The following is a 56,142-nucleotide window of genomic DNA, read 5'->3' on the forward strand; positions in this document are numbered from 1 at the left end:
GCGTCAGCTGCGCTTTGACCTGGTTAACAACCAGGATTTTGAAGCCGCCTCGCCGCGCTTACTTGAGCTGCAGGAGCGCGCCAGTGCCCAACGTTTACTGCCTGCGTTTATTGAAAGCACCCACGGCAGTGGATCCGAAGCGAAGGCCTCTATTTGGGAAGAGTGGGACGATTTCGCCGCCGGTTTTACCGACCTTGAGGATAAAATAGCCCACTTGATTGACGTGGCCGAACAACAGAATCCCCGTGACACTGCACGCGCGCTTTCAGAGGTAGGCGCGAGCTGCAAGAGCTGTCATCGTGCCTACCGCTACGACTAGCGTAGCGGTAGGTCTTAGATAAGTTTTGGAGATAGGTTTTGGAGATAGCTCTTGAGATAGCTCTTGGAGAATAGCTACTTGAAAAGTAGACGCAGGGAAGGGCGCCTAGTCGCCTTGCTGGATGCGGTCAATGCGGTAAAGTGTTTCCACTTGTTCTAGGCCACTGACGGTGCAGTTCAGGTCTTTAACACGACCATCGCTTAATCCATAGACCCAGCCATGCACGGAGATCTGCTGACCACGCTGCCAGGCGCGCTGCAAAATCTTGGTGCGACATAAACTATTCACCTGGGCTTTAACGTTGAGCTCGCACATACGATCGATTTGATCCTCTAGCGGGAGATGATCCAGCGAGCTCCGGTGGTGGTTATACTGTTCGCGCACCGAATGTAGCCAGTAATCCACCACGCCGCATTCACCGCCCATCATAGCGGCCTTAATGCCCCCACAACCATAGTGACCGACAACCATGATATGGCTGACTTTAAGAACATCCACCGCAAACTGAACCACCGAGAGGGCATTCATATCGGTATGGTGAAGCAGGTTGGCGACGTTACGATGGACGAAAACCTCTCCAGGCGGGAGAGCGATAATTTGGTTCGCAGGCACTCGGCTGTCGGAGCAGCCAATCCATAAATAATCCGGATTTTGCTGGTTCGAGAGGCGTTTAAAGTAGTCGGGGTCTTCTTCGCACATGCGCTCAGCCCAGGCGCGATTATTATCGAGTAGTGTGGCTATAGGGTCAGACATAGCGTCTCCAGTAAGGTTGAGGGGGCAAATGGCTGGTAGGTAAACGAAATATCAAACCCTACTCAGTATAAAATTAGTCACTGTCTAAGCTATGAGCTAGTACAAATATTCGCCAGTACAAAATAGCAGAGGAAGGTTTTAACCTCCCTAGGCGGTCAGGTCAACTGCCGCACTAAGGTGATGGGCATTACGACTATTGATTGATACAAATGATTGATACAAATCCTAGCTATCTATACAAATCTTAACTATTTATACAAATTTTAACTCCCCAGGAGCAAAGCATGGCAGACGTTTCTGAATACGAATATGACCTTCTGGTGATCGGCGCAGGCTCTGGGGGTGTTCGCGCGGCGCGTATGGCTGCCGCCACCGGCGCCAAGGTGGCGATTGCCGAAGATCGCTACTTGGGAGGAACCTGCGTCAACGTTGGTTGTGTGCCCAAAAAGCTCTACTCCTACGCTGCTCATTTTCATGACAGCTTTGACGATGCTGCCGGTTTTGGTTGGCAGCTACCAGGCCCCGCCAGCTTTGATTGGGCCACGCTGCGGGATAATAAAATCAGCGAAATTAAACGCCTTAATGGCATTTATCAGCGCATGCTGGAAGGTGCTGGGGTTACGCTGTTCAACGCCCGCGCACGCTTGGCTGACGCTCATACGGTAACCTTAAGTGGCGGGCATGGCGATACATCGGTGACGGCGCAGAAAATTCTCCTTGCTACCGGTGGATGGCCTTGGGTCCCCGATTTTCCTGGCAATGAACACGCCTTGGATTCCAATCAGATATTTGATCTGGATACCTTCCCCAAGCGTTTTCTAGTCTTGGGCGGTGGCTATATTGCGGTGGAATTTTCCAGCATCTTTAATGGGCTGGGCAGTGAGACGCATCTTATCTATCGCGGCGACATGTTTTTGAAAGGCTTTGATCAACAGGTTCGCGAGTTCACCTGCGCCGAAATGCAAAGAAAGGGCGTCAATATTCACTTCAACACCAACATTGAGCGTATTGAACCCAGCCAAGATGCCTACAACGTTCACCTTACCAGTGGCGATGTGCTTGAAGTCGATGTGGTGCTCGCAGCCACCGGGAGGAAAGCCAATGTGGGTGATTTAGGACTTGAAGCATTGGGGTTAAGCTTGGATGAGGCTGGCAAAATCCCTGTTAACGAGCGGTTTGAAACAGTGTTGCCTTCCGTGCTCGCGTTAGGCGATCTAATCGCTGGGCCTGAGCTCACGCCAGTGGCGTTGGCAGAGGCCATGCAGCTTGTTGATGTCCATTTTGCCGATACGCCTCCCAAGCCATTGGATTACACGACGATACCAACCGCCGTTTTTTGCCATCCCAATATTGGAACCGTAGGGCTCTCTGAACAGGCTGCGCGGGATAAATTTACCCACATACGTGTGTACAGCACCGATTTTCGTGCCATGAAACACACGCTGTCGGGTAGCCAAGAGCGTACGCTGATGAAACTGATTGTGGATGATGAAACTGACGTGGTGGTGGGAGCCCATATGGTTGGTGACGATGCTGGGGAAATCATTCAGGGCGTTGCCATTGCGGTAAGAGCAGGCCTTACCAAGCAGGACTTTGACCGCACCGTGGGCATTCACCCTACCGGTGCTGAGGAGTTTGTCACGCTGCGTACGCTCACTCGCCGGTAAGTGCATAAAAAGCGTGAGGTTGGTCTGTTATATTCTATAAGCGACAGTGGCGAAAAGGTTGCCATGAGCGGCGAATTCGCCCTGTTCGTTCATAACAAAATTTTATGGAAAGTGAGGCAGAGAATAATATGATTTTTGAATTGCTCATAAGCAACTGTTATAATGAACTTCAAATTCGCTACAGCGAAGCATAACTATGAGTACGCCGACACCACCATTTACCCCCTCTGCCGACCTTGCACGGCCGACAGTCGCTGATGCCGTTGTCGGTCATGCAGAGACGCCACTCTTTATTCGCAAACCCAATGCGGATGACGGCTGGGGGGTTTACGAGCTTATTAAAGCTTGCCCCCCGCTGGATGTGAATTCAGCCTATGCCTACCTGTTACTCGCCACCCAGTTTCGTGATACCTGTGCAGTTGCAACCAATGAAGAAGGTGAAGTCGTGGGTTTTGTGTCTGGTTATGTCAAGGACAATGCCCCCGACACCTACTTTTTATGGCAAGTGGCTGTTGGTGAAAAAGCCCGTGGCACTGGATTAGCACGCCGCTTAGTCGAGGCCATTATGTCGCGCCCCGAGCTTGACGATGTGCATCACCTTGAAACCACCATCACGCCTGACAATCTAGCCTCTTGGGGCTTGTTTCGCCGTTTGGCGGCGCGCTGGCATGCGCCGCTCAATAGTCGCGAATACTTCTCTACCGAACAGCTCGGAGGAGAGCATGATCCGGAAAACCTCGTGCGCATTGGCCCGTTTCAAACCGATCGCATCTAATATGTGTTTTTGCTAGGCACATGTGTTGGATTGACTGTTTTCCCGCTTATGTTGCTCCGGGCAAGTAACGTTTAACGCCTAAAGGCAAAATGATTAACCAAGGAGGTCGCAATGCAGACCCAGACGCTTGAACGCATGGAATCCAATGTACGTACTTATTCTCGTTCATTTCCGGTGGTGTTTACCAAAGCGCAAAATGCGCGCCTAACCGATGAGAATGGCCGTGAGTACATTGACTTCCTTGCCGGCGCGGGCACGCTTAACTACGGCCATAATAACCCGCATATGAAACAAGCGATGATCGACTACCTGTCAACTGATGGTGTCGTTCACGGTTTGGACATGTGGACTAATGCCAAACGTGATTATTTAGAAACGCTTGAAAAAATTATCTTCAAGCCACGTGGGCTCGACTACAAAGTACACCTACCTGGGCCAACCGGTACCAATGCGGTAGAAGCGGCTATTCGCTTAGCTCGAGTGGCTAAAGGTCGGCATAATATCGTCACCTTCACCAATGGTTTTCACGGTGTCACCATGGGGGCTTTGGCGACCACGGGTAATCGTAAATTCCGTGAAGCCACTGGCGGTATACCCACCCAAGGCGCAAGCTTTCTACCTTACGATGGCTACATGGGTGAGCACACCGATACCCTGGATTATTTTGAAAAGCTGCTTGGCGATAAATCTGGTGGTCTGGATATCCCAGCTGGTGTCATCATTGAAACCGTGCAAGGCGAGGGCGGTATTAACGTAGCTGGCCTGGAGTGGCTGAAGCGCCTTGAAGGTATCTGTTACGCCCACGATATTCTGCTGATTATTGACGATATCCAGGCAGGTTGTGGTCGCACAGGTAAATTCTTTAGCTTTGAGCATGCGGGTATTACGCCCGACATTATTACCAATTCGAAATCGCTCTCCGGGTTCGGCCTGCCATTTGCGCATGTGTTGATGCGCCCAGAGCTGGATAAATGGAAGCCAGGCCAATATAACGGCACTTTTCGTGGTTTCAGCTTGGCAATGGTGACCGCCACCGCAGCGTTGAAAAAATACTGGTCTAATGACACCTTTGAACGCGATGTTCAGCGTAAAGGGCGTATTGTAGAGGAGCGTTTCCAGAAGTTAGCGGCGCTATTGACTGAGCACGGCATGCCAGCTACTGAGCGTGGCCGTGGCTTGATGCGTGGTATCGATGTCGAGTCAGGTGACATTGCCGATAAAATTACCAGCAAAGCGTTTGAGCACGGTCTGGTGATTGAAACCAGTGGCCAGGACGGTGAAGTGGTTAAGTGCCTGTGCCCGCTAACCATTAGCGATGAAGACTTGCTGGAAGGCTTGGATATTCTCGAAATGTGTGTCAAAGCTGTTGCTAGCGAGTAACTTGCCACTAGAATTAGGTGTTACGCTGAAACAGTAAGCTCACAGGTTTTTTTAGTTAGGGATATAGCGGCTGGTAGTCGCCAGCCGCTTTGCAACGGAGTACTCCTATGATCGTTCGTAACATTGAAGAAGCGCGTAAAACAGAGCGTCTAGTGACTGCTGAAAATGGTAACTGGGACAGCACGCGCCTTGTGTTGGCCAATGACGGCGGGAACTTTTCTTTTCATATCACACGAATTTTCGAAGGCACTGAGACACATATTCATTACAAACATCACTATGAGTCTGTGTACTGCATCGAAGGCGAAGGCGAGGTGGAAACACTCGCGGATGGCAAGATTTGGCCTATCAAGCCGGGTGATATTTACATACTTGACCAGCACGATGAACATCTGTTGCGTGCCCACAAAACCATGCACTTAGCATGTGTATTTACACCGCCGATCACGGGCAACGAAGTTCACCAAGAAGATGGCTCTTACGCACCTTCTGAATAGCGACAGTGAGTAACAACGTGTTGCTGTCTCAAGAGTGGACGAGCAACAGAAAAAGCAGCCTGCGACAGTAGGCTGCTTTTTTGCTAAGTGTTTATATTTCTGTGATTAAATACTTTTTTAACAAGCACTTATGGTTTTTCAAATACGAGCGTAATTTCACCCAGCGTAAAGCCAAATTTACGCATGGCGGTTCGATTGATCAAACGGCCATCCGGCTGAAGGTACATCCAGTCATCCATGGTAAATGAGATCATCCGACCATCAATTTCGATCTCTAGCGGATAGCGCATGTGGAAGGCATGACCATATTGGCGTGCCTCAACTTGACCTTCCACGTCGTCGGCGGTGCCAATCCAGCGATGTTCATCGATGCGCTCAAATGTCCAAACGCGGCGATCTGTTTCACCATCTGAAAAAACGAAAGATTCATCCAGCGTCAGGCTGCCATTTTCGTAGGTGCCTTGGATATCTACGGTAAAACGTCGCTGTACCTCGCCGGAGTAATCCTGCACCATGCCCCAGGCTCGGGTGGTGCCCGCAAAGTACTCTGCGATATCCAAACGAGGTTCAGTATCGGCGTAGTCCTCAATATCAACGCCAGCACAACCAGCCAGCAAGAAGAATAGTGTGAAAAAACTAATGCGCAGGGAGCGGGTCATAGGTGCATTTCCTATATTTGAATGGATTTAGGTACAGTTATGGTAGAGTATTTTTATAGCATAGAGCACCTAAGTGCCTGTGACTACTGGCACCTCTTGGGTTCGCTTAATATATATTATGTTAAATAGCGTATTTTGGTCGTCTGTAATAGGTGTCCGAAAACTAGATGTTCGAAAAGCCATGATGGCGTTGGACACTCGCCCCCCATCTCCTTATCATTCCCCAACCTATTGTCCAAGGATATCTCTCGTTATGCGCCCAGGTGTTTTGTGGCTTATAGCTGGCTTGTCGCTCTCGATCACAGGCTGTGCAGCAACCCAGCCGGAAACGAATCAACCGCCCCCTCTAAGCGAAGCCTCATTCAACTCTCGTATCCTGGAATTAGAGAGCCAGCTAACCCAGCAATGCGATACCCATTCGGAACTACAGGAACGCCAGCTTGATCACCAGCAGGCACTCACTGCTGATATGCGTGAAGTGGGCAGTTTGCTGCGCTACCTTCGCCAAGATGTGCAGCAGTTGGAAGCCCGAGGTGAAGAACCTGTCATCATTCGTGAAGAGTGTGAAATTGATCAGAGCTTGACCACCAAAACACTGCTAGGCCGCAGTGAATGGGTTGGGCTACCGAGTCTGGGTACCTATCTCAAGGCACGAGTCGATTCTGGTGCCAACACGTCGTCACTGTCTGCCGCAGAGATCACTCGTTTCGAACGTGATGGTGAAAACTGGGTGCGTTTCAAGTTGGCACTTAACGAAGATGACGTGGCCGTTGAGTCACAGCGTGATGAGTGGATTGAAGCACCCATTGTTCGTCGAGTGCGTATTGTTCAAGCTTCGGGGGAAGATTCGCGCCCGGTCATTTCGCTATTAATGACCTTAGGGCCAATTCGTGAAAATGTCGAATTCACGCTCAATGATCGCTCTCATCTAGATTATCCCGTGCTGCTTGGGCGGCGTTTTTTGATGGATATTGCGGTGATTGACGTGGCTGATACTTATTTGCATGACCGCCCTGAGTTTCCTGGCGGTGAGCCCGCCGACCAAGCTGCTGAAGATGAAGCAGTTGACGAAGATGATACTGAAGAATAACTGCTCTCCCCTGACGTTTTACGTAGAAAGGAATCTCCATGTCACGGTTAATGTTTTATATTATTGTCGGCTTTTTACTGGTCGCAGGTATTGCGACCAGCGTGCATCGCCATGTGCAGTTTGAAATCCCCTGGCTGCCCGGCGAACAACGCCAGGTGTGGGAAATTGAGGCGGGCATTAACTTCAATGCACAAGATGGCCCTGTACAGGTCGACTTGGCACTGCCCTCTCATCAGGCAGGCTATCGTGTACTGACTGAAAACACCGCATCGTCAGGCTATGGGCTTGCTTATCAGGCGGATGAATTAGGTCGTACTGCCAGCTGGACAATTCGTCAAGCGGTGGGCAGTCAAACGCTCTACTACTCTGTGCAAATGTTAGTATCGGAAGATGCTCGCTCACCGATACAGACTCCCCCCGGCGTATCCATTACTACGCCTTGGGAAAGTCCCTACGACACGGCGGCCAGCCAACTGATTGAACAGGCCTGGGCACGCAGCGCCAACAATGCCACTTTCGCTCGCGAGCTAATTCGCGACATTAATGGTGAGCGTCAGGAGGAAAACGCGCGGCTTTTGCTCACACAAGAAAATCCGGCGGCACTGGTGGTGCGGCTACTTAACCAGGCGGGCGTTCAGGCCCGTGAGGTGAGCGGCCTGCTGTTGGAAGATGGTCGTCGTCGCCAAACGCTCAGCAGTTGGATTCAGGTGTTTGACGAGCCAGGCGAAGAGTGGACTATTTTTCACCCACTAACGGGCGAGCAAGGTAAGCCGGACAATTTACTGCTTTGGGAAACCGGTGGTAGAGCCGTATTGGAGGTTCAAGGCGGCACAAATTCGCGGGTTACGTTCTCAATGATGACCCACGACCAGCCGGCCTCGGCGGCGGTGCGCAACCACTACTCTGAAGACACGCTGCTGAATTTCTCTATTCACAGCCTGCCACTGGAAGAGCAAGCGCTTTTCCAGACTATCTTGCTGATTCCCATTGGCGCGTTAATGGTAGTGTTTTTACGTGTATTGGTGGGCATTAAAACGTCCGGTACCTTTATGCCGGTGTTGATCGCTCTCGCCTTCATACAAACCACCCTGCCTACAGGTTTGATTGGCTTCCTGCTTATTGTTGCCGTGGGGCTGGTTATTCGTAACTACCTCTCTTACTTAAATCTATTACTGGTGGCCAGGGTCTCGGCGGTGATCATTACGGTGATTGCGATTATCTCGATCTTCACCGTGTTGGCCTACCGCATGGGGCTCAGTGCGGGCTTAACGATTACTTTCTTCCCGATGATTATCCTGGCTTGGACGATCGAGCGGATGTCGATTTTATGGGAAGAGGAAGGCCCTAAGCAGGTGTTAATCCAAGGTGGTGGTAGTTTAATTACGGCTATTCTTGCTTACCTGGCGATGAATAACCCTTGGGTGCGTCACATCACGTTCAACTTCCTGGGAGTGCAGTTGATATTGATGGCGCTGATCTTGCTGCTGGGCAATTACACCGGTTACCGCTTACTGGAGCTACGCCGCTTCAAGCCAATCACTGATGATGAGAAACCCTCATGAGCTGGCTGAACAACTGGACGTGGCCCACACGTTTGCGGGATAAAGGCATTATTGGTATGAATCGGCGCAATATTCGCTATATTGGCCGATACAACAAGCGCCGCCTTTACCCTCTGGTCGATGACAAGCTTAAAACCAAACTACTGGCCCAGCAGTATGGGATTACTAGCCCCGAACTGATTGGTACCGTGACCACTCAGTTTGGCGTTAAGCATATTGGTGAAATGCTCACTGGCCACGCAGGTTTTGTTATCAAGCCTGCCAAAGGGAGCGGCGGTAAAGGTATTTTGGTGGTTGAAAAAGTCGAAGATAATGCCTTTATCAAGCCAAGTGGTGCCAAGCTCTCGCTTACCGATGTTGAGCGGCATGTGTCGAATATTTTGTCTGGACTCTACTCCCTAGGCGGCTCGCCTGACGTGGCGGTGATCGAAACGCTGATTAATTTCGATGAAAGCCTGATGGATTACACCTATGAAGGGGTTCCTGATATTAGGGTAATCGTTTTTAAAGGTTACCCCGTTATGGCCATGATGCGCCTTTCCACCGCGGCGTCCGACGGCAAAGCTAATCTGCACCAAGGTGCGGTAGGCGTAGGCCTAAATATAGCCACCGGGGCTGCCCTACGCGCGGTTCAGTTTGATCGGCCCTGCTTTAGCCACCCGGATACCGGCCATGATCTGGCAAGTTTAGTCGTCCCCCAGTGGGAAACGCTACTCAATTTGGCGGCGGGCTGTTATGAAATGACCGGGCTTGGCTACCTGGGTACTGATATGGTGCTGGATCGTAAGCATGGCCCAATGCTACTTGAGCTGAACGCGCGTCCTGGCTTGGCCATTCAAATGACCAATGGCGAAGGTTTGCGCCGCCGCCTGGATCTCATTGAGCGTCAGCCTGATGGCGTGCCAGCCAAACTGCGTGTGGCTTTTGCCCAGCACCATTTTGCGCGGCAAAGTGAACTTGGTAGATAGTTAAGCGGGTAGAAAGCCCTGACTCTACTTCCACCGGCGCGTAGACTACTACCGAGTAGGCTAATAACGTTCAACGAGTTGCCCATGACCCAAGCAAGTACACTACTACAGCAAGCGGAGTCTCAGTGCCATATCCGCGGCGTGCGTTTCACCCCTATTCGCCGCCGAGTGCTTGAGATGATTGCTGAAAATGGCGGTGGGCTAAAAGCCTACGATCTTCTAGATAAGCTCTCTACGGAGCACGCGGCTGCCCGCCCCCCTACTGTATACCGGGCGCTAGAGTTCTTAATTGATCAAGGGTTGGTGCATCGGATTGAGTCGCAAAACTCTTATGTGGCTTGTGCATGCCCAGAACATGTCCACGGTTTTCAGCTGCTTATTTGCCGTCAATGCGGTTATGTTGAAGAGCTGCATTTGGACGAAATCAGCGACCAACTGGCAGCACTGGCCAATCGACAAGGCTTTAATGTTGAACGCCAAACCATTGAGCTACAAGGGCTCTGCCAAGATTGTCGATCGAGCAAAGGCTGAACCTGTCAATCTCAAACAGCTAATTTTTCGTAGAGACAGCGAGTAAATTATGTCCCGTTTTGATCAAGTAGCGCCGGAGGCGTTGTTTAAGCAACTAGAGCGTGCCACTCCCGAAGATAGCCTGCCGGCTGTTTCAACCTTGCTGGCAGCTGTGCGCTTTAATGCCGATGGTTTGATTCCGGCTATTGCCCAGCAGCACGACTCCAAAGAAGTGTTGATGATGGCGTGGATGAACCGCGAGGCACTTGAAGAGACCTTAGCCACTCAGCGTGTTTGCTACTATTCACGCTCGCGGGGAACATTGTGGCGCAAGGGAGAGACGTCGGGGCAGCAGCAGCAGCTTATCTCCGCGGCGCTAGATTGCGATGGCGATACGCTACTGTTGCACGTCGAGCAAACCGGGCCTGCCTGTCACACTGGGCGGCGCAGCTGTTTCTATATTGCCGTGGACAAAGAGCAGGCGTCGATCACCAGTACGCCGCTGATTGATCCTGACAATCTGTACGGCAAAAAAGCCTAGTTTTCGCTATGCCACACTCAGCCAAGTCGCGAATCATATCAGCTCTGCGCTCAGGCCCGCGGTGGCTATTAATGAAAGTGATGATTGGCTGCGTAAGGGTCTATCAATACACGCTCAGTCCGCTGCTGGGCCCTCGCTGCCGTTTCTGGCCCAGCTGTTCGTCTTACACGATTGAGGCGATTCAGGTGCATGGGCCATTAAAAGGCGGCTGGATGGCAGTCAAACGGATCATTAAGTGCCACCCGGGCAGCTCAGGGGGTATGGATCCAGTGCCCGGTGGACGCAGCGAGCAACTTTGCCGCGAGGATGATGAAAAGGCGTCGTCACCCTCTTGTTGTGATCATCACCCTCGCTAGCCCGTGTTGCTACTTCTGGTTTTACTTCTTCTGCTGCGCTACCGCGTAGATCTTCTCCAACATGGCATGCAGGCCGTTGCTACGCGTAGGTGACAAGTGCTTGTCTAACCCTAAATCAGTCATAAAGTGCGGTTCGGTAGCACGGATTTCAGCAGCTGTGCGTTCGCTATAAATACGCAGCAATACGGCAATCAGGCCGGATACGATGGCTGCATCGGAGGTTGCTTTAAAAACCAGCTTATCGCCCTCCTCTTCATGGCGCATCCACACGTTTGACTGACAGCCCTGAATTTTAAACTCCTCGATCTTCCAATCTTCGGGAAAGTCAGGCAGCTGCTTACCCATATCGATAATGTACTGATAACGATCCATCCAGTTATCAAATATCTCGAAATCTTCGATCAGCTCTTGCTGGGCCTGTTCGGCGCCGGAAGTGCTCATGCTATTTCCTTCTCTATTGGTGGCGACTGATATTTTGAGTCATAGGGATACTCATTGGGGCCATTATAACGGCTCGAAGGAGTCTTGAGGGAGGTTGTGTCCTGAAACAGTCAATCGGTGGCGCTGCTGCTCGCGATGCCACTCATTATCTTCGGTATGCAGATAGCGAGAGGTGGTATCAAGGCGCGCGTGTCGGGCACTTTCGGCCAGATGGCGCAAGCTAATGCCCGATTGAGCCTGATGGGTGATTGATGTGTGCCGTAACCAGTGCGGTGTGGCCTGGTTAAGTGCGGCAATATGTTCAGGTGCGCCGCCATTATCTTCAAGTGCTTGCGCCGCCTGCTGAAATGTAGTCCGAATAAGCCGATAAAGCTGGTTATGCCCCAGGCCACGCTGGCCATCCAGGGCGCGAAGCAGCGGTGTCTCTTTATCCAGCTGGCTGGGAACGTCAGACAGGCCCAGTGCTTGGCGCCATTGCTGCAGGCAGTTCAGCATATCCTCGGGCAGCGGAATGCGTGCCATCTTGCTGCCCTTGCCCACCACATGCCACCACCAGCGCCCTTCGCTGCGCTGGAAATCGCCCATACGCGCATCCGCCATCTCGCTAATACGTGGCGCAAGCAGATAGGCAAAGCCAAAGATAAAGCGCCGCCGGGCATGTTCAAAATGAGCGCGTTCGCCCTCCCCAGCCTGTAACGGCCTATTCAACCACTTCCACAGCCATGCCCATAGATCGCCCTCAAGATAGCGCTCAATTCGCGGCGTTTGATTATTCAGGCGGCGAGATTTATCGCGCATCAAACGGAACGGATTGTGTTTAACCCACCCCGCCTCTATCAGCCACACGAACAGGCCTTGCAGTATCACCAGGCTTTGACGCCGGCTGGCGGGCGATAACACACCACGAAATGGCCGCCACGCCGGGTGCGCTCGGGGCTTAGAGGGCCCAATCCACTGCTCGCTAGGCTGTGGATCAGCAAGAAAGGCTTCAAAGCGACGCAACGTTTCGCGATTTATATCGGCCAACGCAAGCCCTTGGCTAGCCAGCCATAGAAGCAGTCGCTCCGCTTCTCGACGGTACGCTTTCCAGGTTTGTGGGCTATCCACGTACTCTTCTAGCCATGCGGATACTGCCTGAGCATCGTTTTGAGCACTAATACGTCCGCCATTGGTCGTCTCATTTAGCGTCAATAGTTGGCTAGTGGGTGTAGTAATAACTTCGTTCGCCATGCCCGTCGCTACTCTCTTTTAAAGGCCTTTTATACCCAATGAGCGGAAGTGTGCCTCTGTAGCCTTATAAATTCAAGATAATACGGGTAATCTTGAATTTATGTCTATTATCATAAATAAAATTACGTATTACATAATACGTAATTATTGCCTTTTGCACGACAAATCTCGACAATGGTGGTTACAGAAGCTCTCAAGGAAGGATCGTTTCATGGCCCGCAACGGCATTCAGTACAGCGATGTTCAACAAGCGATAGACGCCCTGCTGGCTCGCGGCGACACACCCAGCGTGCAGCGCATTCGCGATGTACTGGGCACCGGTAGCTTCACCACGATTAGTGACCACTTTCGCCAGTGGCGCAGCGAGCGAGAGCAAAATCGCGATGTGCCACCCTCCAAGGGAGTGCCGGAAGTCGTGGTGACCATGGCCAGCGAGCTATGGCGCGAGGCCCAGGAAGTGGCGAACCAAATGCTGCTCCACTATCGCGAGGATGCTAACCGCCAAGTGGCAGATGCCCAGCAGCTCGCTGAAGACGCAAAGCGGCAAGCGGATAACGCCGAACAGCGTGAAAGCGCCCTCGCCGAGCATTTACGCCACCTTGAGCAGCGTATGGAAGCGTTAAACCGGGAGTTAGCCGCGAGTCAAACCAGCGAGCACCACTGGCGCACGCTTGCCGAGACATCACACAGTGAAGTCAATCAGCTAAAACAGGCAAAAAAGCAATTAGAAAGTCAGGCAGAGGCGCAGCGTAATGCGCAGAACCACGCCCTCAGTGAGCAGCAAGCCGCATGGGAACAGCGGCTGGCACAAGAAGAGCAGCGTCATGAGGCAGCGGAAGGCAGGTTGATGTCGATGCTGGATAGCGCTCAACAGGCGCGCGCCCAGGAAGAGAAGAGTTACCAAAAACGCCAGCAACAGTCTGAGCAGCGAATGGAGGCGTTCGCTCAGGACCTAAAGACAAAGCAGCAGGCATTGCATCAGTTGCAGCTGGATGCCAGCGAACGCGAGCAGCGGCTTAGCGAGCGGGCGCAGCAAGTCATATCGCTTGAAGAGCAGGTAAAAACGCTCACCCTGCAGCTAGATGAGTCCAAAGCGTCGCTCAAAAGCCAGACTCAGCAGCATGCCGAGCGGGAAGCCGCTCTACAGCAAGCGTGGCAAGAGAAGCTGTGGAGTCGTATGGAGGCGCTGCAAACACAGCTAACGGCACTTCCCGATGCGCTTTCAAATCAAACTGCCAAGGGTAATGAACCAGAACAATGATCAAAGCTGCGCCCTTAAAAGACTGACTTTAAAACGGAGAACTTAAAATGGAGAGCTTAAAACGGAGAACTTAAGATAGAGGATATAAAAAAGCCCAGCTGTTGAAGGCTGGGCTTTTGGCGCGATACCGTTAGTTTAACGATAGTAGGCGTTGGTCGTATCGGTATGGTCGGTGACGTCGCGAATGCCGGCAAGCTCCGGAATGCGCTCCATCAGGGTTTTCTCTACGCCATCTTTCAGCGTTAAATCGACCGCGGCGCAACCCTGGCAGCCGCCGCCGAAGGCTAAGATGGCGTACTGCTCCTCGGTGAGTTCAACCAGCTTGATCTCACCACCGTGGGCCGCCAGCCCGGGGTTGATCTCGCTGTAAAGCACGTAATTGATACGGTCTTCCAGCGGGCTGTCGGCATTCACCTTAGGCATCTTGGCGTTAGGTGCTTTGATGGTCAGTTGACCACCCATGCGGTCGGCATTGAAATCCACCACCGCCTCTTCCAAAAACGCTAAGCTGTTTTTATCGAGAAAAACATTGATTTTCTCGAGTTCCAACGTCACGTCGGTCGGCTCTTCTTCACCTGGGCGGCAATAAGCCAAGCAGGTTTCCGCGTAGGGCGTGCCGGGCTGGGTAATAAAAATGCGCACAGCAATACCTTCAACGTTCTGCTTTTCCAGCAGTTCTGCCAAGTATTCTTGCGCACTATCTGTAATATCAATACCTTGGGTATCAACACTGGTTTCTTTTTCGCTAGTCGTGGTCATGAGGGCTGTCTTCCTCCCGTGGTAGTGGCGGCGCCACTTCACATGTCATTTGCGTCTATGGTAAGCAAAACCGTGCGCTGACACAATCCCGACTGTTTTAGTCGACTATTTTAAGTGTCACTTTTCAACAGCATCGGTTAATTGTCTTTTCTTATCTAACGTATAGCGCTGCCCAGGGGCGCCTTTTGCACTCTCATTTGCTATAATTGCGCGCCTCTAAACGACAGATGCTACTTTTCCGACGATAACAACATCCCTTTTGACGACTGTGACGCTGGAGAACTCCCCCTGCCATGGCTGATAGTGCTTTGATCGCAACCCTCACCCAACGCCTTGCCGAACGCATCCTGATTCTGGACGGCGGCATGGGTACCATGCTGCAGAACGCCCAGTTGAGCGAGGAAGATTTTCGCGGCGAGCGGTTCAGCGATTGGCCCTCAGATCTCAAAGGCAATAATGATCTGCTCGCACTCACCTGCCCCGATGTGGTCACGCGGATTCACCGAGACTACCTGGAAGCCGGTGCGGACATCATTGAGACCAACACTTTTAACAGCACTCAGCTGTCACAGTCTGATTACGGCATGGAGTCGCTGGTGGTTGAACTCAACCGCGAATCAGCGCGCTTAGCCCGCGAGGTGTGTGATGCAGTGGCCGCCGAAACCGGCGTACCCCGTTACGTCGCCGGTGTGTTAGGCCCCACCTCGCGAACCGCGTCGCTATCGCCGGATGTAAATGACCCCGCCAAGCGTAATGTTACCTTTGATGAGCTGCGTGAGAACTACTACGAAGCCGCCGAAGCGCTGATTGCAGGCGGTGCCGATCTGATCATGATCGAAACGATCTTTGATACGCTTAACGCCAAAGCGGCGATCTATGCCTTGGAAGAGCTGTTTGATGATCGCGGCGAGCGCCTGCCGGTGATGATCTCCGGTACGATTACCGATGCCTCGGGGCGTACGCTTTCCGGACAAACCACGGAAGCGTTTTGGAACTCAGTGCGCCACGCTCAGCCGCTTTCAGTGGGTTTGAACTGTGCCCTTGGCGCCGAGGAGCTGCGTCCTTACCTGGAAGAGCTCTCTACCAAAGCCGACACCTTTGTCTCCGCCCACCCCAATGCGGGTCTTCCCAACGAGTTTGGCGAGTATGACCAAACGCCGGAAGAGATGTCGGAGATCGTTAGCGAGTTTGCCGCCAGCGGCTTAGTCAATATCATCGGCGGCTGCTGTGGCTCCACGCCTGAACATATTCGCGCTATTGCTGATTCTGTTCGCGATATGGCGCCGCGGGTTATTCCGGAGCGCAGCCGCGCCTGTCGCCTATCCGGCCTAGAACCGTTCAATATTGAAGCCGACTCGTTGTTCGTCAACGTTGGTGAACGCACCAACGTCACCGGCTCGGCGCGTTTTAAGCGCTTAATTGTAGAAGAGGACTTCACCACCGCGTTAGAAGTCGCCCTTGAGCAGGTCGAGAGCGGCGCTCAGGTCATCGATATCAATATGGACGAAGGCATGCTCGAGTCTAAGGAAGCCATGGAGCGCTTTCTAAACTTGATCGCCGGTGAGCCGGATATTGCCCGCGTGCCGATTATGATCGACTCCTCCAAGTGGGAGATCATCGAAGCGGGCCTCAAGTGCGTCCAGGGCAAGGCGGTGGTGAACTCCATTTCGCTGAAAGAAGGCGAAGCCGCCTTCCGTGAACAGGCCACCAAGTGTCGCCGCTTTGGCGCTGCTATCGTGGTAATGGCCTTTGATGAAGACGGCCAGGCGGATACCTTCGCCCGCAAAACCGAAATTTGTCAGCGCGCCTACCGCCTGCTGGTGGATGAGATCGGCTTTCCCGCCGAAGACATCATCTTCGACCCCAATATCTTTGCTATTGCCACGGGTATTGAGGAGCACAATAACTACGCGGTCGACTTTATCGAAGCGACCCAGTGGATTCGCGAAAACCTGCCTCACGCGATGATCTCCGGTGGTGTGTCTAACGTCTCGTTCTCGTTCCGTGGCAACAACCCGGTGCGCGAAGCGATTCACTCGGCGTTTCTCTATCATGCGATTCGTGCCGGTCTTAGCATGGGTATCGTCAACGCAGGCCAGCTTGCCGTTTACGACGACCTGCCCGCAGAGCTGCGCGATGCTGTAGAAGACGTGGTGCTCAACCGGCGCAGCGACGGCACCGAGCGGCTGCTGGATATTGCCGATAAGTATAAAGGCGACGGTAGCGGCGCTCCCAAAAAAGAGGACCTGGAGTGGCGCAGCTGGCCGGTGAACAAGCGTATTGAACACGCGCTGGTAAAAGGCATCACCGTTTATATCGAGGATGACACCGAGCAGGCCCGCGCCGAAGCCGAACGCCCGATTGAGGTCATCGAAGGCCCGCTGATGGACGGCATGAACGTGGTCGGCGATTTGTTTGGCGACGGCAAGATGTTTCTGCCCCAGGTGGTTAAGTCCGCGCGGGTGATGAAGCAAGCCGTGGCTTACTTGATTCCCTATATCGAAGCCGAGAAGAGCGAAGAGACCAAAGCCAAGGGCAAGATTGTGATGGCGACGGTAAAGGGTGATGTTCACGATATCGGTAAAAACATCGTCGGCGTGGTCTTGCAATGTAATAACTACGAAGTCATTGACCTTGGTGTGATGGTGCCCGCCGACAAAATCCTCCAGGCGGCCAAAGAGCACAACGCCGATATTATTGGTCTCTCCGGCCTAATCACCCCGTCGTTGGATGAAATGGTGCACGTCGCCAAAGAGATGCAGCGGCGCGGTATGGATCTACCGCTGTTAATTGGCGGTGCGACCACCTCGAAAGCGCATACCGCGGTGAAAATTGAGCCGCAGTATGAGCATCCAGTGATTTATGTCACCGATGCCTCCCGCGCTGTGGGCGTCGCGGGCAAGTTGCTCACGCCTGCTCTAAAAACACCCTACATCGCCGAGATCCGCGAAGAGTACGAGAAGGTTCGCGAGCGCAACGCCAAGCGCCGCCCCAAAGCGGCGGATCTGGACTACACCCAGGCGCGCAAACGGCGTTTCCGCACCGATTGGAACGCCCACACTCCCGCCGAGCCCAATATGCTTGGGCTAAGAACTTTCGATGACTACGATCTCGAAGAATTGATCGAGCGCATCGACTGGACGCCGTTCTTTATGAGCTGGCAGTTAGCGGGCAAGTATCCCAAAATTCTCGATGATAACGTCGTCGGTGAAGCAGCCCGTAACCTGTTTGCAGATGCCAAGGTAATGCTGCGCAAGCTGGTCGATGAGAAACGCGTTCAGGCCCGCGGTGTTATTGGCCTATGGCCCGCCAATAGCGTCGATGACGACGTTATTGAGGTCTACGCCGATGAGTCGCGCAGCGAAGTCGTCGAGCGCCTCCACCATATCCGCCAACAAACCACCAAAGGGCGCGACGGTATCTGCTACAGCCTGGCCGACTTTATTGCCCCCAAAGAGAGCGGCAAAGCCGATTGGATTGGCGGCTTTGCGGTCACCACCGGCCACGGCGTCGATCAGCTCTCTAAAGCTTATGAGGCTGCAGGCGACGATTACAATGCGATTATGGTGCAGGCGTTGACGGATCGCCTGGCGGAAGCCTTTGCCGAACGCATGCACGAACGCGTGCGCAAAGAGTTCTGGGGCTATGTGCCGGAAGAAACCCTGGATAACGACGCCTTGATCGCCGAGAAATATCAGGGTATCCGCCCTGCTCCTGGCTACCCCGCCTGCCCGGATCACACCGAGAAAGCCACGCTATTCCGGCTGCTTGATGCCACCGAAAATACCGGTTTGGCGTTGACCGAAAACTTTGCCATGTGGCCCGCCGCGGCGGTTTCCGGCTGGTACTTTGCCCACCCACAGTCGAAATACTTCTCGACCGGCAAAATTACCCGGGATCAGGTCGAAGCCATCGCCGCGCGTAAGCAGATGCCCCTTGAAGAAATGGAGCGCTGGCTCTCACCAGTGCTTTCCTACGACCCAAGCTGATTAATGCTGTTTGTCGCTCGCCGTCACGGCAAGGTAATTCGCCTTGCCTTACCCATCATGCTGGGCATGCTCTCACAGAGCATGCTCAATTTGATCGATGCCGCACTGGTCGGCCATTTGGGGGAAGTGGCGCTGGCGGGCGTGGGTGTCGGCGGTTACGCCATGTTTATGCTCACCGCTATTGTCTTTGGCCTCTCCTCTAGCGTGCAGTCACAAACCGCCCAACATGAAGGCGCTACCCATTCGAACCTGGCTCAGCCGCTGCATTCGGGGCTTATGATTGGGCTAGCTGTCGCTCTACCGCTTTCCCTCTGGGCCTGGTGGCAAGCGCCCCTACTTATTGGCTTGATTACCCAAACGACTGATGTGCAAAGCGTTGCCGTGGAGTACTTTCGCTGGCGCGTGGTGTCATTAACCGCCATTGCCTTAACGCTCTGTTTTCGCGGTTACTGGAACGGTCGACAGCAAACACACCTCTATTTGCGCATTATCGTGGCGGTTCATTTGCTCAATGTGGTGGCCAGCGCTGGGTTGATCTACGGCTTGGCAGGGCTGCCTTCAATGGGTGCCAGTGGTGCAGGTGCAGGCACTACGCTGTCACTGTTTGTTGGCTTGATTGTTTGGTATTGGGTCAGTGTGAAAGGTGCGCCTGGCGCATCTTTTTTGACCCGTCTGCCAAGTCGAGACACCCTGAAAGCAACACTGGCGCTTGCTCTACCTCACTCTATCCAGCAGCTCTGGTTTGCCGCTGGCTATGCGGTTCTATTTTGGCTACTAAGCCAACTAGGCACAGCGAGTGTAGCGGTTGGGCATGTGTTGATTAACCTGTCGCTACTGCTGATTTTGCCAGGGGTGGGATTAGGTGTGGCTGCCATGAGCCTAGTAGGCGAAGCGATAGGCCGCGATGCGCAAAAGGAGGCCCACCGCTGGGGGCTGGATGCCTTGAGCGTTGCCTGGCTACTGCTTACTATTCTGGCACTGCCGATGCTGTTCATACCCGAAAGCATATTAGGCGTGTTTTTTGGCAGTCAGGAATTGATTGCCCTTGGTAAGCTACCACTTCAGATAACCGGCATCATGATTATTGTCGACGCGGCCGCGTTAGTACTTGCTCAAGCGCTGATGGGTGCGGGTGCTCAGCGCACGGTAATGACCCTTACACTAGGCATGCAGTGGCTGCTTTTTCTGCCCTTAGCGTGGTGGGTAGGTGTTGAGCTAGACCAAGGTTTACTCGGCATATGGTTAATGCAGCTACTCTACCGATTACTTAACTCGGCTGGCTTTTTGTGGGTGTGGCAGCGGCGCCAATGGCTCGCTCCTGCCCTTTAACTTGTTGGCTGGGCTTGAATTGCACTGCAGCTATGCGTTAAAACAGCGCTCTAAATAGCTTTTAGAGATAAAAAGATAATTATATATTCTTTTGTAGAATATGACGCGCGCGTTAAGGTGACCCACTATTAACGTCCGTCTCAACGTGACCATTTCGCTTTTAGCAGGATCGTGCCCCATGTACCGTTATGATATTCACGACCAAACCCTGGTTGATGAGCGTGTCGCTCAGTTCCGTGACCAAATGGAGCGCTACCGCGCCGGGCGTTTGGGAGAAGAAGAGTTCCGTCCGTTACGGTTGCAGAACGGCCTCTATATTCAACGCCATGCGCCCATGCTGCGTATTGCGATTCCTTACGGCATGCTGGCCGGCAACCAGCTACGTGCCCTGGCTGAGATTACCCGCCGCTATGACCGCGGCTACGGCCACTTCACTACGCGGCAAAATTTGCAGTTGAATTGGCCTGCGCTTGAAGATGTGCCAGATATCCTGGCTGATCTAGCCAAGGTACAGATGCACGCGATTCAAACCAGTGGTAACTGCATTCGTAACACCACCAGCGACCAGTTTGCCGGTATCGCCAACGATGAAGTGGAAGATCCGCGCCCCTGGTGCGAGTTGATTCGCCAGTGGTCTACCCTGCACCCGGAATTTGCCTACCTACCGCGTAAATTTAAAATCGCGGTGAGCGGTGCGGCCCAAGACCGTGCCGCCATTCAGGTGCACGATATTGGTCTGCGCCTATGGCACAACGCCGACGGCGAGCTGCGTATTAAAGTGTTAGCAGGTGGTGGCCTGGGCCGTACGCCGATGATTGCGGACGTGGTTCGTGAAGACCTGCCTTGGCAGCATCTGTTGACCTACCTGGAGGCCTGTGTACGGGTTTACAACCAGTTTGGTCGCCGGGATAACAAGTTTAAGGCGCGAATTAAGATTTTGGTCAAAGCCCTGGGCATTGAGGAGTTCCGCCGCCGGGTGGATGAAGAGTGGGCGCACCTGAAAGATGGCCCGCAGACGCTTAACCAAGCAGCGGTCGATGCGGCCAAAGTGCACTTCCCCGAGCCTGAACGTCGCCCAGTGGCAGCAAACGCCAACGAAGAATTTGACCGCCTGCGGGCCGAAAATCGCAGCTTTGCTCGCTTTGTGACCAACAATGTGACCGATCATAAGGTGCCTGGCTATAAAGCCGTGACGCTGTCGCTAAAACGCCGCGAGCATGCGCCTGGTGACGTTACTGCCGACCAAATGGAAGCCGTGGCTGATTTAGCCGACCGCTACAGCTTTGGTGAAGTGCGGGTCACCCACGAGCAGAACCTGGTGCTGTCTGACGTACCGGTGGATGAGCTTGAAGCGCTGTGGAAAGAGCTTGAGGCATTGGGGATGGCCAACCCTACCGTGGGCACGCTCAATGACATTATCTGCTGCCCTGGCGGCGACTACTGCAGTCTGGCCAATGCAGTGTCTATCCCCATCGCCCAGGCGTTGCAGGAGAAGTTTGAAGACTTAGACTTCCTGTATGACCTCGGCCCGCTGGATCTGAATATCTCCGGCTGCATGAATGCCTGTGGCCACCATCACGTGGGCCATATCGGCATCTTGGGCGTGGATAAAAAAGGCGAAGAGTACTACCAGATCTCAATCGGTGGTAACTCCACCGACGACGCCTCACTAGGCAAGATTCTAGGCCCGTCGTTTTTCCGCGAAGATGTCCCCAACGTGGTCGAGAAAGTGTTGGATGTCTATGTATCGCAGCGCCATGAGGACGAACGCTTCTTGGATACCTATCGCCGCATTGGTCTAAAACCCTTTAAGGAGCGTGTTTATGCCTGATAAATCTGTGCCAAACGACACGCAGGTTGAAGCAACTGTACAGATGCCGGTTCATGTTGATCACTTGATAGCCAACGGTGAGCTTGCCGCAGAGAACGCCTGGTGCGTTTCTTATGACGCTGATGCCCTGCCCGAGCAACGCCCGGCGTTCGTGCCTTTGCCACTATGGCAAGCTAATCACGATGATGTTGAGCTGGCTCCGCTACTCACCAGCGATACCGAACTGACGGCAGATTTAGCCAAGCAGCTTAGCAGTGCGGCGGCGATCGCCATTGATTTCCCCGCCTTCACTGATGGCCGGGGTTACTCCATCGCCCGCCTGCTGCGCGAGCGTTATGACTATCGTGGTGAAGTGCGCGCCGTAGGCGACGTCTTGGTTGATCAGTTGGATTACATGCGCCGTTGTGGTTTCAGTGCGATGGCGCTGCGTGATGACCAGCACCCAGACGATGCCCTGCGTGCGCTCAGCTTTATCAGCGTTCGCTATCAGCCTGATGTGGAAGAGCGTCAGGCGCTGTTTGAACGTCGTTTAGCCGACAGTGAATAAGCGCTAATCATTAACCGGCAAAGGTATTGCATCTTTGCCGGTTGATGATTTTAGTACGTTATTTGTTAATGGCATCTGCTAACGTTTTTTAGGACGTTTGTTAAATCGTGAGGCGAAGGTTGGCTTCAATCTCGTCTATCAATGCCACTGGCACATTGTGTTCTTTAGCTAATCTATGCCATTGCGCTACGCGCTGGATGGTTTCGTCGATCATGTCGTTGATTGTTTTGCGGGTAAACAGCGGGCTGAGTTTTTCTAACGAGTAAAAGTCGTCACGAGAAAAATGCTCGCGCTTACCATTTAAACTCATCCAATGGCGATTCACCCAAGGACTACCCGGTTTGTAGCTATAAGCGAGGTCGTAAGCCGGAGCGAGTGACCATTTGCCTGCGTTAAGAATAAAGGCAAAATTTTTCGCGTGATCATCGTGATTCCTAGCAACTATGTTGAAAACCATGCGCTTAAATAGCTGTTCAGCTTCTATTGCTGATAGCCGCAACCGCCTGGCTACGCCAAATAACTCTGCGTACGAAAATGAGCCCGGTTTTTTATAATCAACATGGGCTATGCCATTGAGTGTTTGCACATGTAGTTTACGGTTGCCTACTCGATCAAAACGTTGGGTTAAAAAGTGGCGTCGTTTGCCTTCATCAAGCAGCTTGCAAGGCATCATTTCTATACCGCAAGCTTGAGCTAGCAGATAATAAACATACTCCATCGCACCGTAGCCCAGTGGGTCGCCAAATGTCTCACGATCTTTATTGTGCTCACTGACTCCATCGAATTTCATCAAATAGTGAGAGAATCCTTCTGGGATGGTGGCTTGCCCTGAACGTACCTGTGAAAGATCCTGATTGAAGGCTAGCACTGCTTTGGGCCGTGCCCCTCCTGCGCTCATACCTACAGATAGCAAGGCCATCATAGCTTCTCTATCTTCTTGTCCCTCTCTGTTTAGATCAACGGTAAAATCTGCCCGACTATCGAGTATTTCCTGAGCAATGCTAACCAACGATGCTATTATCGAGTATTTCCTGAGCAATGCTAACCAACGATGCTATTTCGACCTGGGTGGCGGAATTTAGCCTGCGAAGTTTGGTGGCAGGTGAGTACTCAAGTGCTCCCATTCCTCGCTTTCCGGTATATTGCAACCGTTGTAACGGTGTAATATCACTGGCTTGCCCCCCTCTACTTGCAACCCAGGCATTCAGTACCGCATTACCAAAATCATCGGGTAAGGAGTCGGCAATCAATCCTGGTAGCCCTTTGAATGTCTCAAAGCTCAGCTCAGGAAAGGTATATATTTTATTTTCCAAGGGCATTTTAATAGGCGAAAGCTCTACGCCATTTTTAACAAACGATGCATCGTATTCGAAAGCACCAAAGCCCGTATCGGTATCGAAGCTAACCGCACCTACGTAGTGTTCCAAATAGTTAACATTTACAACTTCCATTACCATTCCAGCGCTTCCTCATCTTGGTTTTTTCTCTGACCAGAGGCGCGTTGACGCTGCTTACCCTGTAGCTTCGATAGCTGCACAGGCGAAATAATTTGTTTTGGTATGAAGTGATCTAACTGTGCCGTTAAATTAAGAGCCATCATGATAGCGATCAATGTCTCCAATTGAACTCTACCCTTCTCAGCGTTGAGCACTACTTTTCTTGAGACGCCCGCTGACTCAGCTACTTCTGACTGTGTCATGTCGTGATTGAGGCGCGCCTGCTTTAAGCGCTCCCCTAATTCTTCGGCAATGGCTGCTGGCGCCTTAGCATGAACGCTCATAATATCCCCTTAGAGGCACATAAAGTCCAAAAAAGGTGGTTATGTACTCATAATAGCACATAAATGATATTGAAGATGATTGTTTAAAGATCTAAAAAAGGAACTTTAGCGTGAAAAAACATGGCTAAAGTTCCTGAAAGTGGACTTTATAGAGGCTTTGTGGCATCTTGTTTTTCGCTACCCCCGCCGCTTTTGCTGGCGCTCACGGTTATTGGCTTTAGCACGGTCACTTTTGCGTAGCATCACCCAGGTCGCCCCCAACCCTCCTTCCGATGGTTGGGCGGATACGTATGCCTGCACTTCCTCAAACTGACTGAGCCACTTGGCAAGGTACGAGCGCAGTACGTTGGCGGGGCTATCAATCTCACGCCCACGGCCATGTACGATCATAACGGAGCGTAAATCGAGGGCGTAGGCTTCTTGAATAAACGCAAACAGCATGCGGCGACACTCACTTAATGGGCGCCTGAGCAAGTGGAGCTGCGACTGAACGCTATAGCCACCGTGCTTTAATTTATCGACCACACCTTGTTGAATGCCTTCTCGGCGATACTCCATGGGATCAAAGGGGGGCAGCAGATCGACAAAATCGTCGGATAGAAAATTGCGCGCGCCCCTCTCTTCTTCTGCCCATTCTCGCCGGGCCAACTGCGATTCAGAGGGGCTTTTGCGGTTAGCACCTGGGTCGGCACGGTTGCTCGGGGGCAGTGGCTTAACATCGCCTACGAGCGCACGAAAATCCGTATGATCACGAAGTGGCTGATTCATTGCAGGCTCCTCCGTTAAGGTCTGCTGGCTATCCTAGCAAATCCAAGTACTTTGCTTAAGAAGATTCAACAAGTCGATGACATAAACTTGTCACCGTCTATTTGACACGCCAAGCTAAGCTTTCGTTTTTTATATCCCTTGTTAACTTTCTTACCGTTCATTGTGAGGCGCCCTGGTTTGATTAATACGGTGTGGTTAAAACGCGTTTTGATGCTAAGCGGTGTGGGGTTGCTCAGCCTCGCCGGATGGCTCTGGTTAACCATGCTCAGCCCTTGGTTTTATGACCGCCCTGACGACCTTCCTGCTATCGAGCAGCGCGCCCATCAGGTGTTTGTTTACGGCACGTTACGTTATTCGCCTGTCCGCTTGGTTGTTATGGGTAGCTTTGGTGCCCCAGAGGAAGCCGTACTTGAGGGCTACCGGCGCAACGGGCTTGACCTTTCTCCCCAGCCTGGAAGTCGTGTGAAAGGCTTAGTATTACATGTGAACGCCGAACAGCTGGCTCGCCTTGATCGCTACGAGCGGCTTGGCGTTCGCTACCAGCGGGTGACGATAGAACTCGCAGATGGTACACGCGCTTGGGTCTACCAGCGCCTGCCGGAGCGACAAAAAGCGTTGCTTCCGCACGCGGACTTGCCGATAGCTCTGGTACCATAGGCAGCTCGCTGTGCTCTGTTACCAAGCCCTATTGCCCAGCCAGCTTTTATGAACCCATTCAGGAATAGTGATGAGTGAGATGACACCGTACGTTCTGGTTCTCTACTACTCGCGCTCAGGCGCGACCGCTACGATGGCGCAGCAGATCGCGGCTGGTGTAGAAAGCGTGCCCGGCATTCAGGCGCGTTTGCGCACGGTAGCCCCGGTATCGACGACTTGCGAAGCCGTTGACCCAGAAATTCCTGCCGAAGGCGCGGTCTACGCTGATCTGGACGACCTGCGCAACTGCAGCGCGCTAGCGCTGGGCAGCCCCACCCGGTTTGGCAATATGGCGGCGCCGCTTAAATATTTTATCGACTCCACTAGCAGTCTGTGGATGAACGGTGCCTTGATCGACAAACCTGCCAGCGCTTTTACGTCTACTTCAAGCCTGCACGGTGGGCAGGAGAGCACCCTACTCACCATGCTGGTGCCACTGCTGCATCATGGCATGGTCTACGCCGGCGTTCCTTACAGCGAAACCACCTTGTTGGAAACTAAAACAGGCGGCACGCCCTATGGAACAAGCCACTTGGCTGGGACGCGGAGTGACCGCTCGGTCGATGAGCACGAGCGTGCGCTGTGCGTTGCCCAGGGAAAACGTTTGGCGCGACTCGCCTTGGCACTGCACGCTATGCGCCAGGAGGCATCATTATGAGGCAGTGGTTGGAAGATGTAGAAGCACGTCATGGGCTTGATAAACTGACCCTCAGAAGCCGCCAGGTGGTTCTCGCCAGCTTTGCCTTGCTGCTGCTACTGGTTGTTTATCGTGGTTTTGTACTCCAAGATGACGAATTTAATTGGCGCCCTGTAGTCGCTTTTGTGCTCCCTCTGGTGCTGTTTTTACCCTCAATTATCGGCCAACGTGCGCGCGGCCATGCCTGGCTCGCCTTTGTCAGTCTGCTTTACTTCACTCAAGGCGTGATGTTAATCACTCTGCCTGGGCAAGGTCTGCGCGGAATTCTAGAGGCGGTGGTTGCGCTGGTGCTGTTTGCTGGCTGTATGGGCTACGCGCGCTTTCGCAGTCGACAACTGCGTAAGTAAATAGATTAGAACCACAGCCATAGGACGACGCCAGCAGCGATAAATAAGCTGCCAATGGCACGTATACGCAGCGTGGCAACATTAAACGGTTCGTTACGCTTGTCGACAGGCTGCTGGCGAAAGCGCTTGGTACCTACCAGCATCGCTGTTACCAGCGTTTCACCTAGCAGCCGATGTAAGATCAAGCCAGCCAGATGCAGCCCGATTAGGATGATAAGTAGATCGCTATTGAGCTGATGCAGGGTTCTAAGCTGGCCGCCTACCTCATTGCCAAATACGCCATAAAGCGGCGCCTGAAAAAAGATATCGTCACTTAAAAACAGGCCGCTCACTGCTTGAAAACTAAGTGAAAGCAGCATCAGTAGCACCATCCATCCGCCTAGCGGATTGTGGCTGGCATAAGCGCTGGACTGGCGTTTTAGCAGCGATTGGGAATAAGCAACTGTTTCAACGGGTGAATATAAAAACGTTTTGAATCTCGCATAAACACTGCCCAGCACGCCCCACAGCCAACGAAAGACGAGCAGACCTATTACCAAGTAGCCCGCTTGGGCATGTACTTCAATCGGAAATAGAAAAGGTGCACCGTTGGTCTTGGTGGTATATAAGGAGATCAACACCGCCGCCACTAACCCCCAGTGAAATAGGCGCACCCACACATCCCATACCTCAATCGCTACCTTATCGCGCATGACCTATCCTCTATTAGCAGTGATGAGCTTTCAATGGGTGAGCCTAGAATGACGGGATAGCTTCGCATTAATTGAGCCTGACTCATAGAATGTGAGACAGTTAGCCGCCATCGTTAGCCAGAAGATTGGTTAAAATAACAGCTTTGCGTCAACGCGTTTAACATCCATTGATGTCGGTCACTTGAGCTTTAAAGGCAGAGCAGCGAACATGGATGAAACTACAGGGAGAAGCATTCGATGACACGTAACATAGCCGACATTAGGCGTGATTATGAAGGCGGCAGGCTAGAAGAGTCCCAAACACCCGACGATCCATTCGTGTTATTCGATGAGTGGTTCACCCTTGCGTTAGAAAAAGAGGGTAAAGATGGCAACGCCATGACGCTAGCCACCGTTGATAGCAAAGGCCGCCCACACGCCCGAGTGGTGCTGCTAAAGGGATTTGATGAGCGCGGCATGGTTTTTTTCACTAATTATCATAGCCATAAGGGTAGCGAGTTGAGCAATGTTCCCTTCGCTGCCATGACGTTCTGGTGGCCTTCGCTCTCCCGTCAAGTGCGCATTGAAGGCCCTGTTGAGCAGGTATCAGCAGATGAGTCTGATGAGTACTTTGCCAGCCGCCCCCGTGGCAGCCAATTAGGCGCCTGGATTGCGACCCAAAGTGTCGTAATTCCAGGCCGTAACTGGATCGAAGAGCGTCAGAAGCGCTTTGAACAAGCCTACGATGGTCAAGACATCCCCCGCCCGATTCACTGGGGGGGCTATCGTGTTACTCCGGAAATGATCGAGTTTTGGCAGGGCCAGCCTAGCCGCCTGCACGACCGGCTGCGCTTTGAACGCCGAGATGGTGGTGCATGGAGCCGTTTCCGCATGGCGCCATAGCGTCTGAAAGAAGCTGACGAACTAAGGCCTGTGATTAAATCCGCAGGCCTTATAGTTTTTTAAATATAGTTTTTTTAAAGTTACTAAAACTAAAGGGCCTAGTCCGGCATACTCTCAAGCCGGTGCCGCTGCCACTCACTTTCGGGTTCGTTGAGGCGTAAAACAGCATCAATCACCTGCTCTTCCATGTTGTAGCGGCATTTAAAGCCTAAGTGCTTCATCAGCGCCCGCATCGGGTGATTATCAACCATAATTTTGCCGATCATCTCCAGCGTGCCAATATTGGTGCAGTAATCAATCATCTTCTTCATCAGCAGGCTGCCGATACCCAGCCCCTGTAGATCATCGCGGATAATGACCGAGAATTCGGTGCGAATATTATCTGGATCGTTCCATACCCGCACCACGCCAAGCATCTCTTTGCTGCCATCGTCGCCTAAATACTCGGCAATAAACGCCATCTGACGGTCGTAATTGATATGCGATAGGATCGATAGATCACGCTGGGTCAGGTTGGATTTATTGTGAAAATAGCGGAAACGAATACTTTCTTCCGAGAGCTGACGATGGAAGGTGGTAATCAAATGGGCATCTTCGGCACGAATAGGCCTGACCTCGACCTGCCAGCCGTTTTTCAACGTGACCCACTCACGCAGCTCCTCAGGATACGGCATGATCGCAAAGCGCGACGGTGTGCCAAGATCCATAGCAAAATCGACAGCGACCATTCCGTCACGATTAAGCAGCAGTGGATTCACCTCTAAACCCCGCAGATCGCTTAAATCGGAGGCCATTTGGGATAGCTTGACCAGCATTTGGCACAGGTGCTGAATATCACGCTCTGGGTCGGCGGAGTGTTCGCGAATTAATGACGCGGCGTGGGTTCTCCCCACTACATCAGCGGCTAGGCTCATGTTGAGTGGCGGTAGTGCTACTTGGCGGTCAGCCAGCACATTGACCTTATAGCCGCCAATACCAAACACGATAAGCGGCCCAAAAACCGGGTCACGAGTAATGCCAGCGCAAATCTGCATTGAGTGTTTCCCGCGCTGCATGGGCTGCAAGCAGTACTCACGGATCGCGTACTCGGGAAATTTCTCAGCGACTTTTTCACCAAGCTGACGAACACCTTCTGCCACCTGTTCAGGCGTGTCCAAATCCTGTAGCAAGCCCGCCGAAATCTTATGCGGGTGCTTACGGTAGCGATAAGGGCGACAATTGCCTTCATGCACTACCTTAAGCGCCTTAGTGCCAGGAATCTCCGCAGAGCGAGTAAGCGCTTCATCTGCATTGGCCAAATACACGCTGGGTGCTGTGGGAATACCATAGGCCTCAAGCACTTGGGCGGTTTCAGAGTGCGTTAATGTTTGTCTGCCCTGCTCTTTTGCCTGCTTAATCAGCGTACGGCACTGGGCGCGTATTTCTGGACTGGTGGAAAACGGCAGGCTGGGTGGGATTTCTTGTAAAAGCGCTTGAACACGCTGATAGATCACCATATGCATAAATGCCTTAACGGCTTTTTCTGGTGAAATATAGGTCGGAATACCGGCTAAATTACAGATATGGCGGGCATTGAGCGCCTCTTTTAAGCCCATCCAACTGGTGAGCAGGTTACGGCGAAACTTCTTGCGATTATCAATAAGCGCCTGGGCAGTTATCAATGATGGCGCCATCCGAGTGGGGGCGTGTACCACCAGCACCGCATCCACGTTGGCATCGGCGGCGACAATCTCCAGCGCTTGGACAAACCGCTCGGGCGAGGCGTTGCCGCCTAGATCCACCGGGTTCTCCCCCGGCTTGCTCATATCGACTTCGCTACGGTGAAGTGCTGCCTGGGTTTCGGCGCTAAATTCGGCCAGCTTACCGCCCGCACTGATCAGCTTATCGATGGCCAGCATGGCGGGCCCCAAACCGTTAGAAACGATTGCCAGACGATCCCCCTTCAGGGGCTTCATTCGGGATAGCGTTTCCAATGCATCAAGCAGCTCATCTGAGTCGTCGACGCGGACGACCCCAGCTCTTGCAAACGCTGCATCAAACACCACATCACGATTGGCAATCCCCGGCGTGGGTGCCATACCGGATATATCTGACTCGGGGGTGCGGCCGCTTTTTATCGCCAACACAAGGCGATTACGTGACGCATCGCGTACCGCGGTCATAAAGTGTTGAGCGTCGCTGATGCGTTCCAAGTGCAGCATAATGGCTTGAGCAGGTGAGAACTGGTTAACGTAATCAATTAGATCCGGTAGCAACACGTCCACACTGTCGCCAACGGTAATCAGATGGGAAAAGCCCACATCACGCCCGGCGGCCCAGTCGATCATCGCGTTGGCGAGCATACCGGATTGCCCCAGGTAGGCGACGCGTCCCGCTTTCACCGGCTGACTGGCGTAAGAGGCATTCAGCTTTTTGCCCGGTACAATCAGACCCATGCACTCTGGGCCCAGCACACGAATACCCGATACCCTTGCCGCACTGAGCATTCGCTCCCGAATGGAGCCCTTATTGCCTTTATCACGGTCCAGATAAGCACCGCCAGAGAGCACCAAAGCCGCTTTGACACCGTACTGCCCAAGTTTTTTAATCAGGCTAGGCACACCTTCAATAGGCGAGCAAACCACGGCTAAGTCGGGTACTTCGGGTAGATCGCTTACGCGGCTATAGCACGGCACGCCAAAGACCTGGGAGTAGCCTTTAAGATTGACTGCCCAGAGTGGCCCTTTAAAGCCGCCTTCTTGAATGTTTCTCAGCACTAAACCGCCCAACGAAGCGGGCTTTTCAGAGGCGCCAAACACCGCTAGTGTGCGAGGTTCGAAAAAATGGTGTAAAAAGCGCGTGCTCACAATGCGTCTCCCCTGAAAATGAATCGCGGCTGTACGACTTATTGACACTGTCGCCCAGGGCCTGAAGGCGATTAAGGTGGCATCAATAATAATGGAGCGTTGGAATGATTACCGCCTACCTTACCCACCCAGACTGCTCATTGCATCATATGGGGCCAGAGCATCCTGAAAGCCCTCAGCGTCTGGAGGCTATCCGCGCTCGCCTATCGCTTGCCGGGTTATTACAGCAAACCATGCAGGCGGATGCCAAGGAAGCCGACGAAGAGGCTCTTGCCAGAGTACACCCCTTGCGCCATCTGCGCTCGCTAGATAAGTGTTTGCCCACCGAAGGCATCGTTACGCTAGATAGCGATACCATGATGAACCCTGACAGTCTGCAAGCTGCGCGGGTTGCTGCGGGAGCCGTTATTCGTGGGGTAGATCAGGTATTTAAGCGTCAGGCGGATAACGTCTTTTGTGCGGTTAGGCCGCCAGGCCACCATGCCGAGGCCAGCGATGCGATGGGATTCTGCTTTTATAATAATATCGCCGTGGGCGCCGCCCATGCGCGAGCCAAATACGGCGCCAAGCGTATCGCTATACTGGATTTCGATGTGCACCAGTGCAATGGCACCATCGATATCTTTAAAAACGACCCTGAGATACTCATCTGTACCAGCTTCCAGTATCCGTTTTATCCGTGGCGTTATCTGCGCAGCGAGTGGCAAAACGTTGTCAACACACCGTTGGAAGTGGGCACCGATGGCCCGGAGTTTCGGCGCATTATTGAGAACCACTGGCTACCTGCCCTGCACGCCTTTAAACCCGACTTGGTGATGCTATCCGCCGGTTTCGACGCCCATCGGGATGACCCCATGGGGGACATATGTTTAGAGGATGAGGACTTCTACTGGATTACCCATCTAGCCATGGAGATCGCCACATTGTATGCCGATAATCGCATTGTTTCGGTGCTTGAAGGCGGCTACAACCCCAAGTCGCTGGCAAGTGGCGTAGAAGCGCATCTAAAAGCGCTTCTGGGCCTCCCTTTTGCTGAAGTGCCTTGAATTCACTTGCCTCTAGCAGCGATTCTTAGCCACTTCTTGGCTGTGATATCATATTGGCTTATCACGCGCGCCTATAGACACGCACCGTTAGACAACGCAGCCAATGTGACGACCTATGACCGCTACAACTGAAGAGCATGCCGCGTTGCGTATCGCATCGGGAAGCAAACCCTTTGTTGAACCGTTGCGTTTAGGCGAGCGGCTGAAGCAAATTCGCCTCGCTAATCAGTGGACGTTGGAAGAGGTTAGCCAGCGCACCGGGCTTGCTCGCTCAACGCTCTCTAAAATTGAGAACGACCAAGTCTCCCCCACTTTTAGCGTGGTGCAAAAACTCATCACCGGGCTGAACATCGACCTGCCTCAATTGCTCACGCCCCCTAAACGGGAGCGTTACACCATGGGACGGCGTGATCTGACCCGGAAAGGCAAAGGGCAACTACACCCAACGCCCACGTACGAGCACGAATTATTGGGTCATCAGCTGGCCCAAAAACGTATGATTCCGTTCAAAACCATCGTGCGGGCACGCAGCTTTGACGAGTATCACCAGTGGGTACGCCACGATGGCGAAGAGTTTTTGATGGTGCTGCACGGCGATATCATGCTCTATACCGAATTCTACGCACCGCTAGTGCTGGCCGAGGGCGACAGCATCTATTTCGATAGTGACATGGGCCATGCCCTGGTATCTACCAGTTCAGACGATGCCGTTGTTCTGTCGGTATGTACCCGTGGTGATGTCGTCTAAAGCTGTTCGAAAATCGGCAGGTTCTTCACAAGGGCTATAGGCAGTTGGTAGGCTTCGGCAAACCGGCCAGGCGTGCAATTCGCTTTGCTGGGCTGCCGGGGAAGAGCTGCATCAGGTAAATCGAGCGCCCTTTCTCTTCACCCAGCGCATTTTTGGTTGCCTTCACAAGCGGCCGCATCGCCGGAGCCATTTCGTAACGCTGATAAAATGCCCGCACTACTTCGATGACTTCCCAGTGCTCAGCGGTAAGCGTTAAGCCCTCTTCTTCAGCCATTAAACTCGCTACCGATTTATCCCATTCCGCTTGATGAACTAAATAACCCTCTGGATCTAGCAAATACTTATTTTGCGAATCAAGATAACGGTATATTTTTGTCTCTGACATACTTAGTACCAGGTAACTGCCTTTTCATACTGTTCGGTAAGTGCCACAAAGCCATTCATCTCAAGCGTGGGCAACCCGTTGATTTCGGCAATACTGGCCAGTCCGCGGGCAATAAGGTCTTCTGATAATAGAAATATACGCGCATGACACTGCTGCCATGCTGTCCAAGAAGGATCAAGGGCAGCTATAACCGCTGCTTCGATTAACATCACGGCATCTCGATCCCCTACCGCCTGCTGCATTTGGGTAGCTGCATTGCTATCAGGCGCTTTGGTGAGAATGTGTAGGATCATAATGCACTCACCTTAAAAGTTAAGTATTTTGGCGTGTTGCTGAAATAACCCAGGTATTTGCTGATCCGCTATCAAGGCGGCGTTCTCTACCAGCGAATCGGCGGATATTTGCAAACTCTGCAGCGCCCCTTCAGAAACCCAAAGCTTGTCGATATCGTACATTTCCAGCATATCAATAGTAGGCAGCGTGGCTTTTTGGCCTGGCCCGCCACTGCCCTGCTCTTTCAACAGAGCCATTACACCCTGCCCCATAAATAGCAAATGCACGGGCTGACCAAAGGCCGCCGCGACCAATGCGGCATCCAACCCTTCACGTAACCAGTTTGAGCTGTGGGGCGCATGGCGGATTATCACTAATAGCGCATCAGGTGTCGCCATTTGCTCTCCTTTAAGCAAAGGTAATTAAGCGATCAGCGCGTTGCTGGAGCTCAAGCAATTGACCTAGCCCGGTCAACTCAAAGGGAGGCGCTATATTAAAGGCTTGCTTGCCATGCCGATGCGCTTCCGACTCACTCATTAATCCGCGCCGCAACGCGGCAGCAATACAGACATCTAATTGAACCGCATGCTGTTGATTCAGTTCAATCCAGGCCTCTCTAAGATTGAGTTCATCCTGGGGGGGAGCCATCAGCAATGAGGCATTATGAACGCCATCGTGATAGAAAAAAACACCCGCAATCTGATGCCCGCGTGCTAGAACGGCATGGGCAAAACGCAATGCAGAGTGAGGCGCGGGGCTGCTATATGGCGCGCCCATTACCAATAAGCCGTACTGCATCATCATTGTACCTGGTTACGGTTACCCTAAAAAAAACAGGCCCTAGCAATAGGGCCTGTCATATCATCTATCGCTTACTTAGATCAGTCGTTGCTCATAATACCCAAAATCGACAACAAGCTAACAAACAGGTTGTAGATAGATACGTAGAGCGTCACTGTGGCAAGAATGTAATTCGTTTCGCCAGCGCGGTGAATAATCTCACTGGTTTGATACAGAATGGCTGCTGAAGCGAACAGCACAAAACCAGCGGACACCATCAACGAAAGCGCCGGAATATTGAAGAAGATTCCAGCTACCATAGCCAGAACCAATACAATGAAACCGGCCATCAAGAAGTTGCTCAGGAAGCTAAAGTCTTTCTTCGTGGTCAACGCGACCGCGGAAAGACCAACAAACGTCAGACCTGTCATGGCCAGCGCATTCATAATCAATGCACCGCCGTTAGGCAGGGTCAGGTAGGCAGAGAGAATCGGCCCAAGGGTGAACCCCATAAAGCCGGTGAAGGCAAACGTCGCCAACAAACCAGCCGCAGAGTTCGCGGTTTTGTGAACCAGGAACATTAAGCCATAGGCACCAATCAAGAACACGAAGATGTTCATTTGCTGGATGCCCATGGCAACAGCAGCACCCGCGGTGACTGCTGAGAACAGCAGTGTCATTGCCAAGAGTGCGTAGGTGTTACGCAACACCTTGTTAGTGCTGACACTATTAGCAACGCCACTCGACTGAGGACGTGCCGTACGTAAATCGTTGTAAGCCATGTATTCATGCTCCCTAAATGGTATTTCCAACAACTGACAAGAATGCCGTCACCGAGTTCCAGACGCAAGGCTTTGTCTAATTTACAAAGCCATTCTCTTAAATGGTTATTCAACGTTGAAACAGTTCAACAATCATTGTCTATGCTTGTTGAACACTTCTTTGGACACCAGAACGATGAAAAAAATTCTACTGTCTGCCAGCACCTTAACACTTTTAACCCTGGCACTGCCTACCATGGCATTCTCCCCCGCTGGAGAAGATATTTCCTACAAACTAAATGAAGAAAATTTTCAGGGCTACTTTGTTTCTGCGCAAGACAACGCTAAAGGCAGTGTGCTGATCGTTCATGACTGGGATGGGTTGGATGATTATGAGCGCCAGCGCGCCGATATGCTGGCCGAAGAAGGCTACGACGTGTTCGCCGTAGATCTTTATGGTGAAGGCAACCGCCCCCAGGCAGTTGACGATAAGCGTGCTGCTACCAATCGACTTTATCAAGATAGAGAGCGAATGCGCGCCCTCACGTTGGGTGGTTTAGCCCAAGCACGAGAGCAAGGCGCCGCCGAGCAAACAGTGATTATGGGCTACTGCTTTGGCGGCGCGGTGGCGTTAGAGATCGCCCGCTCCGGCGAAGCCGACAACATAGCCGCTTATACAAGCTTTCACGGTGGACTAACAACGCCCGACGGCCAGGCATATTCAAGTGAAACTGCGCCTATTTTTATCGCCCATGGCGGCGCTGATAGCGCTGTGAGCTTAGAGGATGTTGCTACTCTGGCGGAGGAGCTAGAGACCGCAGGTGTGACTTATGAAGTAGGTATCTATTCCGGTGCACCCCACGCCTTCAGCGTGTTCGGTAGTGATGCTTATCACGAGCGCGCCGACAAACGCTCTTGGGAGGCCTTCAACGTCTGGTTGGATGAAATGCTTTAAAATGCTTTAAAACGAAATCGTTAGCGGCGCTGGACGCCGCTAACGACTCAGATGCAGAGCTGTTCAGTAACCCACCCTTTACGAAAACCAAGTGGGGTTAATTAAAACTTAACTTTAGGCTTCTTCTTCGTCTTTTTCATTTTTATGCGGGGTAACAGTGGTCACCGCCGTTTGTCGCGCATCGTGAGGAGAGTTGTAAAGACGAGCATCAATCACATGCAGTACCGCCAATTGCACAAATAAAACCGCAAAACAGACAATCAAACCTTTCAACATGGCGGCATATCCAGAAATAGAGGGGGCTAGCAATCGAATCTTAGCTGATCACTAGCCAAACACAATCTATTTTATGTGCCTGAACATCCCCGTTTAAAAGCGCTGAATCGCAGGTATAGCTGCGACTCAACAGACAAGATCAACAATGGCTAATCCTTAACGGACACTTTGCGCAGATCCTCAATCGTCACTCCCTCTGGTAAGTCTGACTCCTCCGCGGGCAGCCATACAGGTGAGAAATCGCTATCTTCTCGACCATCTTCATGCCGATGGCCTGGAATACGGTAAACAATCTGACTGTGGTGGTGATCCCATGCAAATACACGATCCATATGCTTATCCTAGAAAAAGAAAATTGAAGCTATGACATTAGCGTTTAACACGATGTTCCGACACCTATCATCGACACGTACGATACCAATGAGGTTAAATGCCGGACGGATTATTTGCTGACAAGGAGTTACCAATGAAAGCCCTCATCGCCCTTTGCCTATTTACCTTTGTACTCGCGGGCTGTAGTTCCGGCCCTACCTCATCAAGAACTGCTGACTGCCGCCAACTAGCAGAAGAGGCTGGCGACACCATGGTCTATGGCGACTGCATACGCGGCACCCAAGTGAACAAGGCAGGGTTTTAATACCGCTTTATTGTCACGTTAATTTGCTGGGTTAATGCCAAGTGGTTGCTTGAAAGAACATCATGACGGTAAGGCCTACAGGAGGCCTTATGCTCGTTTCAAGAAAAGCAAGCTAGTTTTGAATACGCAAGGCCTCTGCCTACTGGCATGGTAGAAATAGTGTTAACAGTCAGAAAAGGAAATCAAATCAAATCACTATTTAACATTAGCACAAAATCAACCATCCCCATGCCGTGAAAGCTAGGCTGCACACCACCACCGCAAGAGACCGTTATGCCCGTTATTCAGCAACTGCTGCGCGTTCTTAAAGCGTCTACGCTACAAATTTCGTGGACATTTCTTCTCCTTATTGTACTCGCACACATGGGCACCACCTGGGTGCTTTTTGCACTGGCCGGCGAAGCAGTGGCTGATTCCGCTACCGATTGGGTTTATTTTTATGTGGTCGTCTCCAGCACCGTAGGTTTCGGTGATTTCAGTCCGACCACAGCCGCTGGCAAGTGGATCGCTACGCTCTATCTCATCCCCGGCGGCATTTCGCTGTTTGCTGCCTTGATCGGTAAAGCCACTGTCACCCTCTCTAATTTTTGGAGACTACAAATGCAAGGAAAAGGCGATTTTAGCCATCTATCCGGCCACACCCTGGTCATTGGCTGGCACGGTGAAACCACAGAGCGCATTTTGGACATTCTCCAAGCCGACAAAAGCTTGCCTGATGAAATAGTGCTCTGCGTTACCAAAGAGATGAGCAACCCACGTCCGGCGGATTTGAAATTTATTAAAGGAGAGAGTTTCTCCAATGCCGAGCTTCTCAAGCGGGCCGGGGTTGAGAGCGCCAGCCGCATCATCATTTACGACACGAGTGATGACCGAGTTGCCACTGTCGCGCTGAGTGCCTACAGCCTTAAAGCCAAAAACGCCCATATCGTCGCCCACTGCGCTAATCCCGACACCGCAGCCATGTTGCGACGCACCTTGCCAGGCATCGAATGCACCCAAGCACTAGCGCTGGAAATGTTGGTACGCTCAGCGTCTGATGCGGGTATTTCACGGGTCGTCAATGAACTACTTGCGGTTGATCGTGGCGCTACCCAGTACCAAACCAGATTAAGCCAGCCGCCTGCCGGTGCCACCTTTGGTGACCTATTTATGCAAGCGAAAAAAATCCGTAACGCGACCGTACTAGGACTCGCTAATAGCAGTGATGAAAGCGACGGTAATATGCTTAACCCTACTACTGACCGCCCGTTGCAGGATGGTGACATTGTCTACTACATGGCCAATACGCGGCTTTCACAGCAACAGCTGAGTGAGTTGCTCACCGCGGAAAGTTAAAAACGTGGGTTTAGCTTTTTTCATGAGCTAAGAGGGTTTGCCCATTTAGAATGGCATGCCCTTGCGTGCTCACTGGCCCAGCCAACCTGCCCTTCGCATAAACGCCTTCTCAACTTCCAGCACCATCAGCATGGCGATACCGATACTAATAATTAACATCCCATCCGCAATCCCTAGCGGCCGAGTATCGAATAAGCCATGCATAGCCGGCAGATACGTGAAGATAAGCTGAGCAATAAAGACCACGATGACTGCTGTTAGCACAGCTGGGGTTCCCAGCACGCCTCGCCAGTTAAAAGAAGTCATGTGCAGATAACGCACATTGAAAAGATAGAACACTTGCATTACCACAATAGTGTTAACCACCAAGGTACGGCTCATTGCTAACTCGTCCCCGCGGCCCATTGAGTAGAAAAAAATGCCAAGTGCTGCAATTAGAAACAGGAAAGACACCAACACGATGCGCCAGACCAGAAAGGGCGTTAGCAAGCCCTGCCCCGCGGGACGTGGCCGACGCTGCATAACATTGGGTTCAGCCTCTTCAAAGGCAAGCGACAGGCCTAGGGTGACCGCCGTAATAAGGTTGATCCACAGGATCTGAACGGCTGACATCGGCATAGCGAAATTGAACAGAATCGCGGCAATGACCGCTAATACTTGGCCCCCATTGGTCGGTAACGTCCAAGCCGTCACCTTACGAATATTGTCGTAGACCACTCGACCTTCATTCACGGCGGCCACAATAGAAGCGAAATTATCATTGAGCAGAACCATCTGCGACGCCTCTTTTGCCGCATCAGTGCCTTTGAGACCCATACCAACCCCGACATTTGCCTGTTTCAATGACGGCGCATCATTAACCCCATCGCCGGTCATCGCTACAATGGCGCCGGTCGATTGCAGCGCTTGAACAATACGCAGTTTATGCTCGGGGTTAGTTCGTGCAAAAACACTGATCTTGGCAACAATCCCGGGCAGATCGCTATCAGCAATGTTATCAAGCTCACGCCCTGTAAGTACTTGTAGGTCATGATCAAACCCTAACTGACGAGCGATAGCCGCTGCCGTCGCGGCGTGATCGCCAGTAATCATCTTCACCATAATGCCGGCGGAGTGGCACTCTTTAATAGCCGCCACTGCCTCTTCCCGAGGCGGATCGATAAAGCCTGTTAAGCCAACAAAAACTAACTGATCATCAAGGTCAGCAAACGCCAGCTTGTTAGTGCCGGGCGGAACCCGCTTAGTCGCGAAGCCGAGCACCCGCTCACCCTGGGCAGCCGCCTCTGCTATGCGTGCCGTCCAGGCATCCCGTTCCAGCGACCCACTTCCTTCACCATCCGCCTGAAGGGAGCATAGCTGCAGCAGTTCGTCCGGGGCACCCTTGACGAAAATTCGAGTTTCCTCCAATGCATGGCAGTTGAGCGTGGCCATAAAGCGATGTTTGGCGTCGAAGGGGATCTCGGCAAGGCGAGCCCACTCATGCCGAGTAGACTCGGGATCTAGGCCAGCCTTAATAGCCAACGCCACCAGCGCCCCTTCCATGGGATCGCCGATCACATGCCACTCCTCATCGGTGTGGTTCAACTGGGCATCGTTACATAGCAGACCGGCAAGGATCAGGCTGTCGATATCCGGCGGCCGCGTATCCTCTACGTTCGCCGCCGTCTCCTCTGTCAATCGCCCTTCCGGTACATAGCCCGACCCGGACACTGTCATTCTGCCACTGGGGGCTTCCAGCCGACGCACGGTCATCTCGTTGCGCGTCAGCGTACCGGTCTTGTCGGAGCAGATAACCGACGTAGCGCCGAGCGTTTCCACTGCAGGAAGCTGGCGGATAGCGGCGTGGCGCCGTGCCATGCGCTGCACGCCGATAGCCAGCGTGATAGTAATGACTGCAGGCAGGCCTTCAGGGATTGCTGCGACAGCTAAAGCCACCACGGCAATAAGGGCCTCCGACCAGACATGGCCGCGTACCAGCACCGCAAAGGCAAACAATGCGACCGCTACGACCAACGTGATCCAAGTGAACTGCGTTCCGAAGCGATTGATCTGCTGTAGCAGTGGCGTGGTAAGTGGTTGAACATCGCGCAACAACGTACTGATTCGCCCGATTTCAGTATCGCTACCGGTAGCCACCACCACTCCTGTTGCCTGCCCAGTGGCCACCAACGTGCCCGAGTAAGCCATAGAGTGACAATCACCTAGCGCTGCCTCCTTTGGCGCCGGTGTCACCCGCTTTTCTGCAGCTACCGACTCACCGGTTAGGATCGCTTCCTCAATTCGCAATGCGCTGGCACGGATAAGGCGCAGATCGGCAGGCACTCGATCTCCTGCCTCCAATGATACGATATCACCCAGAACGATCTCATCGACGGGCACTTCGACGTGCTTCCCTTCCCTGACTAAATGGGCGTGCGGTGCGATTAGGTTACGGATTGCATTCAGCGCTTTTTCCGCCTTCCCTTCCTGCACGAAGCCGACCACAGCGTTAACCATAACTACCGCAACAATAACCGACGCATCGACAAAATGTCCCAACAACAAAGCAGCCACTGCTGACGCCAAAAGAAAATAGATGAGTGCGTTATGAAAATGTGAAAGCAAGCGAAGCAGCGGGTGTCGGCCAGCTACTGTCGGTAACTGATTACGCCCATACATCTCCAAGCGCCTTGCAGCTTCATTTACTGTCAGCCCCGATGGCGAAGTCTCCAAATCCGCAATGACATCATCAGCGTGCCTCGCATGAACCTCCAGAAGCATGCGTTCTGATGACAAATCGGTATCGGCGGCGGGTATATCCATACTGTCTCCTAGACAGCGAAAATAGAAAGGTGACGTCGACAGGTTGAGCACTACCGCACGGCACACTTCATTAGTCATTATTTATCGCACCACAACATTGATGTCGGTCAAACCAACGGCTATTAAATACTTCTGTGAAATTGATGAGCGCTATACTTATTACTTCACTTGAGGAGCCAAGAAAATGACAACATCAACGTTTCCAAACGCCGCTTTTAACATCGCCAATAGCAACGTGCTCAAGAACCACATACTCAATAACCACATGCTCAATAACAAAGACTTGCTCGTTTTTTGGTATCAGCCGTGGACTGAAACCACCCATTCGGCGGTCAAGCTACACTGCATTTGGCTAGAAACACTTAACGACGCACTTCGCCACGAAATAGATTTCCTTGCGGCCATGGCGCCCGTCTATAGCAAGCTCACACACTGCATGCTGGGCCTCAACGGGCCGCTGACTCCGGAGTTGATGGCGTCCTGTTACCACCAAATAGCTGGCGACATGTCAGAAGCCACTTTTAACCGCATGCGCAACGTATCTGAACTCAGCGAAGACTTTAAGGAGCGTATTTGGTGTGAACTATAAAAACTGAAATAAATCCCGCCGTCGTGTTAAAAGCGTTAACTCCTTGAGTCCCTGATGGAAAGGCCGTGGTATAGCGCGAACATCGTGGAAGAAGCCACAACAAACATCGCCAGCCCACAGGCGAAGATCACATTAGATATGTCTACGATTATAGCCATCTCCTGCGGACGGTAACGTGCTAAGGTTTGGCCAATTGATAGCGCACAGGCTCATCGTTAACAGAGAGGTACTCAGTGTTCTACGTCCACGCTTTCGGCCAATCGTTGCTGCACGCCTTGAAGAACTTGTTGCCGATTGTGGCGGTCGTTGTTTTTTTCCAATTGGTGGTACTTCAACAAGCCCCTGAAAATACGCTAAGCATGGCGGTTGGTCTGTTAATCGTGGCGGTAGGCGTCGCACTGTTTCTTCAGGGCCTTGAACTAAGCATTTTCCCGGTCGGCAAAAGCTTGTCCAATCAATTTGCCAAAAGAGGGTCTATGCCCATTCTGCTGGCTTTTGGATTTGCGATGGGATTTTCTGCGGTTGTCGCTGAGCCTGCGCTGATTGCCGTCGCTCAGCAGGCCCAGGATATTAGCGTGGGCAAAATCGATGCGCTTACTCTCCGCTTGCTGGTCGCCACCTCTGTCGGTGTGGTCATTGCGCTGGGGGTTTTCCGCATCATCATTGGCTATCCACTGCACTGGTTTATGATCATTGGCTACATCACGGTGGTCATCGTCACTTGGTTTGCTCCTGAAGAAATCATCGGTCTGGCCTATGACTCAGGGGGCGTTACCACCAACATTGTCACGGTTCCCCTGATTGCCGCCCTGGGCATTGGCTTGGCTGCGTCCATTCGTGGTCGCAACCCGCTTACTGACGGATTCGGGCTGGTCGCGCTGGCCGTCATGGTGCCGATGATTACCGTGCAGCTCTACGGGATTGTGGTCTACAGTGGCGAGGGTTCAGACGATATTCCGGTGATGCCCCTTCAGGATGAGGGTAACGCTATTTCCGGCGCCTTCAAGATGCTATTGGAGTTAGCAGAGATGGTGCGAGACGTTCTGCCCATCATTCTGACTATTCTCTTTTTTCAATACATTGTGCTGCGGCGCGGGCTATCCAACCCTCGCAAAATAGTGTTTGGATTTGTACTGGTCATTTTCGGCCTCTATGCCTTTGTGGTGGGCCTTAAAATGGGGCTTTTCCCGATCGGCACCAGTATGGCCGAACAACTGATCGAGCTGGAACGCTTCGGCTTTATTTATCTGTTTGCGTTCATGATTGGATTTGCCACCACCATGGCCGAACCCGCGCTGCTGGCGGTAGGCAAGCAAGCAGAAGAAGCTGCTGCAGGGCGGATTAATGGCAGCGCGATCCGTCTACTGGTTGCCCTTGGCGTGGCCATTGGCATCAGCATAGGCGTTCACCGGATCATTGTGGGAGGATCCATGCATTACTACATAATGGGCGGCTATACACTGGTGATCATTCTGACCGCTCTAGCGCCTAAATACATCGTTGCCTTAGCTTATGACTTAGGCGGCGTCACTACATCTGAGGTCACCGTGCCGCTGGTAACAGCCCTGGGCATTGGTTTAGCCGCTAATATTGAGGGCCGCAGTGTCCTGATTGACGGATTCGGGCTGATTGCTTTCGCTTCTATTTTCCCTATTGTTACCGTTATGACCTATGCCATTGTGATGCATTGGTGGACAAACCGTGGAGAGGTGCTCTCATGAAGTTTTCCGTTCTCGTTGCCATTGTTCCTGAAGACCAGGAACAGGAATGCATTGATTCCGCCCGTGACCTTGGCGCCGGTGGCATTACGGTTATGACGGGGCGCGGCATCAGCAACACCGCCAAGAAAACCTTTTTCGGACTTACTTATGACGGTAGCCAGAGCGTTCTAGTGATGGTGCTTGAAAAAAGCCTATCACTGCAAATTCTAAAAGCCATCCAACAGCTGCTGATGCCCCAGGAAAACGACTCTCTTGGGCTGGTATTTACCCTTCCGCTGGAACATCTCGGCGGCATTGATGTGTCTCAGTTCCATAAATTTGAACAACACTTGAAAGAGAATATTTGAGGAGCTGCAGCGATGAAACTGGTCAAAGATGTAATGGTTAGCAATGTGGCTTGCGTCTCCCCCTTTGCTAAGCTTCGGGAAGCGCTGAGCTTGATGAAAAAGCACAGCGTAAAGTCACTGGTCGTTGAGAAACAGCACCCCAACGATGCCTATGGGCTTATTACTTACACCAATATTTTGAAAACAGTGGTAGCAGAGGAAGGCGATATCGACCTCCTGAACGTCTATGACGCCTGCGCCAAGCCGGCTCTGTCGGTCGGCAAGAGCCTGTCGGTGCGACAGGTAGCGGCTATGATGACCGAACACCGGGTAAAGCGTATTTTGGTGCTGGAAGATAACGACCTGCTAGGGTTTGTCACCATGGACGATATCATGGCGGTATTGCTGGAGCAGGTAGAGTAGAAGCGAAATACTAAGATAAAGAAATACTAAGATAAAAAAACACAAAAAAAGCGCTGCTACCAGCATCAGAATATTAAGACCTCCTGATACTGGTAGCAGCGCCCATGTTCGGGCTAACTGCGTTAGCCAGCGTTAGACGTAAAAGTCCAGATCCTCTTGGGCTTTTAGCAAATCGCGCATTTTGATGGGGTCATCACCAAAGAAGAAGAGCAAGCCCCAATGCGTCCCAAAGGCCGAGCGGTCAGGAACAGTCTCTTCTGTTGGCTCAATCAGTTCATGCGACTCGAAATACGGATGATTAATCGTTTCTTCAGGCATTTCCAGCTTGCTGACAACACGACGGCGAGGGTATACACCAAAGCACCCTGCATAGCCTTTCGCATCGACCACTTCACGAGGGAAGAAAGCAGCCACTTCCTCTTTGGTGCTTTTCGGGTCGAACACCAGCATTGACGCTTGGTAGGCGTTAAATCCGTAGGCTTTTTCGATCAGCTCAAACGCTTTAAAGCCAGGCGGACGATAGGCAACCTCGCCAAAGTACATCTCACCGTCAGCTGTCACGAAGTACTCGGGGTGGATTAGGCCAAACTGGATATCGAACGTTTTGATCAGCAATTCGATCTGCTTGGTGATCGCGTTACGCCAGCTTTCCAGTTCTGCAGTCGCGGGCACGAAGACTGAATAGCCCAACGTCACGTATTCTGAAATGTTCAGAAACTGAATTTTGCCATCGTGTATCCAGGCTTCAACAGCAAACTCCCAGCCGCTCAAGTGACTTTCCATCAACAGCGGATATTCTTCATCCGGGATGTTGTCAATTTCAGCTATCGTGCGGATCATTCGGTGGCCGAGACAACCGGCTTTGTCGAAGGCTTTGACGTGAATCGGGTCATCTGGATCGCCGTCCAGTTTGAGCAGCGTTTGGTTGACGCGCTTCATAAAGCGGACGATGTCCTCTTTCTCATGTGCCTCTTCAAAGATTCCGACACGAATGCCGCCCAACTGAGCACGACGCTTCATTAGGGCCTTATCACGGAAAAGGATGGACTGTCCGAACATCCGCGGGCTATCAAGGAGAACAGAGTTGATGGCACCAGACCACTCAACAGTTTCTTCAAACAGCGGGATAGCGACGTCTACACCTTCTTCCTTCAGCTTTTCGGCGATCTCCATGGAACGATCATTCAGGCGAATAAAGTCCCATGGAATAAAAGGTATATTGTTCGCGGTACAGAAATCTGCGGCCCACTCTGGCGCCACAACGATATAGCGGCGGTCAAATTTTTGAGCAGCCTTAATCGCGTTTACGCTCCAGCCAAGTAGAGCAATATAACCTTTGTTCGGATCTTTGGGGGTCTCGGTGCCTTTGACCGAGTCCATTTCCGGATCGCGCCAGGCCGTTACAGCTTCGGGTAATTGCTTTTCTGATGTAATCGACATTCAATGTCCTCCTTGCTGGTTAACCCAAATTGACTGCGTTGATATTGGAGCGCACCAAGTGAGCTGAAGCGCAGTCAGTTGTGTTCAGGAGCGATTGAGCAAGCCAGCATTAGAAAAGTTTTTAGCGCACCCGTGTAACTAAGCTAGCCGATCCTGTTACATATAGCAATTAAACTGTAGAGTTTCTGTTGAATAACTGTAGAAGTTATCTCGTTGTTTGCAGAGGATATTTTCTATAGTTGGATCGATCATGGAGATCCATAAATACTCAATAAAATCAATTAGATAAAAGATTTAATTACATCTTCATTTATTACGATTTCTAACTATGGCTTCCCTTCTGTCTGCGATGAACTAACATCATGCTCAGCAGCGTCTTCAACTCCCTCCTCAATCATCTCTTCAGCCTCCTGCTCTTCTTCTGCGGATGCTTCAGACTCTCCATGATCTTTCCGGCCCACGGTTAGCGTGGTGGAAAGACCGAAGTGATCCGAGCCTTGCACCTTCACTCTATCAATATCAATGAGATGGAAACCATCAGAGACAAACAGATGGTCGATCGGGTACCGCCACCATGGATATTTTGCATGGTAGGTGCTGAGCAAGCGCCGGCCACGACGAGGATCTTTGAGATCACTCAACTCGGCAAAAAGCTTGGTGGTGTCAGACCATGCAACGTCATTAAAGTCACCGGTGACGATCCAGCGGCTGTCCGGGTCTTGTTCAACATGACGGGCAATGAGCATCAGCTCTGCATCGCGCTCACGACTGTCCCTACGTTCATCCTCGTTGCTAACAGTTCGCTCCTTAAGCCCTGGAGGAACCGGGTGGGCGCCAACAAAGCGCACTGGCCCGATACCAGGCGCGTCGAACGTTGCGAAAATGGAAGGTCGACGTTCAGAGGCCAAATATCTAACCTCTTGTTCCAGCAACGGCATCCGTGACCAGAGCACTATTCCAAGGCCCTCACCGCGTACCTCCCCTACTCGGTGGGCATAAGCTTCATCAAGTGGCGCGAGCTCCTTAGCCCAATCGCTATCAACTTCAATTAGCAACAATAGATCGGGATCCTCACGCCGAACCATCGCCATTACCTCAGCGTAGTGGTCGTTCGTATAGGTGACATTCGCCGTCAGCACTTTTAACGTCGTCTGGTTTTCCCCGGGCTTTAACTCTGCGGTGTCTACCTCGGTCGACCAAACGGATGTAAACGGCAGGATGTGCGTTAAGTGCCACCCTGCAATGGCAAGGATCGCCACTCCCCATAAGGCGTGCTCTTTTGTAGGGTGTTTTAGCCACGCGTGCACGCCCAGAAACAGCACTGGCAAAACCAGCGCGCCCGTCAGTTGCAGTCGTGGAAAATCCCACAGTCTAATCCACCACTGCCCGCTGGGAATTAATGGCAGCAAGGCCACCACTACCATCAATAGCACCAATAAACGGATCACCCAGAGAAGCAGTTTTAACAGCATGAAACCTCTCAAACGCAGCAACGGTAACCGGGAGGATCCCGATCATACCGGCCTAGATTGCCGCAAATATTGTGACGATTTAAGCACACCCCTCTCCGCTAAACCTCCAAAACACCACAGATGAATAACCCTCATAGCGTTCAATGTCGGCCCGACGGGGGCTTAGCGCCCCAACCTGGGTTACTGTACACTTCTATTTGCGTTCCATGACGGAAGGATAACGACACCTATGTTGGGATTCCTGCAGGGGTTTTCATATGGCTTGTTTATGACCTGCCTGCCCTGGCTACTGGTCGGCCTATTCAATCCTGGCCTGGCACTTCCGGTGTCATCTCCCAGTCGTCTACAGGTGATCGCCCGCTATTGCCTGGTAATACCCTCCATCAGCATGTTGCTGTGGCTGACCTCCCTGTGGGGTGGTTTTAGCCCCAGTCTGTTTGGCTGGCTGACAGGCATCGTCGCCATTCCTGTGGCGCTTCCCGTCGAGCGAACGCTACGCGGCTGGCTAGCCCGTCGCCGCGTGCGACGCCTTGAGGCCCAAAGAGAGACCGAAGCACAGCAACGCCGTGCTCAAGAGCAGCGAAACGCCTACGAAACAGGTGTATCGGTGCTGGATCCGGCAAGGCCGCCCCTTGGAGCCAACGACCTTGTATTGGCCATGTGTCGGGCCAAACAAGGCCTGCTCGACGTGCATCGCCCCGATCTGGCCATCCTTACAGACCGCCTTTATAGTCGCTACCGCCATGTGCTGGATGTGCTGGGTGACCGATTCCACACTGGCGAGCTGGCCTTCGAGCGCTCGCAAGGCCTGGTCACTCAAGTCTGTTTTGGCGCGGTAGACACGCTGACAACAATGGCCTCCCAGGCTCGTGGTGTGGTTAGCGTGGACGGTAATTACGTGCGAGGCCGACTGGAGCGGGAGAGCAAGCGTTTAAGCGATGAAGAACGCGCCGCCCTGGTGCGGCGTTTGGATCTGCTGGTAGAGACCGAACACAGGCTGAATAAGCTCTCAGCACGCATCGAATCCGCTCTGACAGTGCTCGATGATACCGCCGTTTCCATGGCGCGCATCGAGACGGCACGCCCACAAGCCTCGGTCACCACCGAGAAGGCGCTGGAGGATCTGCGCCAATTCGTCGAAGGCGCGGATCGTTATGCCCGCAAGGATTAACTCGGCGGCCAACAACAAGGCGCGGCATTCACAGAGTATTATTAATAGATCAGGAGTTGTCTATGGCCCAGCAATCCGATGACCATCCTCGCCTCTCCCTGCCTCCGGTGGAAGAGATCGCCAGCCAGCTAGGGACCAGCCAAGCCGGTTCGGGCGACCCTGAGCTTGAGGCGATGGCTGACCGCTTTGTCGAAGATATTCTCGCCGAGGGTAACGAGGCATCAGCTATTCGCCAGCGCCGAGCCGTGGACGAGATGGGCCTTGAATTGCAACAACAGGCCGCCCACCGCAGCTCCATGCTGCAAACGCCACTGCGCAAGCTGGCCCACCAAGGCGACGAAGGCGGGCCAGTTGCCAAGGCACTGACCGATCTACGCGGCCGCATGGAAGGGCTCGACCCTTCCCGTCATCGCTTGATGCCAAGCGCGCTGGATCGCATTCTAGCGATCATTCCCGGCATCGATAGTCGTCTACAGCGCTATTTCCACAAGTTTGAGAATGCTCAGCAGGCCCTAGACGCGATCATTGAGGATCTGGAAAGCGGTCGCGACATGCTGCACCGTGACAACCTAACTCTTAGTGATGACCAGAAGGCCCTCAATGACATCCTGATCGAGCTGAACCGCCAGATCGCCCTGGGTCGCTTGATTGATCAACGCCTGTGCGACGAGATATCTGCTCGTGACGGCAATGACCCACGGCGTCAATTTCTTGAGGAAGAACTACTCTTTCCGCTTCGACAGCGCATCGTTGATCTCCAGCAACAGCTGGCGGTAAGCCAGCAGGGCGTGCTGGCGCTGGAAGTGATCATTCGGAACAACCGGGAATTGATGCGCGGCGTGGACAGGGCCATCAACGTCACCGTCTCAGCCCTCACTGTGGCAGTGACGGTCGCCATGGCAATGGCCAACCAGCGCCTAGTGCTGGATCGCGTCGAAGCCCTAAATACGACGACGTCGCAAATGATTGGCGGTACCGCCAAGGCGCTACGCCAGCAAGGTGTCGACATTCAGAAACGAGCCTCCTCCGCAATGCTCGACATGCAAGTGCTTGAAGAAGCGTTTAGCGAGGTGTTGGGGGCCATCGATGATCTCTCAAGCTATCGTCAAGAAGCCCTGCCGCGCCTGGATGAGCAGATCAACCGCCTGGCGACCCTAGCTAAGCAGGGAAATGCATCCATTGAGCGTCTTCAAGAAGGCAGCGACTCGCAACCAAAGGATGGTCATGCCCCCACGTCGTTTGATAACTATTCATGAAAGCCAGCAAAGTGGCCAAAGAACAATCATCTGCGCCAATCGTTGAATCATCCAGCCGTAGATCCGCCACGAGGAGCATGCTAATTTAACCAAAACCTCATATAAAAACGAAAAAAGGAAAGCAATATGTCCCGTCTCTCAGTAGGTATAACAACTGCGCTTACATCACTACTATTCGCCGTTCCAGCCCACTCCGATACCCCGCTGCGTCTCGCCGTGGACGTTCCCTTCGAGCCTTTCGAGTATCGCCTACCAGATGGCACTCTGACTGGCTTCGAGGTGGAGCTGGGAGAAGAAGTGTGTCGACGCATCGAACGCGAGTGCGAGTGGGTGGAGCAAGGCTGGGATGGCATCATCCCCGGTTTATTGGCACGCAAATACGACGCTATTATGTCCTCCATGGCGATAACCGATGCACGTCGCGAACAGGTACTGTTCTCCGAACCCTACTACAGCAACCCTAGTGTTTGGGTGACACTGACAGGCCAAGAGATTGATATTGAGGATCATGAAGCTCTTGAAGGTCTTTCGGTAGGCGTGCAGCGTGGCACCATCCGCGATGAATACATTACCGACACCTATGGCGATTTTGTCGACGTGCGACGTTATGCAACGGGCGAAGATCTTGCTGTAGATGTTAGAGCCGGTCGCATAGACGCTGGCTTTATGTATTACCCACTCGCGCTGTCGTCCCTCCAAGTCAATGCTGAAGGCAGTGGAATCGTTACCAGCTCGCCGCTGATCCGCGAGCCCAAAAGCTATTTTGGACACGGTGTCGCGGCAGCCTTCCACCCTCGCAATGAAGCGTTGGCGGAGCAGTTCAATGAAGCACTGAGAGAGATCAAGCAAGACGGCACCTATGATGAGCTAATGCATAAGTACGTCGACTACGACATCAAAATTTGAGTTGTTCGTCTATTCAGGAAGCATAACACCGAGAGGGCAGCAGCTGATGTGCCCTCCTCATTCAGCGTTGTCAGATGCAACGCTGAGCAGGAAATCTATTTTGACCAAGACACCATTACAGATGCCAGTATGATTTTGAGACGGAGTCCAGGCTGGATAGCTGCGGTTGCGATGGTCAAGTTTTAGCAGCATTCTAATGATTAATACTTCCATTGCCTTTCCTAAATAAACCTTGCTACTATAACAATGACATCGGAATGTGGAATTTCCTCAGCAAGGATGATGACTATGCGATTAACGCTGTTTTTTTCTGCCAGCATGCTTATATTCTCAAATGCCGCTATTGCTCAACAGAGTGAAGGCTGGCCGCCGCGCTTGTTTAGTGAATCTGTTCAAGGTTGTATGGCGGAGTTTAAAGAGAATGGCGCTATCGAACCTTCTGATGCCGCAGATACCTGCAGATGTATGATGGGAAACGTTGAAAGGGAGTTTACCGCTGCAGAGTTCGGCTACTTCATAGAGAACCGCAAAGCTCCAGGATTTTTAGAGCGCTTTGAAGAAACTGTTGCCCCCTGCTTTGAATAAATCCTACTATACGTAACAACTTTCTAAGTGGCTGCGCAAAAATAAACCAGTACAGCTGGTACATAACTCATTGATTTGCAGTTGATTAAATGCGCGGAAACTTATATGGAGCCACTTAGAAAGAGTGAAATGCTGATGCGCTATCTCACAGGGCTTACCTTTTCCTTTAAGTAATTTAAAGCCCCAAAATTTCACGCGCTTTCTTCCAGGTCGCCACTGGACGCTGATATTTACTGCACAATGCAACAGTTCGCTCTACCAACTCGGCATTGGAAGAAGCCAGTGTATTTCGATCAAGACGCACGTTATCTTCAAGACCAGTGCGTGTATGGCCGCCCGCAGCGATCGACCACTCGTTAAGCAAATACTGATTTGCACCAATACCTGCGCCACACCATTGGGCATCCGGCGCCAGTCGCTTGAGCGTCTCAATATAAAAATCAAACGTTGGCTTGTCTGCTGGCATTGAATTTTTCACGCCCATTACGAACTGCACGTAAAGCGGTGATTTGAGTTTTCCTTGGTTAGAGAGGGAGACCGCCTGATGGATGTGCGATAGATCAAATGCCTCAATTTCGGGTTTAATATCGTACTTGAGCATCTCAGCGGCAAGCCATTCCACCAACTGAGGTGGGTTTTCATAAACTCGGTTTGGAAAGTTATTAGAGCCTACCGAAAGGCTGGCCATATCGGGTTTAAGCGACAACATACTACCGCGAGCCTCACCTGCACCAGAGCGCCCGCCGGTGGAAAACTGAATAATCATGCCAGGACAATGCTTCTTAAGACCTTCCATAAGACGTTCAAACTTCTCTGGATCGGACGAGGGCGTTTGATCATCGTTACGCACATGACAATGAGCAATACTGGCACCGGCTTCAAACGCCGCTTGAGTGCTTTCAACCTGTTCATCAATAGTGATTGGTACTGCAGCGTTATCTTCTTTGCGTGGCAGACTGCCAGTGATGGCTACACAGATAATACAGGGCTTAGACATGGACGCTTCTCCTTGTTTTTATTGAGTATAAATAGGTTAAACCTTTTAGCATCAGATCCATTTATAAGAACGTGCTAAGAGCCTGCATCATTTAGTAATCCAAAACGCTATTGTTTGAACTACAACTAAGAAGACATTAAACCCCAAAAACATCCCTTCCCATAACGCAACGCCATTAGAAAAGTCCAATCTGGTCATATTAACGACTGACCAACCTGTCATTGCCGGTATCACATCCCGAGAATATGTCCACACAAGGTAACAAAATCTGCCAATCGCGATACCTAATAATGACAGATTCCCTTGTTAACGCAGACTTCAGCCACCCAACAAGGAAGACTATTTATCTAGGGTGACGTGGAGATACTCACAACAAGACTTACAAGGCAACCTCATGGACAACACTCGACTCAGCGGTAAAAACTGCTTAATTACTGGCGCTGCACGCGGTATGGGTGCCGCCGTAGCCGAACACTATGCGGCCCAAGGGGCAAAAGTTTGCGTAGCGGATATCAACATTGAAGGGTGCGAAGAAGTCGCCGCACGCATTAAAGCCAAGGGTGGTGATGCCATTGCGGTCAAACTCAACGTTACGGATCGTGCCGAGGTAACTGCTGCAGTAAAAGCTACAGCGGATGCCTTTGGCAGCTTGAACGTAATGGTCAACAATGCGGGCATCAACAAGCCCTTGATGTTCCTTGATATCACTGAGGAAAACTGGCACCAGATAATGAATGTTAATGCGCTTGGCTGTTTGCTCGGCATGCAGGAAGCCGCTAAACAAATGATCAGTCAGGGTAAAGATAACGGGCCTTACAAAATCATAAACGTAGGCTCAATTCTATCCCGTCAGGCGTTTGACGACGTTGTCCCTTACTCATGTAGCAAGCACGCCGTGCTGGCCATGATTAACGGCGGTGCCAAGGCCCTGGTGGATCACAATATTACCGTCAATGGCTATGGCCCTGGCGTAGTACGCACCGAACTGTGGGAGCAACTCGATAAAGACTTGGTCAGTATCGGCAAATTCGATAAGCAGGGACAGTCGATGGATGAACTTGCTGAGAAAATGATTCTAATGAAGCGTTATTCCTACCCTGAAGACGTGGTCGGCACCGCTTCTTTTCTCGCAAGCCAAGAATCAGATTACATGACAGGACAGCTGCTTATGATTGATGGCGGTATGATAATGCAGTAAGTCAGCCCCCCATGCCTGTCTCTCAGGTGTGGGGTTACACTTCATCAATAATGCCCCCTCTCGCGCATCACTTTGTCGGCCCTCTGTTGAGCAATAGAAAGCGCTTTTTTAATTGAGCGCCTTCCATCCAGAACGTCGAATATCTCATTCCCCGCAATGCTTATAATGTCCGTAATCCCAGGCACAGGCGGGCGTGGCCAAGCCTGTAAAATATCTTTTTTTGCCATATCGTTGACGATTTTAATCAGCGGCGATAATGCAGAAACTTCGGGATCCTGGCTGACACTAAAACGAGGCGTTACCAGGCTGCCGTTCATAATATAAAGTTTGGACATGTTGGCAGAGGTCAGGTGCTTGAGCGCTGTCCAAACTGCCTCTACTCGCTCTGGTGCCAAGTTAGCCGGAATGGCCAGGGCATACCCGCCTATAGGTGTTATCGCGCGACCGTGGTTACCAATCGGATGGGGTAAGTAGCCAGTGTTGCCATACGCCGGTGATTGCCTATCCAACTCAAACAGAGGCGCCAAAAGTGTATAGCAATAGGCCATACTGACTTCTCCAGAAGCATACGACTTGGCCCGCTCGTACCAGGACATTGTAAGAATATTTGGCGGCGAATATTTCAAAATATCCAGCATATATTCGCAGGCCCGATAAGCGGCATCTGAGTCAAACATAGGCCGTAGTTGCTCGCCCGAGGCTTGCTGAAAGTCGTAACCGCCCTGACATATGGGTAGATTAAGCAGCGGCTGGCCGAACTTCGCCATTAAAAAACTAAAGGTGTGCCCAAGGGGTGTCCCTCTCGCCGCATTCCAGGCGATACCGTAACGTCCTTTGGCGGGGTCATGTAACTGCCTAGCCACTTTAACCAGTGCTTCCGTTGTGGTGGGAGGCGTCAACTGTGCTGCTTCGAAAATATCCTGGCGATAACAAAGCAATTCGGGGGTTGTTTGAACAGGAATACCGTACTGGCTGCCTGCATGTCTGGAGCTCTGAATAGCCATAGGGTGGAAATCAGAGAAATCATAATCATCGCGTTGGATTAACGCGTCGAGTGGCATAAGCACTCCACTGGCCGCTAGCTCACCAAACCAAGGTAGGTCACAGGCCACGACGTCATACCGCGACTTAGCCAAACGGGCATTGTCTAAAATCTCATCTAGCAAATTATCGATGGATTTTGCCTTGTTACGAATTTCCAGCCCAAAAATCGATTCCAACTGACGCTTCAGGTTGTGCATGGCCATGAACGTGGGGTCAGCATGCGCTAGTACACGTAACCCGCCCTTCAGCTCTAGTCGCGCAGACAGCACTGCTGGGGTCGATATCACTCGTTCTGTTGATGAGGTGCCAAGAAATATCTTACTGGCGGTGACGGATGCCGGGTCTATTCCGAACAATGGCCCGAGGAGTCCTTTAATTCGCTCAGCATAGCTTTCCCACTCTTGAATCATTTCAGCAGATGGATGTAACGAAACCGTTTTACCCGACTTAGTGCGCGGGCGTGAGATCAGTAGACCGCGCTGCATAATACTATCGATGCCACGCTTGGCCGTGCCATAGGTAAGGCCAGACGCATCTGCCAATGATGTTGGGGTAGTTAACCTTCCCGCAAGATGATTGCGCATGACGTGCAGCAACATGCGCATCTCACGATAGCCCAGCGACATGGAAAGCGTGCTTTCAGTTTCGTCTTCAAATTTTTCAATAAAATCAATGAATCGAGCAAATTCGGTGTTAGAAATTTTTGAGGCAGGCATCTGCGACAGCTTATCGTAAGGGCCTTCTGGTTTAGCCTCATTGATCTCAACGTGACCGTCTCTCATGACGACTCCAAAACATCACATAGCCATAATGCTAACAATCAGCTTATACCGTCCATAATTAGCCGAATACCCAGCAAAATCAGTAAACACAGGATCACTCGGAAAAACAGCTCACCATCGATGCGCTTCTGAATAACCAGTCCCAACTGAACCCCCAACCACGCAACAGGCATCAGCAGCAGTGCTATCGTCAGGTTATCGATATTCACCAAGCCCAGCAGGGTATAGGGAACCAGCTTCACCAAGTTGGTAATCGCTAGAAAGACGACTGCCGTCCCCAAAAATTGCTGCTTGGTTAATTGGCATTGTAGTAAGTAAAAGTTAAGCGGAGGGCCGCCAGCATGGGCAATAAAACTGGTGAACCCTGCCACTCCACCACACAGGCGCCCCACCCAACCAGGCAGCCGCTTTCCGCGCAGCGGTTTGAACAACCCCCACAGACCGAACAGCACCGAAAAAACACCTAGCAATAGTTTCAAAAGCGCTTCGTCAAACCAGCCATAGGTGAAATAGCCTATCGCCACACCCAGCACCGCAGGTGGAAACATAAGCCACAATAAACGATCAACCCGCTGCCGCCACCACGCCTTTAGACTAAACACATCCATCACAATCAATAGCGGGAGCATCACCGCTACCGCAAAGGTCGGGCTCGCCTTTAGCGATATTAGCGGCACAGCCACCACCCCCACCCCACCGGCAAATCCCGACTTGGAAATACCAGTGAGCAGCACCGCAATAATCATTAACGCCACGAACACCCAGTCAATAACCATTCGAAAGCCTCAATAGAGAGCCGCGGCTTCTCTCGTTACGGGCAAAAAAGGGGCCATGACAGTCACGGCCCCTTTCATTAGCTAAACAAGCATGTGTAAGCGATGCTTTTTAAAGCATTTTTACATCGCTTTTTTACAGTACTTTTTACAGTACTTTTTACAGCACTTTGCACACTTCATCGAAGGAGAAGCGGTCGCCACGTGGGAACAACGCGCTAGCATCGCCATAGCCTAAATTACACAGGAAATTGCTCTTCACTTTGCCATCTGGGAAGAATTCTTCATC

The 56,142-nt window shown here is 52.1% G+C and carries 59 protein-coding genes (2 of these 59 running past the window's edge); 34 read left to right on the forward strand and 25 right to left on the reverse strand.

All coding sequences use genetic code 11. The features are described 5' to 3' along the window. Positions 1-319, forward strand: the 3' portion of a protein-coding gene (locus J7J49_RS13200; protein WP_215093174.1) for a c-type cytochrome. It extends 209 nt beyond the left edge of the window; only the last 319 of its 528 coding nucleotides appear in the window; its start codon lies beyond the left edge, outside the window; the stop codon is at positions 317-319. Positions 320-424: 105 nt separating this feature from the next. On the opposite strand, the gene can is transcribed toward J7J49_RS13200, so the two are convergent. Beyond that, positions 425-1,072: a carbonate dehydratase gene (can, locus tag J7J49_RS13205; RefSeq protein ID WP_064232807.1), complete on the reverse strand. Its 648-nt coding sequence runs from the start codon at positions 1,070-1,072 to the stop codon at positions 425-427. A gap of 284 nt (positions 1,073-1,356) precedes the next feature. On the opposite strand from can, the gene gorA reads away from it, so the two are divergent. From gorA to J7J49_RS13225, 4 genes are all read left to right on the forward strand, one after another. Continuing rightward, positions 1,357-2,739 carry a glutathione-disulfide reductase gene (gene gorA, locus J7J49_RS13210; RefSeq protein ID WP_215093176.1) on the forward strand — a complete coding sequence of 461 codons (1,383 nt, stop codon included), beginning with the start codon at positions 1,357-1,359 and terminating at the stop codon, positions 2,737-2,739. Between the two features lie 196 nt (positions 2,740-2,935). Next, positions 2,936-3,514 (forward strand): diaminobutyrate acetyltransferase, encoded by a 579-nt coding sequence (ectA, locus tag J7J49_RS13215; protein WP_064232805.1) that lies wholly within the window; start codon positions 2,936-2,938, stop codon positions 3,512-3,514. Between the two features lie 111 nt (positions 3,515-3,625). After that, a complete protein-coding gene (gene ectB, locus J7J49_RS13220; protein WP_215093178.1) occupies positions 3,626-4,894 on the forward strand; it encodes a diaminobutyrate--2-oxoglutarate transaminase in 1,269 nt (422 codons plus the stop codon). A 107-nt stretch (positions 4,895-5,001) separates the two neighbouring features. Beyond that, a complete protein-coding gene (locus J7J49_RS13225; protein WP_007114243.1) occupies positions 5,002-5,391 on the forward strand; it encodes an ectoine synthase in 390 nt (129 codons plus the stop codon). Between the two features lie 128 nt (positions 5,392-5,519). Here the strand turns inward: J7J49_RS13225 and J7J49_RS13230 are convergent, their stop codons facing one another. Further along, complete coding sequence (locus J7J49_RS13230; protein ID WP_215093180.1) at positions 5,520-6,050, reverse strand: DUF3833 domain-containing protein; 531 nt, start codon at positions 6,048-6,050, stop codon at positions 5,520-5,522. A 253-nt stretch (positions 6,051-6,303) separates the two neighbouring features. On the opposite strand from J7J49_RS13230, the gene J7J49_RS13235 reads away from it, so the two are divergent. From J7J49_RS13235 to yidD, 6 genes are all read left to right on the forward strand, one after another. Continuing rightward, on the forward strand, positions 6,304-7,140 hold the full coding sequence (locus J7J49_RS13235; protein WP_064232802.1) for an ATP-dependent zinc protease family protein: 837 nt from the start codon (positions 6,304-6,306) through the stop codon (positions 7,138-7,140). 38 nt (positions 7,141-7,178) lie between these two features. Next, positions 7,179-8,702 (forward strand): inactive transglutaminase family protein, encoded by a 1,524-nt coding sequence (locus J7J49_RS13240; RefSeq protein ID WP_064232800.1) that lies wholly within the window; start codon positions 7,179-7,181, stop codon positions 8,700-8,702. Next, positions 8,699-9,670 carry an alpha-L-glutamate ligase-like protein gene (locus J7J49_RS13245; RefSeq protein WP_215093182.1) on the forward strand — a complete coding sequence of 324 codons (972 nt, stop codon included), beginning with the start codon at positions 8,699-8,701 and terminating at the stop codon, positions 9,668-9,670. The genes J7J49_RS13240 and J7J49_RS13245 overlap by 4 nt, the downstream gene beginning before the upstream one ends. Before the next feature lie 84 nt (positions 9,671-9,754). Then, positions 9,755-10,201, forward strand: a complete 447-nt coding sequence (locus tag J7J49_RS13250; RefSeq protein WP_215093184.1) for a transcriptional repressor — start codon at positions 9,755-9,757, stop codon at positions 10,199-10,201. A gap of 49 nt (positions 10,202-10,250) precedes the next feature. After that, positions 10,251-10,721 carry a phosphoribosyl-AMP cyclohydrolase gene (gene hisI / locus J7J49_RS13255; RefSeq protein ID WP_215093186.1) on the forward strand — a complete coding sequence of 157 codons (471 nt, stop codon included), beginning with the start codon at positions 10,251-10,253 and terminating at the stop codon, positions 10,719-10,721. Positions 10,722-10,792: 71 nt separating this feature from the next. Beyond that, complete coding sequence (yidD, locus tag J7J49_RS13260; RefSeq protein WP_121499342.1) at positions 10,793-11,077, forward strand: membrane protein insertion efficiency factor YidD; 285 nt, start codon at positions 10,793-10,795, stop codon at positions 11,075-11,077. A 21-nt stretch (positions 11,078-11,098) separates the two neighbouring features. Here the strand turns inward: yidD and J7J49_RS13265 are convergent, their stop codons facing one another. Both J7J49_RS13265 and J7J49_RS13270 read right to left on the reverse strand, forming a co-directional pair. Then, on the reverse strand, positions 11,099-11,518 hold the full coding sequence (locus J7J49_RS13265) for a SufE family protein (protein WP_215093188.1): 420 nt from the start codon (positions 11,516-11,518) through the stop codon (positions 11,099-11,101). Between the two features lie 63 nt (positions 11,519-11,581). Next, the gene (locus J7J49_RS13270) at positions 11,582-12,748 is read right to left on the reverse strand and encodes a tyrosine-type recombinase/integrase (protein ID WP_215093190.1); all 1,167 of its coding nucleotides are present in this window, start codon (positions 12,746-12,748) and stop codon (positions 11,582-11,584) included. Positions 12,749-12,959: 211 nt separating this feature from the next. On the opposite strand from J7J49_RS13270, the gene J7J49_RS13275 reads away from it, so the two are divergent. After that, a complete protein-coding gene (locus J7J49_RS13275; RefSeq protein ID WP_215093192.1) occupies positions 12,960-14,009 on the forward strand; it encodes a DNA-binding protein in 1,050 nt (349 codons plus the stop codon). 135 nt (positions 14,010-14,144) lie between these two features. On the opposite strand, the gene nfuA is transcribed toward J7J49_RS13275, so the two are convergent. Then, on the reverse strand, positions 14,145-14,768 hold the full coding sequence (gene nfuA / locus J7J49_RS13280) for a Fe-S biogenesis protein NfuA (protein ID WP_064232785.1): 624 nt from the start codon (positions 14,766-14,768) through the stop codon (positions 14,145-14,147). 293 nt (positions 14,769-15,061) lie between these two features. On the opposite strand from nfuA, the gene metH reads away from it, so the two are divergent. The 4 genes from metH to J7J49_RS13300 all read left to right on the forward strand — a co-directional run bounded on the left by metH (position 15,062) and on the right by J7J49_RS13300 (position 22,464). Beyond that, entirely contained in the window at positions 15,062-18,757 is a 3,696-nt protein-coding gene (metH, locus tag J7J49_RS13285; RefSeq protein ID WP_215093194.1) for a methionine synthase, read from the forward strand. A 3-nt stretch (positions 18,758-18,760) separates the two neighbouring features. Further along, positions 18,761-20,086 (forward strand): MATE family efflux transporter, encoded by a 1,326-nt coding sequence (locus J7J49_RS13290; RefSeq protein WP_215093197.1) that lies wholly within the window; start codon positions 18,761-18,763, stop codon positions 20,084-20,086. A 178-nt stretch (positions 20,087-20,264) separates the two neighbouring features. Beyond that, complete coding sequence (locus J7J49_RS13295) at positions 20,265-21,917, forward strand: nitrite/sulfite reductase (protein WP_215093199.1); 1,653 nt, start codon at positions 20,265-20,267, stop codon at positions 21,915-21,917. After that, the gene (locus J7J49_RS13300; RefSeq protein WP_215093201.1) at positions 21,910-22,464 is read left to right on the forward strand and encodes a DUF934 domain-containing protein; all 555 of its coding nucleotides are present in this window, start codon (positions 21,910-21,912) and stop codon (positions 22,462-22,464) included. The genes J7J49_RS13295 and J7J49_RS13300 overlap by 8 nt, the downstream gene beginning before the upstream one ends. A gap of 100 nt (positions 22,465-22,564) precedes the next feature. Here the strand turns inward: J7J49_RS13300 and J7J49_RS22520 are convergent, their stop codons facing one another. From J7J49_RS22520 to smrA, 4 genes are all read right to left on the reverse strand, one after another. Beyond that, complete coding sequence (locus J7J49_RS22520; protein ID WP_251048294.1) at positions 22,565-23,386, reverse strand: type II toxin-antitoxin system HipA family toxin; 822 nt, start codon at positions 23,384-23,386, stop codon at positions 22,565-22,567. Positions 23,387-23,465: 79 nt separating this feature from the next. Further along, a complete protein-coding gene (locus J7J49_RS22525) occupies positions 23,466-23,921 on the reverse strand; it encodes a HipA N-terminal domain-containing protein (protein WP_251048295.1) in 456 nt (151 codons plus the stop codon). Continuing rightward, the gene (locus J7J49_RS13310; protein WP_215093203.1) at positions 23,915-24,244 is read right to left on the reverse strand and encodes a helix-turn-helix transcriptional regulator; all 330 of its coding nucleotides are present in this window, start codon (positions 24,242-24,244) and stop codon (positions 23,915-23,917) included. Before J7J49_RS13310 ends, J7J49_RS22525 begins: the two co-directional genes overlap by 7 nt. Before the next feature lie 177 nt (positions 24,245-24,421). Beyond that, positions 24,422-25,012, reverse strand: a complete 591-nt coding sequence (gene smrA / locus J7J49_RS13315) for a DNA endonuclease SmrA (RefSeq protein WP_215093205.1) — start codon at positions 25,010-25,012, stop codon at positions 24,422-24,424. Between the two features lie 177 nt (positions 25,013-25,189). On the opposite strand from smrA, the gene J7J49_RS13320 reads away from it, so the two are divergent. The 3 genes from J7J49_RS13320 (at position 25,190) to J7J49_RS13330 (ending at position 26,752) form a co-directional block, all read left to right on the forward strand. Continuing rightward, entirely contained in the window at positions 25,190-25,669 is a 480-nt protein-coding gene (locus J7J49_RS13320; RefSeq protein WP_353048378.1) for a gamma-glutamylcyclotransferase family protein, read from the forward strand. Positions 25,670-25,739: 70 nt separating this feature from the next. Next, a complete protein-coding gene (wrbA, locus tag J7J49_RS13325) occupies positions 25,740-26,366 on the forward strand; it encodes an NAD(P)H:quinone oxidoreductase (RefSeq protein ID WP_064232772.1) in 627 nt (208 codons plus the stop codon). Further along, on the forward strand, positions 26,363-26,752 hold the full coding sequence (locus tag J7J49_RS13330) for a DUF2069 domain-containing protein (protein WP_215093207.1): 390 nt from the start codon (positions 26,363-26,365) through the stop codon (positions 26,750-26,752). The genes wrbA and J7J49_RS13330 overlap by 4 nt, the downstream gene beginning before the upstream one ends. A 5-nt stretch (positions 26,753-26,757) precedes the next feature. On the opposite strand, the gene J7J49_RS13335 is transcribed toward J7J49_RS13330, so the two are convergent. After that, positions 26,758-27,444, reverse strand: coding sequence for a cytochrome b/b6 domain-containing protein (locus tag J7J49_RS13335; RefSeq protein ID WP_215093209.1), 687 nt, complete (start codon positions 27,442-27,444; stop codon positions 26,758-26,760). A 237-nt stretch (positions 27,445-27,681) separates the two neighbouring features. On the opposite strand from J7J49_RS13335, the gene pdxH reads away from it, so the two are divergent. After that, positions 27,682-28,326: a pyridoxamine 5'-phosphate oxidase gene (pdxH, locus tag J7J49_RS13340; RefSeq protein ID WP_215093211.1), complete on the forward strand. Its 645-nt coding sequence runs from the start codon at positions 27,682-27,684 to the stop codon at positions 28,324-28,326. Between the two features lie 98 nt (positions 28,327-28,424). Here the strand turns inward: pdxH and J7J49_RS13345 are convergent, their stop codons facing one another. Beyond that, entirely contained in the window at positions 28,425-31,172 is a 2,748-nt protein-coding gene (locus J7J49_RS13345) for a bifunctional acetate--CoA ligase family protein/GNAT family N-acetyltransferase (RefSeq protein WP_064232763.1), read from the reverse strand. A 104-nt stretch (positions 31,173-31,276) separates the two neighbouring features. On the opposite strand from J7J49_RS13345, the gene J7J49_RS13350 reads away from it, so the two are divergent. Continuing rightward, the gene (locus tag J7J49_RS13350) at positions 31,277-32,218 is read left to right on the forward strand and encodes a histone deacetylase family protein (protein WP_035579335.1); all 942 of its coding nucleotides are present in this window, start codon (positions 31,277-31,279) and stop codon (positions 32,216-32,218) included. Between the two features lie 115 nt (positions 32,219-32,333). Beyond that, positions 32,334-32,966, forward strand: a complete 633-nt coding sequence (locus J7J49_RS13355; RefSeq protein ID WP_215093214.1) for a helix-turn-helix domain-containing protein — start codon at positions 32,334-32,336, stop codon at positions 32,964-32,966. A gap of 34 nt (positions 32,967-33,000) precedes the next feature. Here J7J49_RS13355 and J7J49_RS13360 read toward each other — a convergent pair whose 3' ends face one another. The 5 genes from J7J49_RS13360 to J7J49_RS13380 form a co-directional block, all read right to left on the reverse strand. After that, positions 33,001-33,351: a TusE/DsrC/DsvC family sulfur relay protein gene (locus J7J49_RS13360; RefSeq protein ID WP_215093217.1), complete on the reverse strand. Its 351-nt coding sequence runs from the start codon at positions 33,349-33,351 to the stop codon at positions 33,001-33,003. A 2-nt stretch (positions 33,352-33,353) separates the two neighbouring features. Continuing rightward, positions 33,354-33,644, reverse strand: a complete 291-nt coding sequence (gene tusB, locus J7J49_RS13365; RefSeq protein ID WP_215093219.1) for a sulfurtransferase complex subunit TusB — start codon at positions 33,642-33,644, stop codon at positions 33,354-33,356. 12 nt (positions 33,645-33,656) lie between these two features. Beyond that, on the reverse strand, positions 33,657-34,022 hold the full coding sequence (tusC, locus tag J7J49_RS13370) for a sulfurtransferase complex subunit TusC (protein WP_215093221.1): 366 nt from the start codon (positions 34,020-34,022) through the stop codon (positions 33,657-33,659). A 10-nt stretch (positions 34,023-34,032) separates the two neighbouring features. Next, complete coding sequence (gene tusD / locus J7J49_RS13375; protein WP_064233168.1) at positions 34,033-34,422, reverse strand: sulfurtransferase complex subunit TusD; 390 nt, start codon at positions 34,420-34,422, stop codon at positions 34,033-34,035. A gap of 83 nt (positions 34,423-34,505) precedes the next feature. Then, positions 34,506-35,186, reverse strand: coding sequence for a Bax inhibitor-1/YccA family protein (locus tag J7J49_RS13380; RefSeq protein ID WP_215093223.1), 681 nt, complete (start codon positions 35,184-35,186; stop codon positions 34,506-34,508). Between the two features lie 175 nt (positions 35,187-35,361). Between J7J49_RS13380 and J7J49_RS13385 the strand changes: the two genes are divergently transcribed. Continuing rightward, positions 35,362-36,120, forward strand: a complete 759-nt coding sequence (locus tag J7J49_RS13385) for a dienelactone hydrolase family protein (protein ID WP_215093225.1) — start codon at positions 35,362-35,364, stop codon at positions 36,118-36,120. Positions 36,121-36,234: 114 nt separating this feature from the next. Here J7J49_RS13385 and J7J49_RS13390 read toward each other — a convergent pair whose 3' ends face one another. Further along, on the reverse strand, positions 36,235-36,396 hold the full coding sequence (locus tag J7J49_RS13390; RefSeq protein ID WP_165603345.1) for a hypothetical protein: 162 nt from the start codon (positions 36,394-36,396) through the stop codon (positions 36,235-36,237). A 149-nt stretch (positions 36,397-36,545) separates the two neighbouring features. Then, complete coding sequence (locus tag J7J49_RS13395) at positions 36,546-36,728, reverse strand: hypothetical protein (RefSeq protein WP_064232748.1); 183 nt, start codon at positions 36,726-36,728, stop codon at positions 36,546-36,548. Positions 36,729-36,862: 134 nt separating this feature from the next. Here J7J49_RS13395 and J7J49_RS13400 point away from each other — a divergent pair, with 134 nt between their 5' ends. Together J7J49_RS13400 and J7J49_RS13405 are read left to right on the forward strand one after the other, a co-directional pair. Continuing rightward, on the forward strand, positions 36,863-37,033 hold the full coding sequence (locus J7J49_RS13400) for a hypothetical protein (RefSeq protein ID WP_165603344.1): 171 nt from the start codon (positions 36,863-36,865) through the stop codon (positions 37,031-37,033). A gap of 273 nt (positions 37,034-37,306) precedes the next feature. Continuing rightward, positions 37,307-38,368: an ion channel gene (locus J7J49_RS13405; RefSeq protein WP_064232746.1), complete on the forward strand. Its 1,062-nt coding sequence runs from the start codon at positions 37,307-37,309 to the stop codon at positions 38,366-38,368. A 69-nt stretch (positions 38,369-38,437) separates the two neighbouring features. Here the strand turns inward: J7J49_RS13405 and J7J49_RS13410 are convergent, their stop codons facing one another. After that, the gene (locus J7J49_RS13410; protein ID WP_240488141.1) at positions 38,438-41,248 is read right to left on the reverse strand and encodes an HAD-IC family P-type ATPase; all 2,811 of its coding nucleotides are present in this window, start codon (positions 41,246-41,248) and stop codon (positions 38,438-38,440) included. 106 nt (positions 41,249-41,354) lie between these two features. Here J7J49_RS13410 and J7J49_RS13415 point away from each other — a divergent pair, with 106 nt between their 5' ends. The 4 genes from J7J49_RS13415 (at position 41,355) to J7J49_RS13435 (ending at position 44,229) form a co-directional block, all read left to right on the forward strand. Continuing rightward, positions 41,355-41,759 (forward strand): hypothetical protein, encoded by a 405-nt coding sequence (locus J7J49_RS13415; protein ID WP_215093227.1) that lies wholly within the window; start codon positions 41,355-41,357, stop codon positions 41,757-41,759. 233 nt (positions 41,760-41,992) lie between these two features. Then, the gene (locus J7J49_RS22800) at positions 41,993-43,480 is read left to right on the forward strand and encodes a DUF1538 domain-containing protein (RefSeq protein WP_353048379.1); all 1,488 of its coding nucleotides are present in this window, start codon (positions 41,993-41,995) and stop codon (positions 43,478-43,480) included. Continuing rightward, on the forward strand, positions 43,477-43,827 hold the full coding sequence (locus tag J7J49_RS13430) for a transcriptional regulator (protein WP_215093229.1): 351 nt from the start codon (positions 43,477-43,479) through the stop codon (positions 43,825-43,827). The genes J7J49_RS22800 and J7J49_RS13430 overlap by 4 nt, the downstream gene beginning before the upstream one ends. A 12-nt stretch (positions 43,828-43,839) precedes the next feature. Continuing rightward, positions 43,840-44,229 carry a CBS domain-containing protein gene (locus tag J7J49_RS13435; protein WP_064232738.1) on the forward strand — a complete coding sequence of 130 codons (390 nt, stop codon included), beginning with the start codon at positions 43,840-43,842 and terminating at the stop codon, positions 44,227-44,229. Between the two features lie 132 nt (positions 44,230-44,361). On the opposite strand, the gene J7J49_RS13440 is transcribed toward J7J49_RS13435, so the two are convergent. Both J7J49_RS13440 and J7J49_RS13445 read right to left on the reverse strand, forming a co-directional pair. Continuing rightward, on the reverse strand, positions 44,362-45,669 hold the full coding sequence (locus J7J49_RS13440; protein WP_064232736.1) for an ATP-grasp domain-containing protein: 1,308 nt from the start codon (positions 45,667-45,669) through the stop codon (positions 44,362-44,364). Positions 45,670-45,995: 326 nt separating this feature from the next. Beyond that, positions 45,996-47,141 (reverse strand): endonuclease/exonuclease/phosphatase family protein, encoded by a 1,146-nt coding sequence (locus J7J49_RS13445; protein ID WP_215093231.1) that lies wholly within the window; start codon positions 47,139-47,141, stop codon positions 45,996-45,998. Between the two features lie 229 nt (positions 47,142-47,370). On the opposite strand from J7J49_RS13445, the gene J7J49_RS13450 reads away from it, so the two are divergent. The 4 genes from J7J49_RS13450 (at position 47,371) to J7J49_RS13465 (ending at position 51,059) form a co-directional block, all read left to right on the forward strand. Further along, positions 47,371-48,312 carry a cobyrinic acid a,c-diamide synthase gene (locus J7J49_RS13450; RefSeq protein ID WP_215093233.1) on the forward strand — a complete coding sequence of 314 codons (942 nt, stop codon included), beginning with the start codon at positions 47,371-47,373 and terminating at the stop codon, positions 48,310-48,312. Between the two features lie 62 nt (positions 48,313-48,374). Beyond that, a complete protein-coding gene (locus J7J49_RS13455) occupies positions 48,375-49,568 on the forward strand; it encodes a toxic anion resistance protein (protein WP_215093236.1) in 1,194 nt (397 codons plus the stop codon). Between the two features lie 126 nt (positions 49,569-49,694). Further along, positions 49,695-50,474, forward strand: a complete 780-nt coding sequence (locus J7J49_RS13460; protein ID WP_215093238.1) for a transporter substrate-binding domain-containing protein — start codon at positions 49,695-49,697, stop codon at positions 50,472-50,474. Positions 50,475-50,762: 288 nt separating this feature from the next. Next, positions 50,763-51,059 (forward strand): hypothetical protein, encoded by a 297-nt coding sequence (locus tag J7J49_RS13465; protein ID WP_215093240.1) that lies wholly within the window; start codon positions 50,763-50,765, stop codon positions 51,057-51,059. Between the two features lie 175 nt (positions 51,060-51,234). On the opposite strand, the gene J7J49_RS13470 is transcribed toward J7J49_RS13465, so the two are convergent. Beyond that, positions 51,235-52,056, reverse strand: coding sequence for a 3-oxoadipate:acetyl-CoA acetyltransferase (locus J7J49_RS13470; RefSeq protein WP_215093242.1), 822 nt, complete (start codon positions 52,054-52,056; stop codon positions 51,235-51,237). Between the two features lie 394 nt (positions 52,057-52,450). Between J7J49_RS13470 and J7J49_RS13475 the strand changes: the two genes are divergently transcribed. Further along, entirely contained in the window at positions 52,451-53,254 is an 804-nt protein-coding gene (locus J7J49_RS13475; RefSeq protein WP_215093244.1) for an SDR family NAD(P)-dependent oxidoreductase, read from the forward strand. A 44-nt stretch (positions 53,255-53,298) separates the two neighbouring features. On the opposite strand, the gene J7J49_RS13480 is transcribed toward J7J49_RS13475, so the two are convergent. From J7J49_RS13480 to J7J49_RS13490, 3 genes are all read right to left on the reverse strand, one after another. Next, positions 53,299-55,014, reverse strand: a complete 1,716-nt coding sequence (locus J7J49_RS13480) for an ABC transporter substrate-binding protein (protein ID WP_251048296.1) — start codon at positions 55,012-55,014, stop codon at positions 53,299-53,301. A 104-nt stretch (positions 55,015-55,118) separates the two neighbouring features. Then, a complete protein-coding gene (locus J7J49_RS13485) occupies positions 55,119-55,856 on the reverse strand; it encodes a sulfite exporter TauE/SafE family protein (protein WP_215093248.1) in 738 nt (245 codons plus the stop codon). A 157-nt stretch (positions 55,857-56,013) separates the two neighbouring features. After that, positions 56,014-56,142, reverse strand: partial view of a malonic semialdehyde reductase gene (locus J7J49_RS13490; protein WP_215093251.1) — the final stretch only. The gene runs 462 nt beyond the window's last position; the window shows 129 of its 591 coding nt (coding positions 463-591); its start codon lies off the right edge, out of view — the gene reads right to left on this strand; the stop codon is at positions 56,014-56,016.

Origin of the sequence: Halomonas sp. ISL-56, assembly GCF_018612805.1 — a bacterium.
Taxonomy (GTDB): Bacteria; Pseudomonadota; Gammaproteobacteria; order Pseudomonadales; family Halomonadaceae; genus Vreelandella.

Bases quoted from the DNA above. Each gene is read 5' to 3' on its own strand.
- can (WP_064232807.1), bottom strand. From the start codon at position 1,072: ATGTCTGACCCTATAGCCACACTACTCGATAATAATCGCGCCTGGGCT.
- gorA (WP_215093176.1), top strand. From the start codon at position 1,357: ATGGCAGACGTTTCTGAATACGAATATGACCTTCTGGTGATCGGCGCA.
- ectA (WP_064232805.1), top strand. From the start codon at position 2,936: ATGAGTACGCCGACACCACCATTTACCCCCTCTGCCGACCTTGCACGG.
- ectB (WP_215093178.1), top strand. From the start codon at position 3,626: ATGCAGACCCAGACGCTTGAACGCATGGAATCCAATGTACGTACTTAT.
- J7J49_RS13225 (WP_007114243.1), top strand. From the start codon at position 5,002: ATGATCGTTCGTAACATTGAAGAAGCGCGTAAAACAGAGCGTCTAGTG.
- J7J49_RS13230 (WP_215093180.1), bottom strand. From the start codon at position 6,050: ATGACCCGCTCCCTGCGCATTAGTTTTTTCACACTATTCTTCTTGCTG.
- J7J49_RS13235 (WP_064232802.1), top strand. From the start codon at position 6,304: ATGCGCCCAGGTGTTTTGTGGCTTATAGCTGGCTTGTCGCTCTCGATC.
- J7J49_RS13240 (WP_064232800.1), top strand. From the start codon at position 7,179: ATGTCACGGTTAATGTTTTATATTATTGTCGGCTTTTTACTGGTCGCA.
- J7J49_RS13245 (WP_215093182.1), top strand. From the start codon at position 8,699: ATGAGCTGGCTGAACAACTGGACGTGGCCCACACGTTTGCGGGATAAA.
- J7J49_RS13250 (WP_215093184.1), top strand. From the start codon at position 9,755: ATGACCCAAGCAAGTACACTACTACAGCAAGCGGAGTCTCAGTGCCAT.
- hisI (WP_215093186.1), top strand. From the start codon at position 10,251: ATGTCCCGTTTTGATCAAGTAGCGCCGGAGGCGTTGTTTAAGCAACTA.
- yidD (WP_121499342.1), top strand. From the start codon at position 10,793: ATGAAAGTGATGATTGGCTGCGTAAGGGTCTATCAATACACGCTCAGT.
- J7J49_RS13265 (WP_215093188.1), bottom strand. From the start codon at position 11,518: ATGAGCACTTCCGGCGCCGAACAGGCCCAGCAAGAGCTGATCGAAGAT.
- J7J49_RS13270 (WP_215093190.1), bottom strand. From the start codon at position 12,748: ATGGCGAACGAAGTTATTACTACACCCACTAGCCAACTATTGACGCTA.
- J7J49_RS13275 (WP_215093192.1), top strand. From the start codon at position 12,960: ATGGCCCGCAACGGCATTCAGTACAGCGATGTTCAACAAGCGATAGAC.
- nfuA (WP_064232785.1), bottom strand. From the start codon at position 14,768: ATGACCACGACTAGCGAAAAAGAAACCAGTGTTGATACCCAAGGTATT.
- metH (WP_215093194.1), top strand. From the start codon at position 15,062: ATGGCTGATAGTGCTTTGATCGCAACCCTCACCCAACGCCTTGCCGAA.
- J7J49_RS13290 (WP_215093197.1), top strand. From the start codon at position 18,761: ATGCTGTTTGTCGCTCGCCGTCACGGCAAGGTAATTCGCCTTGCCTTA.
- J7J49_RS13295 (WP_215093199.1), top strand. From the start codon at position 20,265: ATGTACCGTTATGATATTCACGACCAAACCCTGGTTGATGAGCGTGTC.
- J7J49_RS13300 (WP_215093201.1), top strand. From the start codon at position 21,910: ATGCCTGATAAATCTGTGCCAAACGACACGCAGGTTGAAGCAACTGTA.
- J7J49_RS22520 (WP_251048294.1), bottom strand. From the start codon at position 23,386: ATGATGGCCTTGCTATCTGTAGGTATGAGCGCAGGAGGGGCACGGCCC.
- J7J49_RS22525 (WP_251048295.1), bottom strand. From the start codon at position 23,921: ATGGTAATGGAAGTTGTAAATGTTAACTATTTGGAACACTACGTAGGT.
- J7J49_RS13310 (WP_215093203.1), bottom strand. From the start codon at position 24,244: ATGAGCGTTCATGCTAAGGCGCCAGCAGCCATTGCCGAAGAATTAGGG.
- smrA (WP_215093205.1), bottom strand. From the start codon at position 25,012: ATGAATCAGCCACTTCGTGATCATACGGATTTTCGTGCGCTCGTAGGC.
- wrbA (WP_064232772.1), top strand. From the start codon at position 25,740: ATGAGTGAGATGACACCGTACGTTCTGGTTCTCTACTACTCGCGCTCA.
- J7J49_RS13330 (WP_215093207.1), top strand. From the start codon at position 26,363: ATGAGGCAGTGGTTGGAAGATGTAGAAGCACGTCATGGGCTTGATAAA.
- J7J49_RS13335 (WP_215093209.1), bottom strand. From the start codon at position 27,444: ATGCGCGATAAGGTAGCGATTGAGGTATGGGATGTGTGGGTGCGCCTA.
- pdxH (WP_215093211.1), top strand. From the start codon at position 27,682: ATGACACGTAACATAGCCGACATTAGGCGTGATTATGAAGGCGGCAGG.
- J7J49_RS13350 (WP_035579335.1), top strand. From the start codon at position 31,277: ATGATTACCGCCTACCTTACCCACCCAGACTGCTCATTGCATCATATG.
- J7J49_RS13355 (WP_215093214.1), top strand. From the start codon at position 32,334: ATGACCGCTACAACTGAAGAGCATGCCGCGTTGCGTATCGCATCGGGA.
- J7J49_RS13360 (WP_215093217.1), bottom strand. From the start codon at position 33,351: ATGTCAGAGACAAAAATATACCGTTATCTTGATTCGCAAAATAAGTAT.
- tusB (WP_215093219.1), bottom strand. From the start codon at position 33,644: ATGATCCTACACATTCTCACCAAAGCGCCTGATAGCAATGCAGCTACC.
- tusC (WP_215093221.1), bottom strand. From the start codon at position 34,022: ATGGCGACACCTGATGCGCTATTAGTGATAATCCGCCATGCGCCCCAC.
- tusD (WP_064233168.1), bottom strand. From the start codon at position 34,422: ATGCAGTACGGCTTATTGGTAATGGGCGCGCCATATAGCAGCCCCGCG.
- J7J49_RS13380 (WP_215093223.1), bottom strand. From the start codon at position 35,186: ATGGCTTACAACGATTTACGTACGGCACGTCCTCAGTCGAGTGGCGTT.
- J7J49_RS13385 (WP_215093225.1), top strand. From the start codon at position 35,362: ATGAAAAAAATTCTACTGTCTGCCAGCACCTTAACACTTTTAACCCTG.
- J7J49_RS13390 (WP_165603345.1), bottom strand. From the start codon at position 36,396: ATGTTGAAAGGTTTGATTGTCTGTTTTGCGGTTTTATTTGTGCAATTG.
- J7J49_RS13395 (WP_064232748.1), bottom strand. From the start codon at position 36,728: ATGGATCGTGTATTTGCATGGGATCACCACCACAGTCAGATTGTTTAC.
- J7J49_RS13400 (WP_165603344.1), top strand. From the start codon at position 36,863: ATGAAAGCCCTCATCGCCCTTTGCCTATTTACCTTTGTACTCGCGGGC.
- J7J49_RS13405 (WP_064232746.1), top strand. From the start codon at position 37,307: ATGCCCGTTATTCAGCAACTGCTGCGCGTTCTTAAAGCGTCTACGCTA.
- J7J49_RS13410 (WP_240488141.1), bottom strand. From the start codon at position 41,248: ATGACTAATGAAGTGTGCCGTGCGGTAGTGCTCAACCTGTCGACGTCA.
- J7J49_RS13415 (WP_215093227.1), top strand. From the start codon at position 41,355: ATGACAACATCAACGTTTCCAAACGCCGCTTTTAACATCGCCAATAGC.
- J7J49_RS13430 (WP_215093229.1), top strand. From the start codon at position 43,477: ATGAAGTTTTCCGTTCTCGTTGCCATTGTTCCTGAAGACCAGGAACAG.
- J7J49_RS13435 (WP_064232738.1), top strand. From the start codon at position 43,840: ATGAAACTGGTCAAAGATGTAATGGTTAGCAATGTGGCTTGCGTCTCC.
- J7J49_RS13440 (WP_064232736.1), bottom strand. From the start codon at position 45,669: ATGTCGATTACATCAGAAAAGCAATTACCCGAAGCTGTAACGGCCTGG.
- J7J49_RS13445 (WP_215093231.1), bottom strand. From the start codon at position 47,141: ATGCTGTTAAAACTGCTTCTCTGGGTGATCCGTTTATTGGTGCTATTG.
- J7J49_RS13450 (WP_215093233.1), top strand. From the start codon at position 47,371: ATGTTGGGATTCCTGCAGGGGTTTTCATATGGCTTGTTTATGACCTGC.
- J7J49_RS13455 (WP_215093236.1), top strand. From the start codon at position 48,375: ATGGCCCAGCAATCCGATGACCATCCTCGCCTCTCCCTGCCTCCGGTG.
- J7J49_RS13460 (WP_215093238.1), top strand. From the start codon at position 49,695: ATGTCCCGTCTCTCAGTAGGTATAACAACTGCGCTTACATCACTACTA.
- J7J49_RS13465 (WP_215093240.1), top strand. From the start codon at position 50,763: ATGCGATTAACGCTGTTTTTTTCTGCCAGCATGCTTATATTCTCAAAT.
- J7J49_RS13470 (WP_215093242.1), bottom strand. From the start codon at position 52,056: ATGTCTAAGCCCTGTATTATCTGTGTAGCCATCACTGGCAGTCTGCCA.
- J7J49_RS13475 (WP_215093244.1), top strand. From the start codon at position 52,451: ATGGACAACACTCGACTCAGCGGTAAAAACTGCTTAATTACTGGCGCT.
- J7J49_RS13480 (WP_251048296.1), bottom strand. From the start codon at position 55,014: ATGCCTGCCTCAAAAATTTCTAACACCGAATTTGCTCGATTCATTGAT.
- J7J49_RS13485 (WP_215093248.1), bottom strand. From the start codon at position 55,856: ATGGTTATTGACTGGGTGTTCGTGGCGTTAATGATTATTGCGGTGCTG.